The 57,671-nt window shown below is 46.7% G+C and carries 53 protein-coding genes (1 of these 53 running past the window's edge); 31 read left to right on the top strand and 22 right to left on the bottom strand.

Annotated features, from left to right (window positions below; genetic code table 11):
* The 6 genes from JHL22_RS04695 to JHL22_RS04670 form a co-directional block, all read left to right on the top strand.
* Positions 1 to 213 carry the final stretch of a transglycosylase SLT domain-containing protein gene (locus tag JHL22_RS04695; protein ID WP_200234448.1) on the top strand. 384 nt of this gene lie to the left of the window's left edge, so 213 of the gene's 597 nt are visible here — the last part of the coding sequence; its start codon lies beyond the left edge, outside the window; the stop codon is at positions 211 to 213.
* A 198-nt stretch (positions 214 to 411) separates the two neighbouring features.
* Positions 412 to 1,407 (top strand): TAXI family TRAP transporter solute-binding subunit, encoded by a 996-nt coding sequence (locus tag JHL22_RS04690; RefSeq protein WP_200234447.1) that lies wholly within the window; start codon positions 412 to 414, stop codon positions 1,405 to 1,407.
* A gap of 98 nt (positions 1,408 to 1,505) precedes the next feature.
* Positions 1,506 to 4,139 (top strand): TRAP transporter permease, encoded by a 2,634-nt coding sequence (locus JHL22_RS04685; protein ID WP_200234446.1) that lies wholly within the window; start codon positions 1,506 to 1,508, stop codon positions 4,137 to 4,139.
* A gap of 226 nt (positions 4,140 to 4,365) precedes the next feature.
* Positions 4,366 to 5,055 (top strand): aquaporin Z, encoded by a 690-nt coding sequence (gene aqpZ, locus JHL22_RS04680; RefSeq protein ID WP_200234445.1) that lies wholly within the window; start codon positions 4,366 to 4,368, stop codon positions 5,053 to 5,055.
* Between the two features lie 164 nt (positions 5,056 to 5,219).
* Positions 5,220 to 6,251 (top strand): NADP-dependent oxidoreductase, encoded by a 1,032-nt coding sequence (locus JHL22_RS04675; RefSeq protein ID WP_407926760.1) that lies wholly within the window; start codon positions 5,220 to 5,222, stop codon positions 6,249 to 6,251.
* Complete coding sequence (locus tag JHL22_RS04670) at positions 6,251 to 6,370, top strand: SMR family transporter (protein ID WP_200234836.1); 120 nt, start codon at positions 6,251 to 6,253, stop codon at positions 6,368 to 6,370. Before JHL22_RS04675 ends, JHL22_RS04670 begins: the two co-directional genes overlap by 1 nt.
* Here JHL22_RS04670 and lexA read toward each other — a convergent pair.
* Together lexA and JHL22_RS04660 are read right to left on the bottom strand one after the other, a co-directional pair.
* Positions 6,351 to 7,004 (bottom strand): transcriptional repressor LexA, encoded by a 654-nt coding sequence (gene lexA / locus JHL22_RS04665; protein ID WP_200234444.1) that lies wholly within the window; start codon positions 7,002 to 7,004, stop codon positions 6,351 to 6,353. The genes JHL22_RS04670 and lexA overlap by 20 nt on opposite strands.
* 80 nt (positions 7,005 to 7,084) lie before the next feature.
* Entirely contained in the window at positions 7,085 to 8,284 is a 1,200-nt protein-coding gene (locus tag JHL22_RS04660) for an amino acid aminotransferase (protein ID WP_200234443.1), read from the bottom strand.
* 99 nt (positions 8,285 to 8,383) lie between these two features.
* Here JHL22_RS04660 and uvrB point away from each other — a divergent pair, with 99 nt between their 5' ends.
* Positions 8,384 to 10,405 carry an excinuclease ABC subunit UvrB gene (gene uvrB, locus JHL22_RS04655; protein ID WP_200234441.1) on the top strand — a complete coding sequence of 674 codons (2,022 nt, stop codon included), beginning with the start codon at positions 8,384 to 8,386 and terminating at the stop codon, positions 10,403 to 10,405.
* A 95-nt stretch (positions 10,406 to 10,500) separates the two neighbouring features.
* Here uvrB and norR read toward each other — a convergent pair whose 3' ends face one another.
* A complete protein-coding gene (norR, locus tag JHL22_RS04650; RefSeq protein WP_200234439.1) occupies positions 10,501 to 12,042 on the bottom strand; it encodes a nitric oxide reductase transcriptional regulator NorR in 1,542 nt (513 codons plus the stop codon).
* A gap of 152 nt (positions 12,043 to 12,194) precedes the next feature.
* Between norR and JHL22_RS04645 the strand changes: the two genes are divergently transcribed.
* The 3 genes from JHL22_RS04645 to JHL22_RS04635 all read left to right on the top strand — a co-directional run bounded on the left by JHL22_RS04645 (position 12,195) and on the right by JHL22_RS04635 (position 15,933).
* Positions 12,195 to 12,707 carry a hemerythrin domain-containing protein gene (locus tag JHL22_RS04645; RefSeq protein WP_200234437.1) on the top strand — a complete coding sequence of 171 codons (513 nt, stop codon included), beginning with the start codon at positions 12,195 to 12,197 and terminating at the stop codon, positions 12,705 to 12,707.
* Positions 12,708 to 12,777: 70 nt separating this feature from the next.
* Positions 12,778 to 15,051, top strand: a complete 2,274-nt coding sequence (locus JHL22_RS04640; protein WP_200234430.1) for a nitric-oxide reductase large subunit — start codon at positions 12,778 to 12,780, stop codon at positions 15,049 to 15,051.
* A 384-nt stretch (positions 15,052 to 15,435) separates the two neighbouring features.
* Positions 15,436 to 15,933, top strand: a complete 498-nt coding sequence (locus JHL22_RS04635) for a hypothetical protein (RefSeq protein ID WP_200234428.1) — start codon at positions 15,436 to 15,438, stop codon at positions 15,931 to 15,933.
* Between the two features lie 4 nt (positions 15,934 to 15,937).
* Here the strand turns inward: JHL22_RS04635 and JHL22_RS04630 are convergent, their stop codons facing one another.
* Positions 15,938 to 16,846, bottom strand: coding sequence for a recombination-associated protein RdgC (locus tag JHL22_RS04630; protein WP_200234426.1), 909 nt, complete (start codon positions 16,844 to 16,846; stop codon positions 15,938 to 15,940).
* Between the two features lie 353 nt (positions 16,847 to 17,199).
* Between JHL22_RS04630 and recA the strand changes: the two genes are divergently transcribed.
* Positions 17,200 to 18,261 (top strand): recombinase RecA, encoded by a 1,062-nt coding sequence (gene recA / locus JHL22_RS04625; RefSeq protein WP_200234424.1) that lies wholly within the window; start codon positions 17,200 to 17,202, stop codon positions 18,259 to 18,261.
* A gap of 120 nt (positions 18,262 to 18,381) precedes the next feature.
* On the top strand, positions 18,382 to 19,077 hold the full coding sequence (recX, locus tag JHL22_RS04620; RefSeq protein ID WP_200234422.1) for a recombination regulator RecX: 696 nt from the start codon (positions 18,382 to 18,384) through the stop codon (positions 19,075 to 19,077).
* A gap of 225 nt (positions 19,078 to 19,302) precedes the next feature.
* Here the strand turns inward: recX and argH are convergent, their stop codons facing one another.
* Positions 19,303 to 20,718 (bottom strand): argininosuccinate lyase, encoded by a 1,416-nt coding sequence (gene argH, locus JHL22_RS04615; protein ID WP_200234420.1) that lies wholly within the window; start codon positions 20,716 to 20,718, stop codon positions 19,303 to 19,305.
* Between the two features lie 129 nt (positions 20,719 to 20,847).
* Here argH and JHL22_RS04610 point away from each other — a divergent pair, with 129 nt between their 5' ends.
* Both JHL22_RS04610 and JHL22_RS04605 read left to right on the top strand, forming a co-directional pair.
* Positions 20,848 to 22,524, top strand: a complete 1,677-nt coding sequence (locus tag JHL22_RS04610) for an NAD+ synthase (RefSeq protein WP_200234418.1) — start codon at positions 20,848 to 20,850, stop codon at positions 22,522 to 22,524.
* A 67-nt stretch (positions 22,525 to 22,591) separates the two neighbouring features.
* Entirely contained in the window at positions 22,592 to 22,930 is a 339-nt protein-coding gene (locus JHL22_RS04605) for a P-II family nitrogen regulator (protein WP_200234416.1), read from the top strand.
* A 36-nt stretch (positions 22,931 to 22,966) separates the two neighbouring features.
* Here JHL22_RS04605 and JHL22_RS04600 read toward each other — a convergent pair whose 3' ends face one another.
* Entirely contained in the window at positions 22,967 to 23,551 is a 585-nt protein-coding gene (locus JHL22_RS04600; protein WP_200234414.1) for a chorismate--pyruvate lyase family protein, read from the bottom strand.
* Between the two features lie 87 nt (positions 23,552 to 23,638).
* Here JHL22_RS04600 and JHL22_RS04595 point away from each other — a divergent pair, with 87 nt between their 5' ends.
* Together JHL22_RS04595 and JHL22_RS04590 are read left to right on the top strand one after the other, a co-directional pair.
* A complete protein-coding gene (locus tag JHL22_RS04595) occupies positions 23,639 to 24,364 on the top strand; it encodes a pseudouridine synthase (protein WP_200234413.1) in 726 nt (241 codons plus the stop codon).
* A 17-nt stretch (positions 24,365 to 24,381) separates the two neighbouring features.
* Entirely contained in the window at positions 24,382 to 24,942 is a 561-nt protein-coding gene (locus JHL22_RS04590; protein WP_200234411.1) for a SecDF P1 head subdomain-containing protein, read from the top strand.
* A 108-nt stretch (positions 24,943 to 25,050) separates the two neighbouring features.
* On the opposite strand, the gene xth is transcribed toward JHL22_RS04590, so the two are convergent.
* The gene (xth, locus tag JHL22_RS04585; protein ID WP_200234409.1) at positions 25,051 to 25,824 is read right to left on the bottom strand and encodes an exodeoxyribonuclease III; all 774 of its coding nucleotides are present in this window, start codon (positions 25,822 to 25,824) and stop codon (positions 25,051 to 25,053) included.
* A 102-nt stretch (positions 25,825 to 25,926) separates the two neighbouring features.
* Between xth and JHL22_RS04580 the strand changes: the two genes are divergently transcribed.
* The 10 genes from JHL22_RS04580 to JHL22_RS04535 all read left to right on the top strand — a co-directional run bounded on the left by JHL22_RS04580 (position 25,927) and on the right by JHL22_RS04535 (position 38,300).
* Positions 25,927 to 27,108 carry an acetyl-CoA C-acyltransferase family protein gene (locus JHL22_RS04580; RefSeq protein ID WP_200234407.1) on the top strand — a complete coding sequence of 394 codons (1,182 nt, stop codon included), beginning with the start codon at positions 25,927 to 25,929 and terminating at the stop codon, positions 27,106 to 27,108.
* On the top strand, positions 27,108 to 27,887 hold the full coding sequence (locus tag JHL22_RS04575; RefSeq protein ID WP_200234405.1) for a spermidine synthase: 780 nt from the start codon (positions 27,108 to 27,110) through the stop codon (positions 27,885 to 27,887). The genes JHL22_RS04580 and JHL22_RS04575 overlap by 1 nt, the downstream gene beginning before the upstream one ends.
* Positions 27,888 to 27,979: 92 nt before the next feature.
* Complete coding sequence (locus JHL22_RS04570) at positions 27,980 to 28,951, top strand: ABC transporter substrate-binding protein (protein WP_200234403.1); 972 nt, start codon at positions 27,980 to 27,982, stop codon at positions 28,949 to 28,951.
* Between the two features lie 109 nt (positions 28,952 to 29,060).
* Entirely contained in the window at positions 29,061 to 29,948 is an 888-nt protein-coding gene (locus JHL22_RS04565; RefSeq protein ID WP_200234401.1) for an ABC transporter permease, read from the top strand.
* A gap of 4 nt (positions 29,949 to 29,952) precedes the next feature.
* On the top strand, positions 29,953 to 30,747 hold the full coding sequence (locus tag JHL22_RS04560; protein WP_200234399.1) for an ABC transporter ATP-binding protein: 795 nt from the start codon (positions 29,953 to 29,955) through the stop codon (positions 30,745 to 30,747).
* Positions 30,748 to 31,044: 297 nt separating this feature from the next.
* Positions 31,045 to 32,247 (top strand): efflux RND transporter periplasmic adaptor subunit, encoded by a 1,203-nt coding sequence (locus tag JHL22_RS04555; RefSeq protein WP_200234397.1) that lies wholly within the window; start codon positions 31,045 to 31,047, stop codon positions 32,245 to 32,247.
* Between the two features lie 8 nt (positions 32,248 to 32,255).
* A complete protein-coding gene (locus JHL22_RS04550) occupies positions 32,256 to 35,513 on the top strand; it encodes a multidrug efflux RND transporter permease subunit (protein WP_200234395.1) in 3,258 nt (1,085 codons plus the stop codon).
* Positions 35,510 to 36,955 (top strand): efflux transporter outer membrane subunit, encoded by a 1,446-nt coding sequence (locus JHL22_RS04545; RefSeq protein ID WP_200234393.1) that lies wholly within the window; start codon positions 35,510 to 35,512, stop codon positions 36,953 to 36,955. The genes JHL22_RS04550 and JHL22_RS04545 overlap by 4 nt, the downstream gene beginning before the upstream one ends.
* Positions 36,956 to 36,973: 18 nt before the next feature.
* Positions 36,974 to 37,684, top strand: coding sequence for a pyridoxine 5'-phosphate synthase (locus tag JHL22_RS04540; protein ID WP_200234391.1), 711 nt, complete (start codon positions 36,974 to 36,976; stop codon positions 37,682 to 37,684).
* A 37-nt stretch (positions 37,685 to 37,721) separates the two neighbouring features.
* Positions 37,722 to 38,300, top strand: a complete 579-nt coding sequence (locus tag JHL22_RS04535) for a nitroreductase family protein (protein ID WP_200234389.1) — start codon at positions 37,722 to 37,724, stop codon at positions 38,298 to 38,300.
* A gap of 161 nt (positions 38,301 to 38,461) precedes the next feature.
* Here the strand turns inward: JHL22_RS04535 and JHL22_RS04530 are convergent, their stop codons facing one another.
* The 8 genes from JHL22_RS04530 to JHL22_RS04495 form a co-directional block, all read right to left on the bottom strand.
* On the bottom strand, positions 38,462 to 40,843 hold the full coding sequence (locus JHL22_RS04530; protein ID WP_200234386.1) for a DUF3772 domain-containing protein: 2,382 nt from the start codon (positions 40,841 to 40,843) through the stop codon (positions 38,462 to 38,464).
* Between the two features lie 18 nt (positions 40,844 to 40,861).
* The gene (gene mnhG / locus JHL22_RS04525) at positions 40,862 to 41,176 is read right to left on the bottom strand and encodes a monovalent cation/H(+) antiporter subunit G (protein ID WP_200234378.1); all 315 of its coding nucleotides are present in this window, start codon (positions 41,174 to 41,176) and stop codon (positions 40,862 to 40,864) included.
* The gene (locus JHL22_RS04520) at positions 41,173 to 41,454 is read right to left on the bottom strand and encodes a K+/H+ antiporter subunit F (protein WP_200234376.1); all 282 of its coding nucleotides are present in this window, start codon (positions 41,452 to 41,454) and stop codon (positions 41,173 to 41,175) included. Before JHL22_RS04520 ends, mnhG begins: the two co-directional genes overlap by 4 nt.
* Positions 41,451 to 41,939 (bottom strand): Na+/H+ antiporter subunit E, encoded by a 489-nt coding sequence (locus tag JHL22_RS04515; RefSeq protein WP_200234374.1) that lies wholly within the window; start codon positions 41,937 to 41,939, stop codon positions 41,451 to 41,453. The genes JHL22_RS04520 and JHL22_RS04515 overlap by 4 nt, the downstream gene beginning before the upstream one ends.
* Positions 41,939 to 43,576, bottom strand: a complete 1,638-nt coding sequence (locus tag JHL22_RS04510) for a monovalent cation/H+ antiporter subunit D (protein ID WP_200234372.1) — start codon at positions 43,574 to 43,576, stop codon at positions 41,939 to 41,941. Before JHL22_RS04510 ends, JHL22_RS04515 begins: the two co-directional genes overlap by 1 nt.
* A complete protein-coding gene (locus JHL22_RS04505) occupies positions 43,573 to 43,917 on the bottom strand; it encodes a Na+/H+ antiporter subunit C (RefSeq protein ID WP_200234370.1) in 345 nt (114 codons plus the stop codon). The genes JHL22_RS04510 and JHL22_RS04505 overlap by 4 nt, the downstream gene beginning before the upstream one ends.
* A complete protein-coding gene (locus JHL22_RS04500) occupies positions 43,918 to 46,845 on the bottom strand; it encodes a monovalent cation/H+ antiporter subunit A (protein WP_200234368.1) in 2,928 nt (975 codons plus the stop codon).
* A gap of 205 nt (positions 46,846 to 47,050) precedes the next feature.
* Positions 47,051 to 48,367 carry an anti-sigma factor domain-containing protein gene (locus JHL22_RS04495; protein WP_200234367.1) on the bottom strand — a complete coding sequence of 439 codons (1,317 nt, stop codon included), beginning with the start codon at positions 48,365 to 48,367 and terminating at the stop codon, positions 47,051 to 47,053.
* Positions 48,368 to 48,440: 73 nt separating this feature from the next.
* Here JHL22_RS04495 and JHL22_RS04490 point away from each other — a divergent pair, with 73 nt between their 5' ends.
* Entirely contained in the window at positions 48,441 to 49,232 is a 792-nt protein-coding gene (locus JHL22_RS04490; RefSeq protein ID WP_200234366.1) for an SDR family oxidoreductase, read from the top strand.
* On the opposite strand, the gene JHL22_RS04485 is transcribed toward JHL22_RS04490, so the two are convergent.
* Genes JHL22_RS04485 through JHL22_RS04475 form a run of 3 tightly spaced genes read right to left on the bottom strand, consistent with a single transcriptional unit; the run spans position 49,218 to position 50,999 of the window.
* Entirely contained in the window at positions 49,218 to 50,222 is a 1,005-nt protein-coding gene (locus JHL22_RS04485; protein WP_234041116.1) for a Bug family tripartite tricarboxylate transporter substrate binding protein, read from the bottom strand. The genes JHL22_RS04490 and JHL22_RS04485 overlap by 15 nt on opposite strands.
* Before the next feature lie 34 nt (positions 50,223 to 50,256).
* Positions 50,257 to 50,589, bottom strand: coding sequence for a hypothetical protein (locus JHL22_RS04480; RefSeq protein WP_200234365.1), 333 nt, complete (start codon positions 50,587 to 50,589; stop codon positions 50,257 to 50,259).
* Entirely contained in the window at positions 50,586 to 50,999 is a 414-nt protein-coding gene (locus JHL22_RS04475) for a hypothetical protein (protein ID WP_329610635.1), read from the bottom strand. Before JHL22_RS04475 ends, JHL22_RS04480 begins: the two co-directional genes overlap by 4 nt.
* A gap of 135 nt (positions 51,000 to 51,134) precedes the next feature.
* Here JHL22_RS04475 and JHL22_RS04470 point away from each other — a divergent pair, with 135 nt between their 5' ends.
* Positions 51,135 to 51,767: a M23 family metallopeptidase gene (locus JHL22_RS04470; protein ID WP_200234364.1), complete on the top strand. Its 633-nt coding sequence runs from the start codon at positions 51,135 to 51,137 to the stop codon at positions 51,765 to 51,767.
* 13 nt (positions 51,768 to 51,780) lie between these two features.
* Here the strand turns inward: JHL22_RS04470 and JHL22_RS04465 are convergent, their stop codons facing one another.
* The 3 genes from JHL22_RS04465 to JHL22_RS04455 all read right to left on the bottom strand — a co-directional run bounded on the left by JHL22_RS04465 (position 51,781) and on the right by JHL22_RS04455 (position 53,589).
* Positions 51,781 to 51,975 carry a YgaP family membrane protein gene (locus JHL22_RS04465; RefSeq protein WP_200234363.1) on the bottom strand — a complete coding sequence of 65 codons (195 nt, stop codon included), beginning with the start codon at positions 51,973 to 51,975 and terminating at the stop codon, positions 51,781 to 51,783.
* Between the two features lie 82 nt (positions 51,976 to 52,057).
* Positions 52,058 to 52,387: an ArsR/SmtB family transcription factor gene (locus JHL22_RS04460; RefSeq protein ID WP_200234357.1), complete on the bottom strand. Its 330-nt coding sequence runs from the start codon at positions 52,385 to 52,387 to the stop codon at positions 52,058 to 52,060.
* 116 nt (positions 52,388 to 52,503) lie between these two features.
* Positions 52,504 to 53,589 (bottom strand): site-specific integrase, encoded by a 1,086-nt coding sequence (locus tag JHL22_RS04455; RefSeq protein WP_200234355.1) that lies wholly within the window; start codon positions 53,587 to 53,589, stop codon positions 52,504 to 52,506.
* 150 nt (positions 53,590 to 53,739) lie between these two features.
* On the opposite strand from JHL22_RS04455, the gene JHL22_RS04450 reads away from it, so the two are divergent.
* The 3 genes from JHL22_RS04450 to JHL22_RS04440 all read left to right on the top strand — a co-directional run bounded on the left by JHL22_RS04450 (position 53,740) and on the right by JHL22_RS04440 (position 57,191).
* Positions 53,740 to 54,801, top strand: coding sequence for a DNA-binding protein (locus JHL22_RS04450; protein WP_200234353.1), 1,062 nt, complete (start codon positions 53,740 to 53,742; stop codon positions 54,799 to 54,801).
* Between the two features lie 52 nt (positions 54,802 to 54,853).
* Positions 54,854 to 56,254 carry an MBL fold metallo-hydrolase RNA specificity domain-containing protein gene (locus tag JHL22_RS04445; protein WP_200234349.1) on the top strand — a complete coding sequence of 467 codons (1,401 nt, stop codon included), beginning with the start codon at positions 54,854 to 54,856 and terminating at the stop codon, positions 56,252 to 56,254.
* Between the two features lie 88 nt (positions 56,255 to 56,342).
* Positions 56,343 to 57,191: an LOG family protein gene (locus tag JHL22_RS04440; RefSeq protein WP_200234347.1), complete on the top strand. Its 849-nt coding sequence runs from the start codon at positions 56,343 to 56,345 to the stop codon at positions 57,189 to 57,191.
* Positions 57,192 to 57,220: 29 nt separating this feature from the next.
* Here the strand turns inward: JHL22_RS04440 and JHL22_RS04435 are convergent.
* Positions 57,221 to 57,671: polymer-forming cytoskeletal protein (locus JHL22_RS04435; RefSeq protein ID WP_234041115.1), on the bottom strand; the 451-nt coding region annotated here is incomplete at its 5' end.

Genomic DNA, 57,671 nt, shown 5'->3' with positions numbered 1-57,671 from the left:
TTTATGGGCTGGTACATGAGTAAAGCGCAAAAGGTAAATGGTGTTTCCAAGTGGGATGCCTATGCCCAATACCTGAATTACCACGAAGGCTGGACCGGCTATCGAAACGGAACATACCAAAGTAAAAGATGGCTGGTTAATACCGCACAAAAGGTCAAAGACCGGGCCTCCCGGTATAGCGCCCAGTATGCTGCCTGCTCAAACCGTTTTTAAATTTAACTATAAGCTTTTTTCTCCTTAACTGAATAGTTTGAGCTTAATTGGTTTGTATTAATCAAAATCTGTATTATTTTGTGAGATATACAAGAATTTATTAGTGTTTCCCTGAGTGTTGAAACGGGTATATTCGTGTACTATCAAGCAAATGGTTAATATTTAGCCATTAGATTTAATCTTGAACGGGGAGAATTCATGAATAAACTGTTAAAAAAATCACTTGCCAAACGCTTTGCCTTGTCAGCCGGTGCGCTGACCCTGTTTTCTGTCATTGCCGCTCCAGGTGCTGCTATTGCACAGCAAAAATTTGTCAGTATCGGTACGGGTGGTGTTACGGGTGTGTACTATGCAGCTGGCGGTGCTATTTGCCGGCTGGTCAATAAAGACCGTGCCGATCATGGCTTGCGTTGTTCTGTAGAGTCAACCGGTGGTTCCGTATTTAATGCAAATACCATTAAAGCCGGTGAACTGGATCTTGGCGTCGTACAGTCTGATGTTGGCTATAACGCTTATAACGGCGAAGGCCAGTTTAAAGAGCCTTTCGAAAAACTACGCTCTGTCTTCTCTATTCATCCGGAGCCATTTACCATTCTTGCCCGCAAAGAGGCCAATATCAAGTCATTTGATGACCTTAAAGGCAAACGTTTCAACGTGGGTAACCCCGGCTCAGGCACACGTGCCTCTATGGAGCAGTTGCTTAAGGCAAAAGGCCTTGATATGTCGTTCTTTTCATTGGCCTCGGAATTACGTCCCGATGAGCACGGTTCAGCCTTATGTGATGGGAAAATTGACGGTTTCTTTTATGGCGTCGGTCACCCCTCAGCCAACATCCAGGACCCCACCACAACTTGCGGTGCACAGCTAGTATCCATTACCGGTCCCGAGATTGATAAACTGGTTGAAGACAATCCATATTATGCAAAGGTTTCCATACCTGGTGGTCTTTATCAAAATAACCCGGACCCCACTGAAACCTACGGCGTGCTGGCTACTTTTGTAACCTCTTCTGATGTTTCTGATGAGGCTGTGTATAGTGTGGTCAAGGCAGTCTTCGATAACTTTGATGATTTCAAAAAACTGCATCCGGCACTGGCCCATCTTAATAAAGAAGATATGGTTAAAAACGGTTTATCTGCACCTTTGCATCCTGGCGCAGAAAAATATTTCAAAGAAAAAGGCCTGATCAAGTAATAATAAATAATATTGTTTTGTAAAGGTCACTGATCTGGAATATATCTTTTGAGCGTTCCAACAGTGACCTTTTTGTTGTAAATTTATGAAGGAAAATCATGAGTACTGATATCGATGCAAAAAAAAATGCAGCACTCGAACAGATGGTGGCCGATGTTGACAGGGGAGGCCGACATGTTGGCGGCGTTACCGGTGCCGTGTTGGCTGTTGGTGCACTTCTCTGGACATTTTTTCAGCTATGGTACTCATCACCATTGCCGTTTACATTCAATTTTGCCATTTTCAACGATACTGAAGCGCGCTCAATTCACTTGGGTATTGCGATATTTCTAGGTTATCTGGCCTACCCATTCAATAAAAAAGCATCAGAACACATGCCTTGGTATGATTGGGTATTTGCCATCATGGGCGGCTTTTGCGGCGCTTATCTTTATTTGTTCTACAACCAGCTTGCCTTGCGTCCGGGCTTACCAACTACGGTTGATGTGGTATCGGCCAGTATTGGCCTGATCCTGTTACTGGAAGTTACCCGCCGTGCTTTGGGCGCGCCTATGACCATTCTGGGGTTGGTTTTCTTATTGTATGTTTTTTTAGGCCCGTACTTGCCTGATGTCCTGGCTCACAGGGGAGCATCGGTAGAGCGCATGGTGTCCCATATGTGGCTAACCACTGAGGGTGTCTTTGGGGTGGCGCTGGGTGTATCGGTTTCTTATATTTTTATTTTCGTGTTGCTGGGGTCTTTACTTGACCGATGTGGTGCCGGTAACTATATGATGCAGGTCTCTTTTGCCTTGCTGGGGCATCTGCGTGGTGGTCCGGCAAAAGTGGCCGTAGTTTCATCAGCCGTTAACGGTATTGTGTCCGCTTCATCTGTCGCTAATGTGGTGACCGGTGGTATTTTTACCATTCCACTCATGAAAAAATCAGGGTATGGTGGTATTCGCGCGGGGGCCATTGAAACTGCCTCTTCCGTGAACGGGCAAATCATGCCGCCGGTAATGGGTGCTGCCGCTTTCCTGATGATTGAATATGTGGGCATTCCTTATACCGATGTAATCAAGCATGCGCTTTTACCGGCCAGTATTTCCTATGTTGCCCTGTTTTATATTGTTCACCTTGAAGCCCTGAAATTGGGTATTGAGCCCATGATGAGTGCGGGCAAGCCTAAAACTGTCATGCAAAAACTGGCCGGTTGGGGATTGGGTATTTCAGGTACGCTTATCGTCATGGGGTTGGTGTACTGGATAGGCGTTGGTGTGCAGCAAATCGCCGGTGCTGCGGCCATCTGGATTTTACTTGGTCTTTTGCTGGTGTTGTATGTGTGGCTGTTGCGTATTGCGGCCTCAAATGCAGACTTGCCGACCGAAATTGATATTGTCAATCCTGTCAGGCCAGAAGCCTGGCCAACCGTACGTGCCGGTTTGTATTTCCTTATTCCTATTGGTATTTTGGTGTGGTGCCTTAGCGTAGAACATCTTTCTGCCGGGCTATCCGCTTTCTATGCCAGTATTTCAATGATCTTCCAGATGCTTACACAGCATCCGATTATTGCTTTTTTTCGCAAGAAAAAACTATCTGCGGCTGCCAGGAAAGGGGTTTCAGAAACCATGAGTGGCCTCGAGGAAGGTGCCCGTAACATGATTGGCATTGCCATTGCATGCGGTACCGCCGGGCTAATTGTAGGGGCTATTACCTTAACCGGTTTGGGTTTACGCATGACCGCTTTTGTAGAGCTGGTCTCTATGGGTAATGTGCTGGTCATGCTGTTTTTTACTGCAGTTGTTTGTTTGGTCTTGGGGTTAGGCATGCCGACTACGGCAAACTATATCCTGATGGCTACTTTGATGGCGCCGGTTGTGGTTGAGCTTGGAGCACAAAATGGCATTATCATCCCATTAATTGCCGTACATATGTTTGTATTTTATTTCGGCATTATGGCGGATATTACACCCCCTGTTGGTCTTGCTACATTTGCCGCGGCAGCCATTTCAGGAGAGGATCCCATTAAAACCGGGGTGATGGGGGTTGTTTATGCCATGCGGACCGTTATTTTACCGTTTATCTTTATTTTCAACCCATTGATATTGCTTATTGGTATTGGAAGTGTATGGGAACTTATTCTGGTGGTTTTTGGTGCCACACTGGCTTCCCTGACTTTTGCAGCAGCAACTATGGGCTGGTTCAGGATTAAATGCAACTGGTTCGAGGTAATTCTGTTGTTGCTTGTTACTTTCCTGTTATTCAGGCCAGACTGGTTCATGAATAAGATGGCTAGCGAGTACGTATCACGCCCCGTGACAGAAATGTACACGGTAGCGGCTGATTTGCCTGAATCAACCCGATTTGTCGCTGTACTGCAGGGATTTAGCATTGAAGGTGATGAAATCGTAAAAACGGTGGCGGTAAGCCTGCCAGAACTGGTTGAACATGATATTTCGCCTGATAAAGAAACAATTGGCAGAAAACGGCTCAGCAGTGCAGGACTCAATTTTATTGCTTTGGGAGATCAGGTTCAGTTGGCTAGTGTCCGCTTTGGCAGTAATGCCCAGAAATCGGGTTGGGAGGCAGGATGGGATGTTCTTGAACTGAAGGTCCCCAATCCTGATCGTCCTTCTGAACTATGGTTCTTTGTGCCTGCTTTTATCATAATCTTGCTGATTTGGCTGGCGCAGGGAAGACGAATGAAAAAAATGCCGGGTCATACTGGCAGGACACAAGCCAGTCCGGTCTAGGCTTTTACCAATCTTGATTAGTGTTTAAATAAAAAAACCATACCTGGCCATTCACAAGCAGGGTATGGTTTTTTTTATATTGCCAATGATTGGTTTCAGGTTTCAGAATTGACAACGACTGTCAATTACCTGGGTATTAACTTTTCTTTAATCGTTTCATTACTTCGGGAATCCTATACTGTCTCTGGATTTTTAATATTAAAATTTTGTTTTCGGGGAAGGAATCATGAATAAATATATTGCAGAACTGTTTGGTACATTCTGGCTTGTCCTGGGAGGGTGCGGCAGTGCCGTTCTTGCGGCTGCTTTTCCAGAACTGGGCATTGGCTTTACTGGTGTTTCCCTGGCCTTCGGCCTTAGCTTATTAACCATGGCTTTTGCCATTGGTCATATTTCCGGCTGTCATATTAACCCGGCTGTAACCATTGGTTTGTGGGCAGGAGGGCGTTTTCCTGCTTCACAATTGCTGCCTTATATTGTTTCCCAGTTAATCGGGGCCATTTTGGCGGGGGCCGTGTTGTATCTTGTGGCGACGGGTAAGGCCGGTTTCGATGCGACTACTTCGGGCTTTGCCAGTAACGGTTTTGGTGAACATTCCCCAGGTGGTTATAGCATGACTGCTGCGATTGTGATTGAAGTGGTATTAACCATGATGTTCCTGGTCGTGATTCTGGGGGCAACAGATGGGCGCGCACCACAAGGCTTTGCACCCATAGCTATTGGCCTGTGCCTTACGCTTATTCATTTAATCAGCATTCCGGTTACCAATACCTCAGTTAATCCTGCACGAAGCACGGGCGTTGCCATTTTTCAAGGTACCTGGGCACTTGAGCAGCTTTGGCTATTTTGGGTAATGCCAATTATTGGTGCGGTCTTGGGGGCCATCATATATAAATGCATAGGTCGTAAAGCATAACTCCCTGTTTGGTTCACCTCGTTTCTAATGAAAAAATCCTGGCAGGCGCAGGATTTTTTTACACTTTAAACCAGACAGGAAAGCAGGTATCATTCTGCAAAGGCAAGGAAAATATCATTCTTATTGTGGAATGGTTTTATAACTAATGAATAAAGGAAGTATTTATGTCCGGATTTCCCTATATGAACAGGCAGTATTTGTTTGATAAATATCCTAATGATGTGGTAACTGTGGAATGCTTTAAGTTGTGGGATGAAGTTATTGCTCAAATTGATGCCGGGGAAGTCTTGGTACGCAATCATTACTTATCCCTTGATCCATATATGCGAGGAAGAATGAGCCAGGCCAAAAACTATGCGGCCTCTCAAGACTTGAATACGGTCATGCAAGGCGGAACGGTTGGTGAAGTGATAGAGTCAAGACATCCCGGTTTCAAGGTGGGTGATACGGTTCTATGTACGGGCGGCTGGCAATTGTATTTTCGTGCCAGTCCCTCAAAGGACAGTAATCATATACGTAAAATTGATGTTTCACAGATTTCCATGAGCGTTTACTTGGGTGCAGCGGGTATGCCAGGGATTACCGCTTGGTATGGCCTGAATAAAATCCTCAAGCCTCAGGTCGGCGAAACCTTGGTTGTCAGTGCAGCCTCGGGTGCGGTGGGGAGTGTAGTGGGGCAGCTGGCCAAACAAAAAGGCTGTCACGTTATTGGAATTGCCGGTGGCCCGGAAAAATGTGAGTATGTCGTTGAAACCTTGGGGTTTGATGATTGTATCGATTACAAAGCCTACCCTGATACCGAAACCCTGTCACATGAACTTAAACAATTAGCCCCCAATGGTGTCGATGCTTACTATGAAAATGTGGGCGGTTATATTATGGATGCGGTACTTGAAAACCTGAATCCGTTTTCAAGGGTAGCCATCTGTGGCCTGATTGCCGGGTATGATGGCCGCTCTATTCCCATTAGCAACCCGCGCGCCATTCTGGTTTCACGGGCCAGTATTACCGGGTTTATTATTTCAGACCACCTTGATATTTGGCCGCAGGCATTGGCGGATCTGGCCGAAGCCGTTGCCAATGGTGTGCTTATTTTCAAAGAGTCGGTCAGTAATGGTCTTGAAAGTGCACCTGACGCATTTTTGGGCTTGCTGCAAGGCCACAACTTTGGTAAGCAATTAGTTAAACTGGTTTAATAGTTTATTTTTTTTTAACCATAGCTATTCTGGCGGAAGTACTGGCTACTTCCGCTTTGACAGCCTCTGAGCAATTTTCACGCTTGTGGCCATCGGTATTCACAGGTTGTGAGTTCTGATAAGGCCTACGGCTATTCCTTCTATGCTGAACTCCTGATTGGGACGCACAATAATAGGAGAAAAATCGGGGTTTTCGGGTAAAAGCTCTATGTGGGCGGCTTTCTTGATGAAGCGTTTAACGGTTACTTCGTTTTCTATGCGAGCGACAATGACCTGACCGTTGCGGGCTTCAGGGTATTTTTTTACAGCAAGCAGGTCACCATCAAGAATACCGATATCTTTCATGCTTTGACCTTTTACCTTAAGCAGGAAGTCGGGTTGTTGTGTAAACAGGGAAGGGTCTACGTTAATTTCACGGTCTATGTGTTCTGCAGCAAGAATGGGATTGCCGGCTGCTACATGTCCTATTACCGGCAATAGTACTTGCGAGACTTTATCCAGAAAAGATGCTTCCTGTTTATTGTTTTCGGCAGGACTGGAGGTAACTAAACGGATGCCACGGGAAGCGCCAGCAGTTAATACAATAGCCCCTTTTTTAGCTAATGCCTTTAAATGATCTTCGGCAGCATTGGGAGATTTAAACCCCAGTGTTTTGGCGATTTCTGCCCGTGTGGGCGGGAAGCCGGTTTTTATAATATTCTGCTGAATAAGATCCAGGACCTGTTGCTGTCTTGCGGTGAGTTTAATTGTCATGCTGTATTTGCCATAAAATCGGACTGTATATTCATACAGCCCGATTTTGCTTCATTTGCAGTTAAATTGCAAGTGCTTGTTTACAGGACCTGTGTAATAGCCTTGGCAACGTAATCGATATTACGGCTGTTAAGTGCGGCAACGCAGATCCGTCCGCTTGATACTGCATAAACACCGTGCTCGTTGCGCAGGCGATCTACCTGTTCGGAAGTGAGGCCTGAATAAGAGAACATGCCACGCTGTGACAGGACAAAATCAAAGTTCTGTGTAACGCCGTGTTCCTTGAGTTTGGCAACCAGTTGCTGACGCATCTCACGAATACGGTTACGCATACCAGCCAGTTCTTCTTCCCACAGAGCGAACAGTTCAGGAGAATTAAGTACGCTGCTTACAATCGTGCCACCATGGGTCGGTGGATTGGAGTAGTTGGTGCGAATGACGCGTTTGACCTGACTTAATACCCGTGTGGACTCATCGGCACTACTGGTAATCAGGGTTAATGCACCAACCCGTTCGCCGTACAGGGAGAATGATTTGGAGAAAGAAGAGCTGATAAACATGGAAATGCCTTGGTCTGCAAACAGGCGAACCACTTTTGCATCTTCTTCAAGGCCATCACCAAAGCCTTGGTAGGCAATGTCAAGAAAAGGAATAAGGTCTTTTTCCTGGACAAGCTGGACAATTTGTTTCCACTGGTCAAGGGTGGGGTCAACACCGGTTGGGTTATGGCAGCAGGCATGCAGAATGACGATGGATTTGGCTGGCATGTTTTTGAAAGAGGCCAGCATGCCTTCGAAATCCAGACCATGGGAAGCGGCATCGTAGTAGGCATAGTTTTCGACTGTAAAACCGGCGCGTTCAAAAAGAGCACGGTGATTTTCCCAGCTTGGGTTGCTGATGAATACTTTTGAATCGGGGGTGATTTGCTTCAGGAAGTCTGCGCCAATTTTAAGGGCACCGGTTCCACCCAGTGCCTGGAAGGTAAGGGTTCGTCCTTCTTTGGCCAAGGGTGACTCTTTACCCAGCAGCAGTTCCTGTGCACCCTTGTTGTAATTCTTGAGGCCTTCGATAGGCAGGTAGCCGCGCGCCGCAGCCGCTTCAATGCGGGCCACTTCTGCTTTATGCACGGCTTTCAACAAAGGAATGCGTCCTTCGTCGTCATAATATACGCCTACGCCCAAATTAACTTTAGAAGAGTGGGTGTCAGCGTTATATTGTTCGTTCAGGCCAAGAATAGGGTCGCGAGGAGCCAGCTCGACAGATTCAAAAAGTGTGGTCATCTTCTGATATGCGGCGGATTTGCCGAAGTTGTTAAATAAAGAGGATAATGTATGATTGCAAGTTTGTTTTCAATCAGATCATTAAAGTAAAAGTCTAGCATGAGTGAACCAGGTTTCATAGAATATCCGGGCAGTCCTTTTAAGCTGTATCAGCCATACCCACCCGCCGGAGACCAGCCCAAAGCCATTGAATCCTTGACTGAAGGGATTCGGGATGGCCTGATGTTTCAAACTTTGCTAGGCGTGACGGGTTCGGGAAAAACGTACACAATGGCCAATACCATCGCACAACTTGGCAGACCGGCCTTGGTTCTGGCACCCAATAAAACTCTTGCTGCACAATTATACGCTGAAATGCGCGAGTTTTTTCCACATAATGCCGTTGAATATTTTGTTTCTTATTACGATTATTACCAACCTGAAGCTTACGTGCCTACGCGTGATCTGTTCATAGAAAAAGACTCATCAATTAACGAACATATCGAGCAGATGCGTCTTTCAGCGACAAAAAGCCTGCTTGAGAGACGGGATACGGTTATTGTTGGAACGGTGTCGTGCATTTACGGTATTGGTAATCCGGCCGACTATCATGCCATGGTGCTTATTTTGCGTGCCGGAGACCAGATTCCCCGGCAAGAGCTTTTAGGCAGGCTTGTCGCTATGCAATACGAGCGTAATGATGTTGATTTTGACCGTGGTTGCTTTAGGGTACGTGGCGAGGTGATTGATATATTCCCTGCGGAAAGTGCCGAACTGGCAGTGCGGTTAACGCTTTTTGATGATGAAATTGAAACGCTGGAGCTTTTTGATCCGTTAACGGGCAAGGTCAGGCAAAAAGTACCGCGCTTTACGGTATACCCCAGTTCGCACTACGTTACGCCACGCGATACCGTTTTGCGCGCCATTGAAACCATCAAATCCGAGTTGCGCGACAGGGCTCAGTATTTTATTGATAACCATCATTTAGTCGAGGCGCAAAGAATAGAGCAACGCACCCGTTTTGATATAGAAATGCTGCAGGAACTGGGCTTTTGCAAGGGGATCGAGAACTATTCGCGTCATTTGTCTGGTGCGGCACCGGGTGATCCACCGCCCACCCTGATTGATTACCTGCCTGAAGATGCCCTGATGTTTTTTGACGAGAGCCACGTCATGATGGGGCAATTGCGTGCCATGTATCGCGGTGACCGCTCACGCAAGCAAACGTTGGTGCAATTTGGTTTCAGGCTGCCTTCCGCCCTTGATAACCGGCCACTCAAGATGGAAGAATTCGAGCAACGCATGCGGCAAAGTGTTTTTGTGTCCGCGACCCCTGCCGATTATGAAAAAGAACATTCAGACAATATTGTTGAGCAAGTGGTGCGTCCTACCGGGCTTATAGACCCGATTGTTGAAGTGCGTCCTGCCACCACCCAGGTGGATGATTTGCTGGGTGAAGCCAAATTGCGCATTGCCCAGGGTGAGCGGGTATTGGTAACCACCTTAACCAAGCGCATGGCCGAAGACCTGACTGACTACCTGACAGAAAACGGGCTTAAAGTACGCTATCTGCATTCTGATATTGATACGGTTGAGCGGGTGGAAATCATTCGTGACTTGCGTCTGGGGCATTTTGATGTATTGGTGGGTATTAACCTTTTACGCGAAGGGCTGGATATTCCCGAAGTGTCTTTGGTGACTATTTTAGATGCGGATAAAGAAGGGTTTTTACGTTCTGAACGTAGTCTGATTCAAACCATTGGAAGGGCAGCGCGCAACCTGAATGGCAAGGCTATTTTATATGCAGATCGTATTACCGACTCTATGCACAGAGCGATTGGTGAAACGGAAAGGCGCCGTAACAAGCAGATGGCGCATAATCAAGCGCATGGTATTACGCCCAAAGGCGTTCGTAAAGCGGTCAAGGAAATGATCGATGGCGTGATTTCCAATGCTGCCCAGGAAATCCTGGACAATCAAATGGAGTTCATTGATGTGATTGGCGATGAGAAATCATTGGCACGTGAAATCAAGCGCCTTGAAAAACAAATGCACGATCATGCGCGCAACCTGGAGTTTGAACAGGCTGCTGCAGCACGGGATACCTTAAACCGCCTTAAACAAAAAGCGTTGTTAAGTTGAATGGGGCATTCATTTATGCACGGAATTCTTTAACTTGAATAAAGGCGTCGTTATTGGCGCCTTTATATCTTTATATTGTTAACCTGCCGTTTCTGTTACTTCATCCCCAGCCGTTTAGCCAGTTTATGGAGATTGCTGGCATCCATGTCCAGCAGTCGTGCCGCATTGGCCCAATTTTGTCCACTTTGCTCCAGAGCTGCCTGAACAAGATCCTGCTGAAAAATCCTGAGCGCCTCATTCATGGGCTGTATGGCTGGTTTTCGGCTGGCAGGAGGTGTCACGAAAATGCTGGGCTGTGCTTCAGCCTGATTGAATATGACCGGCTGATTATTAACGATGTCCAGATACTGGGGCTCAATACTTAAAATGCTGTTTCGGGATGCGCCGCCGCCAAGCATTTTAATGGCGGCCCTGCTGATAATATGTTCCAGTTCCCTGACGTTGCCGGGCCAGTCATAAGCCATTAATGCCTGTTCGGCCTCTTTGGTCAGCCGGATGCCACGTAAACCAAGACGGGTCCGGTTGAACTCCAGAAAATAACCCGCCAGCATCAAGATGTCTTTGCCTCGCTCACGTAATGGCGGAATATGAATGGGGTACACCGAAAGCCGATGATACAAGTCTATCCTGAAACTGCCATCTAGCGTGCTGGCCTTAAGGTCACGGTTGGTGGCGGCAATAATTCTTACGTCCACTTTTTTTGATTTATCGGCACCCAGCCGCTGGATCTCACCATTTTGCAGGGTACGCAACAGTTTTGCCTGAATGTTCAGGGATAACTCGCCCACTTCATCCAGAAAAATCGTGCCCCCATGGGCCGCTTCAAAACGTCCGGGCCGTTCAGTTTCGGCGCCTGAAAAGGCACCTTTTACATGACCAAATAACTCACTTTCAGCCAGGTTTTCAGGCAAGGCAGCACAGTTGACATGAATCATGGATTTGTGGCTGCGTTTTGAGTGGCGATGAATATGTTGGGCAAACAGGTCTTTGCCCACCCCCGTTTCACCCAATAGCAAAACGGGCAGGTTGGCATCGGCAATCACATTCAGTTCTTGCATTAATTTGCGGATGGGTTCACTTTGCCCGATGATTTCCTGCTCGGTTTGGATAGCGGTACGCTGACCGGAAGCGATGCTTAATTGCCGCAGGCTTTTATTGTCTTTTTCCAGTTGCGTCATGCGTATGCAGGTTTGTATTAGCAAAGCATACCGGGAAAGAATATCAATGGACTCTTCGGTAAACGTATCCTCAATGGCGTCAAGCGTGATGGCGCCCCATAATTTTCCTTCTATATACAGGCTCATGCCCAGGCAGTCATGCACTAACAAAGGCTCACCGGCCCGGTCATCCAGCAGGCCATCATAAGGGTCGGGTAGGGGAATGTGCGGTTCGAACAGTATGGGTTCGCGCCTGGACAAGATAGCAGCAAAGCGGGGGTGTTCTGAAATCTTGAAACGGCGACCAAGGGCTTCATGAACCAGACCCTTGGCGGAAACCAGCTTGAGGGCATCATCATCAATAGCCAATAGACCAACCGCTCCGCAATTGAACTGGGTTTGAATGGTCTGGACCAGCCTTTCCAGTCTTAATGCACTTGGCAGTTCATCGTTCATATCGGCAAGAACGCTATACAGCATGGTGTTTTTTACCTTCTTTATGGTTAAATTTACCCTGATCAATAAGGGTATTATATACCATAAAACTTTCAAGTCATTGATAATTAGAATAAAAAAATATTGGCACGAATATTGCTTATTGTTCCTTGAGCATTAACTAAGGAGTTCGCACAATGAGCGTTCTATTGAAAAGGAAAATCGAATCGGATCAGGTGCCTTCTATTATTCAGAAACTGAAACTTGATAATGAAAAGCCGGATGTACTTATTCCGTACATTCAGATCAATTTTCACGATAAGCATCGGGCCCAGTTACCTGCGCTAATCGAGCTGTCCAGAAAAATAGAAATAGTACATGAAGATGATCCTGATTGTCCGGTGGGATTGGCTGATGTCCTGACAAATATTTGGCAGGAACTGGACAGTCACATGCAGAAAGAGGAAAGAGTGCTATTTCCCATGCTGCTTAAGGGCATGAAAGAAATGGCACGCACACCGATTTCGGTCATGTTGCTTGAGCATGAACAGCACGAACAGGGAATTGACAGGTTGCTGAAAGTGACTGGGAATCTGTTTTTACCAGATAGCGCTTGCGGCTCATGGGAAAAATTATATTCTGGAATAGGGGAGTTTGTTGAAGATCTGCGATTACATCTAGCACTTGAAAATGAAGTCTTGTTTAAATAAAAGTAAATTTCTGGCTGATGCTGGCTACTAATGAAACATAACGCCAATACAGTTAATTTAAGGAATTAAAATGGGTAGTTATAAAAAATTATGGTGGACGCTAATTGCAGTTCTTGCGATTACGTTCAGTATTCTGGGATATTTCGGTGTCGAGGTATATCGCAATGCGCCGCCTATTCCTGGTAAGGTTGTTACGGCTTCCGGTGATGTCATGTTCACCAAGGAAGATATTCTTGATGGACAAAATGCCTGGCAACAGGCTGGCGGCATGCAGGTTGGTTCTGTTTTTGGCCATGGTGCATTACAGGCACCGGACTGGACTTCAGACTGGCTGCATCGCGAATTGGTTGCGTGGCTGAATCTGGCTTCCCTGGACGAATATGGTATTCCCTATGAGCAAACCTCGGAAGAGCAAAAAGCGATTCTAAAAGTCAAGCTTAAAAAAGAGTATCGTACCAACACCTATAATCTTGAAAAAGATGAAATGCTGGTGTCTGATCGGCGTGTGGCTGCGATGAAAAACACGGCTGACTATTATGTAGCCTTGTTTGGTGACGACCCGGCACTGGATGGCTCACGTGAAAGCTTTGCCATGAAAACCAATACGCTGCCAGGTGAGCAAGACCGTTTCGACATGGCCAAGTTTTTCTTCTGGACTGCCTGGACCGCTTCAACAGAACGCCCGGATTACAACAATGCCACTTACACCAACAACTGGCCACATGAGCCATTGATTGATAACGTTCCGACGCCTGAAAACATAATCTGGTCAATTATCAGTGTGGTTGTGCTAATTGCCGGCGTTGGTTTTCTGGTGTGGGGCTGGGCTTTCCTGCGGAAAGAGGACCATGAGGAACACAAGGCGCCTGATCGTGATCCTATTACCACGTTTGTCTTGACGCCGTCACAAAAAGCATTGGGTAAATACTGCATTCTGGTTGTTGCCCTGTTTGTTTTCCAAGTGTTTATGGGTGGTGCAGTAGCACACTATACCGTAGAAGGGCAAACTTTCTATGGCATTGAGCTGTCAAAATGGTTCCCATATTCACTATTAAGAACCTGGCACTTGCAGACTGCCTTGTTCTGGATTGCAACCGGATTCCTGGCTGCAGGTTTATTCCTGGCACCAATTATCAACGGTGGTAAAGATCCAAAGTATCAAAAACTGGGCGTTGACATTCTTTTCTGGGCCTTGATTGTCCTGGTTGTTGGCTCTTACATCGGTAACTATCTGGCTATTGCCAATATCATGCCTCGTGAACTGAACTTCTGGTTTGGTCACCAGGGGTATGAGTACCTTGAACTGGGTCGTTTCTGGCAAATCGTTAAATTCCTTGGCGTGGCTTTCTGGCTGGTTCTGATGATGAATGGTGTGATCAGTGCGCTTCGTCAAAAAGGTGACAAGCACCTGCTGATTCTGTTCACGGCATCCTGCATTTGTATCGGTTTATTCTACGGTGCCGGTTTGTTCTATGGTGAGCGCTCTCACATCACTGTAATGGAATACTGGCGCTGGTGGGTGGTTCACCTGTGGGTTGAAGGCTTCTTTGAGGTGTTCGCAACCACAGCCCTGGCCTTTATTTTCTCTTCTATGGGCCTGGTTTCAAAACGCATGGCAACTGCTGCCAGCCTGGCTTCCGCTTCTTTGTTTATGCTGGGCGGTGTTCCCGGTACCTTCCACCACATGTACTTTGCGGGCACAACTACACCTGTAATGGCCGTTGGCGCTTCTTTCAGTGCGCTTGAAGTGGTACCTCTGGTTGTGTTGGGCTACGAAGCCTGGGAAAACTGGAGACTGAAAACCTTGGCCCCATGGATGGAAAATCTTCATTGGCCATTGGTATTCTTCATTGCCGTTGCCTTCTGGAATATGTTGGGTGCCGGTGTGTTCGGTTTCATGGTTAACCCACCTGTTGCGCTGTATTACATCCAGGGTCTGAACACAACTGCGGTTCACTCTCATGCTGCCCTGTTTGGTGTTTATGGGTTCCTGGCGCTTGGTTTTGTTCTGCTGGTCTTGCGTTATATCCGTCCAAACATGGTGTTTAGTGCCGGTCTGATGAAAACTGCTTTCTGGTGCCTGAACCTGGGCCTGGTTGGCATGATCGTGACCAGCTTGTTGCCTATCGGTATTATCCAGTTCCATGCCAGCCTTAGCGAAGGCATGTGGTATGCAAGGGGTGAAGCCTTCCTGCAACAGGATATACTTGAAACCTTGCGCTGGATTCGCACCTTCAGTGATGTCGTGTTCATCGTAGGTGCCCTGGCGGTTGCATGGCAGGTATTCATCGGTGTAACCGGTAAGTCCGAGCAGATCGAAGGAAAAACAGCTTACGCTTCCTAAGCCTATGCTTTCTATAACTTGATGGGTGGCCTGGTTCTTATGGATCAGGCCATTTTTATAAAAACAGCTGTTAGGGATTTCAGCCTGCCATTAGCGTGATAAGTGGTTGTGTTGTTTGGCAAGGTAATTACATTACCTAAGAATGATCCTTCAATAAAATTAACAATATTTTTTGCTTCAGGCTATCCGATGGAGCAAAAAATACAAAAAATTCGGTTGGTTTTTTCGTTTTTACCCGAAACGGTTACAAGTTAACCGTTCATAAAAGCCGGGCTGGCATGAATTTCAATTAGGGGAACTGTTCAGATACGGTATATTGATGTAGACTTTTGCTCTTGCCGCCGTAAAAAAGTGGCGTATTTTTTATTATTCACAAGCACTCATATGCATTTCTCACTGGCCTCTAAAGTTCTCATTGGTATTATTATTATTTTTACAGCTGCTTCGGTTGTTATCGTTGGCAAGCTGGAAACGCATTATGTTTCAGAGACAGTAAAAATAAAGCAGGCCTCTGAAAAACATAATGAGGCGATTATCAACTCCTTAACTAACATGACCCAAAACGTCAGTTTTTCGCCAGAAGAACCGACCATGATTTATACCGGATATATTATGGGTGCTGGTTATTCGGCTTATCAGTTTCGTGCCACGCAAGATCAGGTATTACGGGTAAACCTGAAAGGGGATGACATTCTGGACATGGTTTTATTTGGGCTTGATACCAAGATCCTGGAGCGGGATGCCGACTTCATGATTCCTGTGGATGGGCTTTATGAACTCCGGGTTATGTTCAAGGAAAGCGAGGAAGACCAGCAGGAAAAGGCTGCGCTTGACAATACAGCGCAGGCAGTTCCTTATACCATCACACTAACCCTGAAATAGCATTTTATTGCGGGCCGGTTTTCTTTTCACCCCCCAAGGCGCCAACCAGATCATCCAGTAAATTGGCCAGCTCCGCACACATCAGTGTCATATCGGCATCAAAACGCTCGGCGTCATCCATATTTGAAAAGTCACTGCCTTCTGTCAGGATATCCAGCGGTGTGATGCGCTTGATGTCCAGCGAATCGTTCAGGATAAATGAAACCCTGTCTGCCCAGGTCAGTGCCAAGCGAGTGCAATGCTTGCCGGCCTCGATATGTTTGGTCACATCTTCCTTTTCAGGGGTTTGACGCACATAACGGACGGTCGCGCGGTTTTCGGCACTGGAACGTAGCTCAACGTCCTGGTCAACACTGAAGTTTGCCGGTGCTTCATCCTGAAGCAGCCATTCGGTCATGGCGGCAGAAGGGGATTGTTCGGTAAACAGGCTTTGAACGGGCAAAGGGTCAAGTACCTTTGCCAGCATACCAATCACCTCATCGGATTTGGCTGCAGCGGCTGCATCAATAACCAGCCAGTGGTTTGTGGTGTCTATCCACACTTTGGTATCACGGAAAATACTAAACGCTTTGGGTAGTAACTCTTCGGTAACCTGTTCCTTGATTTCCTTAAGTTGCTTGCGGCCGGGCCTGTAGCCTTGCTGCTCTTCAATTTCAAGGGCTTTTGCCTTGGTAAACTGGTTAATGACAGTGGCGGGAAGCAGTTTTTTTTCAACGCGTAGCGCCAGCAGATATTGGCCATTAAGTGCATGTACCAAAGCACCATTTTCGCAAGGGGAAACCCAGCCCATGTTTTGCATATCCGACCGGTTACCAGGCTGAAAAAGCTGTTTTTCAAGCTTGGACTCGAGATCCTGGACAGAAAGTTGCCAAGTGGGAGATAGACGAAAGACTTTCAGGTTTTTGAACCACATATTTTTCTGCCAAAAGTATCGATTTTAACGTATGAAGGCAAAAAAAACCTGCCAGGGTTGCTGGCAGGTAAATACGGGGGCGCGTGCAACGCAAAAACTGCGAGGCGCTGCACTGCGATGAGAAACAAATGCTGCCAAAAGGGAATTAAGCATTTGGCAAGATGATTTGCCCTCATTTATTAACTATAAAGATTGCATCTGACAATGTCCTGAATTGATTGGTTAAACAGGTTAATATTTAATGTTAGGTGAAATTATGCAAATAATGTCACTGCTGTGTATTTGTACAGTATAATTTAATGCGATAATACCGTATTAAGTTTATTTTGAAGTCACCCAATTAAGGACCCTCCATGGACGACAAACAATCCAAAGCAGCATCAGCAGAACGCGCAAAGGCCCTGGCAGCCGCCTTGTCCCAAATAGAAAAACAATTTGGCAAAGGCTCCGTCATGCGTTATGGCGACAACGAGGTCGCGCATGACATCAAAGTGGTTTCCACCGGTTCACTGGGCCTGGACATCGCACTGGGTGTTGGTGGTTTGCCACGGGGTCGGGTGGTTGAAGTTTACGGCCCTGAATCTTCCGGTAAAACAACACTTACCCTGCAGGTTATTGCCGAAATGCAAAAAATTGGTGGCACCTGCGCCTTTGTCGATGCCGAGCATGCCCTTGATGTCCAGTATGCGTCCAAATTGGGGGTCAACTTAAGCGATTTGCTCATCTCCCAGCCAGATACCGGCGAGCAGGCCCTTGAAATCACCGATGCCCTGGTTCGCTCAGGCTCGGTAGATTTAATCGTTATCGACTCGGTGGCTGCCTTAACCCCCCGTGCCGAGATTGAAGGCGATATGGGCGACAGTTTGCCAGGCCTTCAAGCCCGTTTAATGAGCCAGGCGCTACGCAAGTTAACGGCCTCTATCAAACGAACCAATTGCATGGTTATTTTCATTAACCAGATCCGCATGAAAATCGGTGTTATGTTTGGTAGCCCCGAAACCACAACGGGCGGTAATGCCCTTAAGTTTTACGCATCCGTCCGTCTGGATATTCGACGCATCGGATCCATCAAGAAAGGCGATGAAATCATCGGTAACGAAACCCGGGTTAAAGTGGTTAAAAACAAGGTTGCGCCTCCCTTCAAGCAGGCCGAATTCGACATCATGTACGGTGCCGGTATTTCCCGTCAGGGTGAGATTATTGATCTTGGCGTTCAGGCTGGCATTGTAGACAAAGCCGGTGCCTGGTATAGCTACAATGGCAATAAAATAGGCCAAGGTAAAGACAATGTTCGCGAATACCTTAAAGAGCACGCAGACATGGCTTTTGAAATTGAAAACCGGGTTCGTGAAAATATGGGCATTATTGCCCAGGCACAAACCGTTGCGCCTACCAGCGATGAAGCTGAAGCCTAACACAAGGCTCTCGTTCCCACGCACTAGCGTGGGAACGTCTGTCATGCGTTTACCAGGCATCAGTTTCAGCCAGAATTCTCGTTCCTCATTCTCATGCTCTCGCGTGGGAATGCATATCAAATGAATCGCTATTATTTTAATAATTCAGATGATGACGATGATGATTTTGAAACGGTTCGTGTTTCAAAATCATCGCCTGTACCTGCAGCATCCAGCCCTGCCAGGGCGGGACGCTCAGGTAGTTCTTCCCAGGGCAGGGGGCCGTTTGCCCGTAGCTCTAGCCAGCCATCACAAGACAACAGCCAGGAAATTGTTCGAACCTCTGATTTACAAAAAGCAAAAAATGCCAGCAAAGCCGCCCATAAAAAAACAGGCCTATCTTTGCTGGCCAGAGCCATCAACCTGCTTTCCCGTCGCGAACATTCCGAACTTGAGCTAAGCCGAAAACTGCTTCCTCATGCCGAGTCCCCAGAAGAGCTAGAGCAAGTGCTGGCCCGTTTAAAAAAAGAAAACTGGCAATCAGACCAGCGTTTTACCCATACTTTTGCCCAACAAAAATCAACAAAATGGGGTACGGCAAAAATTCTTCAAGAGTTGAAACAGCATAAGCTGGATGCCGAAGATATGGTAGAAATTAAAGAAGAACTGGCACAAACCGAGCAACAACGTGCTTATGAGGTTTGGTTCAAGAAGTTTCGGGGCGTCAAGTATGAAACACCCCAGGAATACGCCCGGCAAATGCGCTTTTTACTATCCCGGGGGTTTAGTTCTGATGTGGTACGGAAGATTGTGGGTGGGGGGTATTTTGAAGATTAATGCAGTCCTTGAAAGCACCAGGACCCTTTTCGTACAGAAAACCAAGTACCAAAAAAAGCAAAGTACAACGTAGCATAAATGAAGCTCCCCAGTTCATTCCCACGCGGGAACGTGGCAACAAGCATACGGCCTGAGTCCGGTGCAATACCGAATTCAAGCCTTGGCTTCCTGGTTTTTAACTGCCCAACCTTTGGGAAGCAACTCACTCCCGCGTGGGAATGCCTATCAAGCCCCAGTTTCAGCTAAAATACGCTCGGCTTCTTCCTTAACCCTTGCCGGTGCAGTACCGCCAATATGATTGCGTGAAGACACGGATCCTTCCAGCGTTAGCACTTCAAACACATCCTCTTCAATGCTGGCATTGAATTCCTGAAGTTGTTCAAGGCTTAAGTCAGCCAGATCGCAGCCGGATTCTTCGCATTTACGCACCGCCAGGGCGACCGCTTCGTGCGCGTCACGGAAAGGCAGGCCTTTTTTAACCATATAATCGGCCAGGTCAGTGGCAGTAGAAAAGCCTTGCAGGGCAGCGGCACGCATGTTCTCTGCCTTAACCTTGATACCGCCAACCATGTCAGCAAAAATGGTTAAGGTATCACGCAGGGTATCGGCCGAATCAAACAGGCCTTCCTTGTCTTCCTGGTTATCTTTGTTGTAGGCCAGTGGCTGGCCTTTCATAAGGGTAAGCAGGGCAATCAGGTTGCCATTAACACGGCCGGTTTTGCCACGGGCCAGCTCGGGGACGTCGGGGTTTTTCTTTTGCGGCATGATGGAGCTGCCAGTGCAGAAACGGTCGGCCAGTTCAATAAAGCCAACGCGTGGGCTCATCCATAAAATCAGCTCTTCAGACAGGCGGGAAATATGGGTCATGACCAATGAAACAGCGGCGCAGAATTCAATCGCAAAGTCGCGGTCGGAAACGGCATCCAGGGAGTTGCGGCAAACACCGTCAAACGCAAGGGTGCGTGCCACGCGCTCACGGTCAATCGGGTAAGAAGTGCCGGCCAGGGCAGCCGCACCCAAAGGCAATTGGTTAACCCGCTTGCGGCAGTCTTGCAGACGCTGGGCATCGCGGGCAAACATTTCGGCGTAAGCCAGCAAGTGGTGGCCAAAAGTGACGGGCTGGGCAACCTGTAAATGGGTAAATCCGGGCATGATGGTATTGTGGTGCTCAAGCGCCACAGTGGCCAGTGCGTGACGTAATTGCACCAACAATTGAGCCGAAACGTCAATTTCTTCTCGCAGCCATAAGCGGATATCGGTAGCCACCTGGTCATTGCGTGAGCGGCCGGTATGCAAACGCTTGCCGGCATCACCAATCAGCTCAACCAGACGTTTCTCAATATTCAGGTGAACATCTTCAAGATCAAGCAGCCACTCAAACTGGCCCTGTTCAATCTCAGCCAGGACTTGTTGCATGCCTTGTTGAATGTCAGCCAGGTCTTGTGCAGAAATTACCCCAACATGAGCCAGCATATCAGCATGGGCCAAAGAGCCCTGGATATCAAAGCGGGCCAGCCGTTTATCAAAATCAACCGACGCCGTATAGCGCTTAACCAGATCTGAAACGGGTTCGCTGAAACGGGCAGACCAGGCCTGTGCCTTGTTGTCAAATTGATTTTGCGGGGATGTATTGTTGGACATAATTTTGTGCGAGTATGATAAAAATAAAAATGGAAGAAGAAATTTATACTAATTATAAGTATTTTAATCGTTGATAAAGCGCAACTGTGTTTTAATTAAAAGTTTAATGGATATTTAAGTTTTTCTATCATGGAAGCACCTATTTTAATCGCTTTGGCTCAAATTAATGCAACGGTAGGGCGTTTTGCAGACAATGCGGCGCTTATCGTGCGGGCGGCACAAAAGGCCCATGAGCATGGCGTAGATATTCTTGTTTTGCCAGAATTGGCATTGGTTGGCTATCAAGCCGAAGATTTATTGCTACGCCCTGAATTCATTAAGAAACAGGCTTCCGAATTTGAAAACTTATGTGCCAAACTGGCGGGCTTTACTGGCCTGCATGTATTAATAGGGCATGTTGTCAAAACGGCCAAAGGCATACACAATTGTGCTTCTTTGGTGGTTAATGGCAAGGTTAAAGGGGCTTATTTCAAGCAGGAATTGCCCAATTATTCGGTCTTCGATGAAAAACGCTATTTTACAGCCGGTAGTCAATCTTTTACGTTTACGCTGAAGGGACATTGTTTTGGTGTTGCCATCTGCGAAGACACCTGGCTGCCCCATGTACCCGAACAGGCGGCCAGTGCCGGGGCGCAAACACTGTTAGTGCTCAATGCCTCTCCTTACACCATGAATAAAGATGACCAGCGTATCGAGGTCATGCAGAACAACATCTGTAAACATAGTATGGCTGTTGTCTATTGCAATATGGTGGGCGGACAAGATGAACTGGTTTTTGATGGCAATTCTTTTGTACTGAACGGGCAAGGGCAGCTGGTTCAGGAACTGAACACTTTTGTTCAGGCTTTGGGTATTGTGAAATTGCAAACCAATGCCTTAACAGCTGAACAGGCCTTGCCACTTGCCCAAGCACAGCAAAATAATATCCTGCCCTTTAATGATTTACATAAAAACAATGCCGAACCGCCAGAGTCTGAAGTATGGCGGGCACTGGTGTTGGCCACGCAAGATTATCTTGGCAAGAATTTTTTTAAAAAAGCTTTGCTGGGCTTGTCAGGCGGCATCGATTCTGCCGTTGTGCTGGCTATTGCGGTAGATGCCCTGGGCGCCCAACATGTGCAGGCGGTCATGATGCCGTCAGAATACACGGCGGATATTTCCGTGACTGATTCCCAGGACATGGCGCAACGATTGGGCATTAGCTACCATGAGGTTGCCATTGCCAGCATGTTTGAGGCTTACCTAAGCACCTTGTCGCCCATTTTCGGAAATCTGCCGCTTGATACTACCGAAGAAAACCTGCAGGCACGTATTCGCGGAACCCTGTTAATGGCCATGTCCAACAAGTTTGGTTCGGTTGTGTTAACCACCGGCAATAAGTCTGAACTGGCAACCGGCTACTGCACCTTGTATGGCGATATGGCAGGTGGTTTTGCCATGCTTAAAGATTTGCCCAAAACCTGGGTTTACCGTCTTGCTCAATGGCGCAATACCATTACGCCGGCTATTCCGGAAAGAATTATCACCCGACCTCCGTCGGCCGAGCTAAGGCCCGATCAAACCGATCAGGACAGCTTGCCAGAGTATGATATTCTTGATGGCATCATCGAACGAATGATGGAGCAGGACCAGTCATCAGAAGAAATTATTGCGGCCGGCTATGACCGTCATGAGGTTGAGAAAGTGGCCCGTCTGTTAAGAATCAATGAATACAAACGCCGGCAGGGGGCACCGGGACCCAAGTTAACGCGTAGGGCATTTGGCCGGGACTGGCGCTATCCAATTACCAATGGATATCCTTTCTAGCCTCATTCAATGGCATGGACAGGTTAAAATCGTTAACAATAAACATAGTAATCGAAGGACAGACAAGGTGAAATTAGTAACTGCAATTATCAAGCCTTTCAAACTCGATGAGGTTCGCGAAGCCTTGGCTGAAATTGGCGTCAGTGGCATGACCGTCACCGAAGTCAAGGGCTTCGGGCGCCAGAAAGGACATACCGAGCTTTACCGTGGTGCAGAGTATGTCGTGGATTTCCTGCCCAAAGTAAGAATTGAACTGGCCATCCCCGACAATCAGGTCGATTCTGCCCTTGAAGCCATCGTTAAGGCGGCCCGAACAGGAAAAATTGGCGACGGCAAAATCTTTGTTACTCATATCGAAAAAGCCGTTCGTATCCGTACCGGTGAACAGGATGACCAGGCACTCTAGGCAACAAGACCGTCAGGCATTCTAGCACCAGTGTTTTTATGCTACATTCTGTTTTTTGTTTTGACTTGCTGCCGGAATGATTTCATTCCAGAATGCAGGCAAAAAGCATTCGGTCACCAGTAGGGGTTGTCCGTCTTTCCAGAATGTAGAACGTCTGGCAAGTGTTGGTTTAATCGGAACAGGACGCAAAACCTGGGCCAGCGTGTGGTAAATGGGCATGGTTCTTTTAACAAGCCCGCACTCAAAGTTGGAGCGCGTAATAGCACGATCGTTGTAAAGAATGTCAGCCAAAGGACGGGTTCTTAATTTCCTGATACCTTGCCATACACCATGTGATGCTTTTAAAGGAGTCAGGCTGCGTGCGGCAACCGCCGGAATGCCATTGATGGACATTAAAATCTCACGTACCCATACGGGACTGGATGTATATTGCCGGCAAGTACCTGCCTCATCAAAAGGCAGGCTTTGTATGCATTCTTTCAAGATCTTTATTTCAACGTTGCCAAGTTGTCGCAAACCGCTTGTTAGTGCGCCAGGACGAAACAACCACTGCTTTTGTATGCGGTTAAGTTTTGGCGGAGATGCTATTAGCCAGTTTGGAGTATCTGTATAAGTGTTCATTACAACAAATGTTCATTTTTTTATTAATGGAATATATCAATAATTCACTCAGTATTGAGTTGAAATGCTAAAAAATTTGAGAAATACATGGAAAAAACAAGAATTTCTAAACTCATGTCCGAAAAAGGGATATGTTCACGCCGTGAAGCAGATGCCTATATTGAACGTGGGTGGGTAAAAGTTGACGGCAGGGTAGTTGGCTTAGGCGACAAAGCCTACCCTAACCAGACTATCACACTTGATAAAATGGCGCAGGCTAGGCAAACCGCCAGGGTAACCATTATCCTGAACAAGCCGGTTGGCTATGTATCCGGGCAGGCAGAAAGCGGATACCGCCCGGCAGCCACCCTGATTACGGCCGATCGTCAGTTTGATAAAAGCCGTCAACGATTTGAATCCGGGCATCTGCGCGGCCTGGCGCCGGCAGGCAGGCTGGATATTGATTCACAGGGTTTGCTGGTGCTAACCCAGGATGGTCGCATTGCCAAGCAGCTAATTGGTGAAGACTCTGAAGTGGAGAAAGAATATCTGGTCAGGGTTGAAGGAAGAATTCAGGGCAATGGCCTGAACCTGCTTAATCATGGCCTGACACTGGACGGACAGGCCTTGCGTCCCGCAGAAGTTTCATGGTTGAATGATGATCAGTTAAAATTCATTTTGCACGAAGGAAAAAAACGGCAAATTCGTCGTATGTGTGAGTTGGTAGGCCTTAAAGTAGTTGGGTTAAAACGGGTTCGCATGGGTAATGTCGCATTGGCAGACTTGCCAGTAGGGCAATGGCGTTATTTAAAAGGCCATGAGCGCTTCCTTTAACATTAATTGGAAATAGTATGAGTATAAAAAATCTGGTAAATTTCACTATACTTGGGGTCACTTTTTTTCTTGCCGGTTGCGATACCATAGAGTTGTTTCCCGATGATCGCAAAGGAGGGACCTTGCTTAGTGATGTCCCGATCGTGCCCGCCGAGCCGATACCTGACAGACAACCGTCAGAGCTGCCCCGGCAGCCAGCGGGGGTTGCGTCTTCTCTTGTGATCTATGTTTCCTCAAAGACACCGTTAGCGGGTTATATTCCCGTCCAGCAAAGTGGTCAGCTTATTTATGTTGATCCCAGCCAAACGCTAACCAGAAATGATTTGCAAAACGCAGTTGCCAAACAGGATGGCTCAGGCAATGTTTTTATTGATTTGCATTTTTCCGGGCAGGGCAGTGCAAAACTTGCCAATTTTACCAGCCGTAATGTGGGTAAAGATTTAACCGTGACCATGAATAACAAGCTGGTATCAATTTTAGCCATTGGCGAGACTATTAGCACTGGCCATTTGTTTGTTCCCATGAGCACAGCTGCTCAGGCCAGTGATCTTGAACAGCGAATTCAGGACGGTGAGTAATTAAGCTAACAATGCTTATGAACTGACCCCAATTTACTTCCGGGCAAGCAAATTTATTCAATAAAGACTGCCCGGGTTTGGCATAATGCCAAACCCGGGCTTTTTTCATTAAATGTCAAGGGTGGCAATGACAGGGGTGTGGTCTGAAGGTTGCTCATTTCTGCGGGGTTGTTTATCTATGACGCATTCAGTACATAAATCCCGTAATGGCTTTGAAAGCAGAATATGGTCAATTCGTAAGCCAGCATTGCGCCTAAAGCCCATCATGCGGTAATCCCACCAGCTGAATAATTTTTCTTCCTGTTCAAACAGGCGAAAAGAGTCGGTCAGGCCCAAATCGAGTAAACGCTGGAAAGCCTCGCGCTCAGGTGGTGAAACCAGAATGTCGCCATTGTATTTATCATGTGCATCGCGGTCTTCAGGGGCTACGTTATAGTCACCTAAAACAGCCAGATTGGGATATTTCTCAAGTTGTTGTTCCAGATACTGGTGCAGGGCCTTGAACCATTCAAGCTTATAGGTGTATTTATCACTATCCAATGAACTTCCATTGGGACAGTAGGCGCAAATAATGCGAATATCCCCAATTGAAGATGGCACGGTAATACTGACCAGTCTTTGCTGTGCATCAACGAAAAACGGGTTATTCAGTGTAATATCAACAGGCGCTTGTCTGGAAATAATGGCCACGCCGTTATAGGTTTTCTGGCCGGTCCAGGCGCAGTGATAGCCTATTTCTTTAAAAGCATCAAGCGGAAATTTATCGGTTTCCTGCTTCAGTTCCTGAAGACACAGGGCATCAACGGGGTTTTCCTGTAGCCAGGCAATCACTTGCGGCAATCTAACCTTAAGTGAATTGACGTTCCAGGTTGCGATTTTCATGTATTAATAAATCCTTTGAGATAGAAGGCGATCTGGGTTAAATTAAAAGGCTATTTTAGTTCAAAATAATATTTATGTTTTTTTACCAAAAGGATTGAAGAGATGAGCGAGATTTTTGTAGTTGCTGGTGTTAGAACGGCTATTGGTGATTTTGGCGCTTCGTTAAAAGATATACCTCCATGTGAATTGGGCAGTACGGTTATTAAAGAGGCTCTTTCCCGGGCTAATCTTGATGGCGTTGACGTTGGCCACGTTGTGGTAGGTCATGTCGCCAATACCGAGTCCCGCGATATGTATGTTTCCCGAGTGGCTTCCGTTAATGCAGGCGTTTCTATTGAAACCCCTGCATTCAATGTCAACCGTCTTTGTGGTTCAGGCTTGCAGGCTATTGTTTCTGCAGCCCAGTCAATTATGTTGGGTGATGCCTCGGTTGCCGTGGCTGCGGGTGTTGAAAACATGAGCCGGGCACCTTATATTCTGCCCGCCCATCGTTTTGGCGCCCGCATGGGTGACAGTGTCGCCATGGACATGATGACCGGCGCGTTGTCTGACCCTTTTGAAAAAATCCATATGGGTGTCACCGCTGAAAATGTCGCCAAAAAATTCAATATTACCCGTGAAGAGCAAGATGCCTTGGCGGTGGAATCCCATCGCCGGGCCATTCATGCGATTGATAATGGCTACTTTAAAGATCAAATTATTCCAATCGTGCAAAAAACACGTAAAGGTGATGTAATATTTGATACCGATGAGCATGCGCGCCGGGATATCACGCTTGAAGGGCTGGCTAAACTCAAGCCGGTTTTTGTTCGTGAAAACGGTACGGTAACGGCTGGTAATGCATCAGGAATCAATGATGGTGCCGGCGCCGTAGTATTGATGAACGCCCAAGAAGTGAAGCAGCGTAACCTGCAACCGCTGGCTCGATTGGTTGCCTATGCGCACGCTGGTGTAGAGCCGGGAATCATGGGTATCGGCCCGGTCCCCGCTACGCAAAAGGTATTGGCCAAGGCTGGTCTTACCATTAATGACCTTGATGTTATCGAGGCAAACGAAGCTTTTGCGGCACAAGCCTGCGCAGTGAGCAAAGCGCTTGGCTTTGATCCGGCAAAAGTCAATCCTAATGGCAGTGGCATTAGCTTGGGGCATCCCATTGGTGCAACCGGTGCCATTATTACAGTAAAAGCCTTGTACGAGCTGCAACGTATTCAAGGCAAATACGCACTGGTTACCATGTGTATTGGTGGTGGCCAGGGTATTGCAGCAATTTTTGAGCGAGTTTAATGGCAAGCAGAAAGTTGGAACCCCATCCTGTCTATGATGCACCCGCAATGTCAGAACAGGATGGCATACGATATTTACATTTCGACAGTGTCTGGATGCAAGGCGCCATGCAGGTTTCAAAACCTTCGCGCCTTGTTTTTGAATATACCGAGCAAATGATGGCCTGGTTACTGTTCCTGTCTCCCCCCAAAGATAAAAATATTGGTATTTTGGGCCTGGGAGCCGGTGCATTAACACGCTTTTGCCTCAGGCATACGCAAAGCCAAACCATCACCGTAGAGTGGAACCCGATGGTAACGGCGATATGCCAGTCTTACTTTCGTTTGGGTGATCACAAAAGGCACGCCATGATCCATGATGATGCCCATGAGTGGGTCACCGACCCACTCAATCACGACCGCTGTTCCGTGCTCATGGTGGATTTATACGACTATACCGCGCAGGGGCCGGTTTGCAACTCATTGGTGTTTTACCAGGGTTGCCGTCGTGTATTGGGTGATCTGGGTATTGCGGTTATTAATCTGTTTGGGCATCACCCCAGTTTTCATTCCAACATCAGGAATATCAACAAAGCCTTCGCAAACCGGGTAATTATGTTTCCCGAAACAGAGGACGGAAACCGGATAGTTCTGGCTTTTACCGGGCCGCCCCTTGAAATTGAAGAAGAAGTTTTGGCTGCTCGTGCGGCCGATGTCGAGCGCCGTTATGGTTTACCTGCCACAAAGTGGGTAAAGCTCTTGTCAGGCGAGCATAAAATGAAGGGTCTGTTGAAGTTCTAACAAACTTGTAATGACGCATGCTGGTTTTTACCAGTGTTACTGGTATATGGCCTGTGTGAGAATTTAGAATTTATTACTTAGTCGGAGTTGTTATGTTGGCAAAAAAATTCAAATCGGGTCTAGGGGCTACTTTAGTGGCTGCAATAGTCGCCTCTAATCTGGCTTACGCACAAGAAAAATCTGTAGCCATTACAGCCATTGTCGAGCACCCGGCACTTGATTCAGTTCGTGACGGTGTCATAGAGGCGCTTGAAAAAAACGGCTATATAAAAGGCAAAAACCTTGATCTTGATTACCAGAGCGCACAAGGCAATACAGGCACGGCAGCACAAATTGCACGCCAGTTTATTGGTGATAAACCCGATGCCATTGTGGCTATTGCCACCCCTTCGGCCCAGGCTGTTGTAGCCGCCACCAAGCAAGTTCCCGTGGTATATTCCGCCGTAACCGACCCGGTTGCCGCGCAACTGGTTTCAACCGTCGAGGCATCGGGTAGCAATGTCACCGGAGTATCCGATGTGCTTGAGCTTGAAAAACAGGTAGACCTGATCAAACGCGTTGTTCCCAATGCCAGGAAAGTAGGGATGGTCTATAACCCCGGAGAGGCCAACTCTGCAGTTGTTGTTAAGCGACTGCACGAGTTGCTACCCAAAGAAGGTATGGAGCTAATAGAAGCTGCGGCGCCCCGTTCTGTTGATGTGGGTTCTGCCGCACGAAGCCTGATTGGTAAAGTTGATGTTATTTATACTAACACCGACAACAACGTGGTTTCTGCCTATGAAGCGCTGGTCAAAGTGGGCAATGAAGCTGACATCCCCTTAATTGCTTCTGATACTGACAGCGTTAAGCGTGGTGCCATTGCCGCCTTGGGTATCAACTATAAAGACCTGGGCATCCAGACGGGTGAAATCGTGGTCCGTATTCTGAAAGGTGAAGATCCAGGCACTATTCCTTCACAAACCAGTTCCAAACTGGAATTGTACGTCAACCCTGCAGCGGCAAAAAACCAGGGGGTCGAACTATCTGAAGATCTCTTGAAGTCAGCCGCCGTGGTTGTAGAATAAAAAATATTGAATTACAAATCCTGTTTTATCCGGGTTTGTGATTCATGCTGGCATTTAGCGGTATTGATATATACCGTTGTACCTTACCCGACCACAATTACTAATAAACATGTCCTTATTTTCATCTCTTGGTGCGTTTGAGCTGGGTTTTATTTACAGTCTGGTAGCACTTGGTGTGTTCATTTCATTTCGGATCTTGCGCTTTCCTGACCTGACTGTTGATGGCACATTTGCTACCGGTGGGGCCATTGCCGCTCTGGTTATCAGCCTTGGTGGCGACCCTTTTCTGGCAACCGCACTGGCGATGCTGGCCTGTGCATTGGCCGGCATGATAACGGGTTGGTTAAACGTCAAGCTGGGCATTATGGATTTACTGGCCAGCATTCTCATGATGACTGCCCTGTATTCCATTAATCTCCGGATTATGGGTGGACCAAATATACCGCTCATCTTCAATGACACGGTGTTTTCAATCCTGCAACCTGCTTTCATCGATGACTATGTCTGGCGACCGTTGCTTTTGCTCTTCGTTGTGTTAATGGCCAAATTTCTGTTAGACCGTTACTTTGCCACCCAATCCGGACTGGCCATGCGTTCAACCGGCTCAAACCTGCGGATGGCCAGGGCGCAAGGCATATCAACCGATCGCATGGTTATGTTGGGCATGGCCATATCAAACGCGTTGGTCGGACTGGGTGGCGCATTGTTTGCGCAATCCCAGGGGGGGTCAGATATATCAATGGGAATAGGTACCATTGTGATTGGGCTGGCCGCGGTGATTGTTGGACAAAGCATTATTCCTGCCCGAAGGTTTGTTTATGTAACGCTGGCGGTTATTATTGGCGCCGTGCTGTATCGCTTTTTTATTGCCCTGGCTTTAAACAGTGATTTTGTCGGGCTCAAGGCACAAGACCTTAACCTGGTTACGGCTTTACTGGTTACTTTTGCGCTAATTTTGCCTAAACTTAATAAAATGCTAAAGGCGAAAAAAGGTTAACAATATGCTAAAAGCTGAAAACTTACATATTACTTTTAATTCGGGTACACCCATTGAAACCCGGGCCTTGCAAGGCATGTCATTAACGATCCCTGAAGGGCAGTTTGTTACGGTCATTGGTTCTAACGGTGCCGGGAAGTCCACTTTTTTAAATGCCATTGCCGGTGAAATTATGGTGGACACCGGTAGTGTCCGGCTTAATGATCTTGATGTTACCCGTGTACCTGGTTGGCAACGGGCAGGCAGTGTGGCACGTGTATTCCAGGACCCCATGGCCGGAACCTGTGAAGACCTGACCATCGAAGAAAACCTGTCCCTGGCCTATAACCGGGGACATTCAAGAGGCCTGGGTCAAGCCATTAAGCCATTCATGAAAGACCTCTTCCGGGAACGTCTGGCTATTCTGGGGCTAGGGCTTGAAAATCGCCTTACCGACCGTATCGGATTGCTTTCGGGTGGACAACGCCAGGCGGTTAGTTTACTAATGGCAGCCTTGCAACCCAGCAAGATTTTATTGCTAGACGAGCATACTGCGGCACTAGACCCAAGAACCGCCCATTTTGTACTTGAATTAACGCAAAAGCTGGTGGCAGAACAAAAACTAACCACCATGATGGTCACGCATAGCATGAAACAGGCTCTTGAAACAGGTGAAAGAACGGTCATGCTGCACCAGGGGCAGGTGGTGCTGGATGTCAGTGGAGAAAAACGCAAAGGAATGAGCGTCTCCGACCTGCTTCAGATGTTTGAAAAAGTCAGGGGTGAGCAAGTTTCTGACGATGCTCTTTTATTGGGTTAGTCAAAACAATTTCATTAAATTGGACTAAAATATGCGATTATTGCGTAATTAAAATAATTCTTGTTCCTGTTGCCCTCTTATTTTGGTCTATGCATGTCATTTAATATTTTTTTACATTTGTATAGCGTTAAAAAATCGTTATGTGATTTAAATATTGCTTAGGCAAGTAATATTTTTGCAATGGTTGAAATGTTGCCTAGGCAAGTGTTTTTTCCATTATAATTTACGCTATCTTTTAATTGAATCAACATTTTCAATAAAAATATCCTTAAGGGGTATTTTTCGGGTCACAGTCAAATGAGAATAAAATCAACCTTTGTCAATCATAAAATTGCAACACTGCTTGCATGCTCGGCGCTTATATTAAGTGGTTGTGGAAAAGACGAGGCGGCCAATTCCGCAACAGCCGGAGGTCCTCCGGTCTTCCCAGTCTCTACCATTAAAGTAGAACCTGCTGAAGCCAGAATTTACACCACACTGTCGGGCCGGATACAGGCCATTAAAGATGCAGAGGTTCGTGCCCGTGTTACCGGTATTATTGAAAACATCGAGTTTCAGCAGGGAAGTGTTGTCAAAGAAGGGCAACTGCTATTTAAAATAGACCCTGCTACGTATCAGGCAGCGGTTAACCAGGCTGCCGCCGCACTTGAACAGGCCGAGGCAAATGCCAAAAGCGCCCGTTTACTGGCAAAGCGTTACTCAACCCTGGTCAAATCAGCAGCGGTAAGCCGTCAAGAGTACGATAACGCGGTTGCACAGGCCGCTCAGGCAGATGCAGCCATCAGTCAGGCCAAAGCAGCTCTTGATGCCGCTCAAATCAATCTTGGTTATACCAGCGTAACCTCTCCTATTGATGGCATTATTGGTGAGGCATTTGTCACTGAAGGAGCATTGGTTAGCGCTGCCAGTGGCACGCATCTGGCTACGGTGCAACAAATAGATCAAGTCTATGTGGACTTTTCCCAAACGACCGGTGAATTAAGTAATCTGCGCAAGGCACTGGCTGATGGCCAGCTTAAACAAACCGAAACGGGGACGGCTGTTGTCCAGCTTGAAATGGATGATGGCTCCCTTTACCCGGAAAATGGCAAGCTGCTTTTTACTGGCGTTACCGTAAACCCAACAACCGGCCAAGTTACCTTGCGCTCTGTTTTCCCTAACCCCCAGCATATTCTGTTGCCAGGCATGTTTACCCAGGTACGGCTAGAGCAGGGCATCAGCCCACAGGCACTCATGGTGCCTGACCAAGCGTTACAACGTACCCCAGACGGTTTGGTAAAACTGTTGCTGGTTAAAGATGATAAGGTTGTTTCTGTTGCCGTTGAAGAAGGCAATTCCGTTGATGGCAAAACCATTATCAATAAAGGACTAAGTCCCAACGATGAAGTCATTGTTGAAGGATTCCAGAAAGCACAGCCAGGCGGCACGGTAAAACCAACCCCTTGGAAAAAACCATCACCTGAAGAAACCGCCGGTTCCAATAATTCTGCGGAAAACTGAGAAGATATATGTCAAACTTCTTTATCAATCGCCCGATTTTCGCCTGGGTTGTTGCGATTATCATTTTCTTTGCAGGCGTAATTGCGATCCCGTTCATGCCGGTGGCGCAATACCCCGAAGTCGCCCCTCCTACCATTAACATCAGTGCCACTTATCCCGGTGCTTCTGCTGAAGATGTGGCGCAACAGGTTACCAGTGTCATTGAAAATGAGCTAAATGGAGCAGAAGACCTTCTTTACTACTCATCAACCAGTGATGCTTATGGCCGCTCAGACATTGATGTCACTTTTAAGCCGGGCACTGATCCAAACATGGCTCAGGTTGAGGTTCAGAACAAAGTCGCCAACGTCTCCTCCAAGCTGCCTCAGGCAGTGATGGATCAAGGCCTGCGTTTTAGCAAGAGTTCGGCCGGTTTCTTATTAATTGTGGCATTAAGCTCTACAGATGGCTCCACCTCGGCGGCCGAATTGGGTGACTACATTACCCGGAATATCCAAAACTCAATTTCCCGGATTGAAGGGGTGGGTACTTTCCAGCTATTTGCCGCACCTAGGGCCATGCGTATCTGGACTGACCCTGCCAAGCTCACCAGTTATGGTATGACCATGACCGATATCAGTACCGCGTTGGCGGCACAAAATCGGGCCATTGCGGCCGGTACCCTTGGCTCTCCGCCTACACCTGAAGACCAGGAAATCAGTGCCATTGTTTCTACCAATGGCCAGCTGGAAACCGCTGCAGAATTTGCCAATATCGTTTTGCGTGCCAACCCTGACGGTTCTATTGTGCGCGTCAAGGATGTGGCCAGGGTTGAGATTGGTTCAGACTCGTATCAGTTCAGCTCCCGCCTGAATGGCTCTCCATCTGCCGCTTTTGCGATTTCACTGGCGCCCAATGCTAATGCGCTGTCAACCGCAAAATCAATTAGCGATGAAATGAAAAGCCTGTCCCGTTATTTCCCCGAGAACGTGACATACAGCATTCCTTACGATACCGCACCTTATGTAGATGCCTCTATCACTCAAGTGGTGCATACGCTGATAGAAGCCATGATTCTGGTTTTTATCGTGATGTTCGTGTTCCTGCAAAATGTCAGGTATACGGTCATTCCTGCCGTGGTGGTGCCAATTGCATTAATGGGTACCGTGGCAACGTTGCTGTTTATGGGTTACTCCATTAATACCCTTACCATGTTTGCCATGGTTCTGGCCATTGGTATTTTGGTGGATGATGCAATTGTTGTTGTTGAGAACGTAGAACGAATCATGTCCGAAGAAGGGCTTTCACCCAAAGATGCCACTTATAAGGCCATGCCACAAATCGGTGGAGCTATTGTTGGTATTACCTTGGTCCTGATGACTGTTTTCATTCCTTTAGTCTTCATGAGCGGTTCCGCTGGTGTTATTTATCGCCAGTTTGCCGTCTCCATGATTGTCTCAATCGGATTTTCGGCGTTTCTGGCCTTAACGTTTACGCCGGCCTTATGTGCAACCATTTTAAAACCGGTTGCCAAGGGTCACAATGAAATTAAAAAAGGCTTTTTTGGCTGGTTTAACCGGGTATTCAATAAAATAACCAACGGTTATTCCGGCTGGGTAGGTGCTTTCATCAAAAGAGGTGGACGCATGATGCTGATCTACCTGATTTTATCGATTGGCATGGCCTACCTATTTTTGCGTTTACCCAGCTCATTCCTTCCCGATGAAGATCAGGGCTTCCTGATTGCTAACATTGAACTGCCATCCGGTGTGTCAGCCAATCGTACTATCGAGGTCATTGACACGGTAGAAGATTATTTTTCCAAAGTGCCAGAAATGGAAAACATCATCACGGTTCAGGGCTTCAGCTTTAGTGGTAGCGGCCTTAACTCGGCCATTGCTTTCGTTCCCCTGAAAGAGTTTTCCGAACGCCAGGGGCCAGGGCAATCTGCCCAGGATCTTTCTGCCAAAGCTACTGGTAGCCTGTTATTTGGCATTCCTGATGCCATGGTATTTTCCGTCATTCCACCTGCAATTCCCTCCCTGGGAACAGCAACCGGTTTTGACTTAAAGTTGCAAGACAGGGGGGCATTGGGGCAAATAGCATTACGTGATGCGGCCAATCAACTGCTAGGTTTGGCCCAGAAAAGTAATATTCTTACGCAAGTGCGAATTTCAGGTCTTGGCCCAGGGCCACAGCTTAACGTCAACATTGATCGTGAGAAGGCGGCAGTGCTGGGCGTTAACATGACTGAGGTTGCCAATGTGCTGGGTAGTGCAATCGGTTCCGGTTATTTGGGCAAGTTCCCCAATACCGGATGGATGCAAAACGTTTGGCTTCAATCTGACGCCCAGTTCCGCATGACCCCCGAAGATATTCTGAAGCTCAAGGTGCATAACGCTGCCGGCGAACTGGTGGATATGTCCTCCTTCGTCAAGCTCGACTGGACCCAAGGCCCAACCCAGGTCAGCCGCTTTAACAGCTTTGATGCCATCAGCATTAGTGGACAAGCCCAACCGGGCTATTCCAACGGTGAAGCTATGGCCGAAATCGAACGTCTGATTGCGCAATTGCCTTCAGGTATTGGTTATGAATGGGCTGGCTTGTCATTCCAGGAAATCCAGGCAGGAAACCAGGCACCCATTACCATGGCCCTATCCCTGATTGTCGTTTTCCTGGTTCTGGCTGCCTTGTACGAGAGCTGGACCATTCCGGTGTCAGCCATGCTGATTGTTCCTCTGGGTATGCTGGGAACGGTTGGTCTGACCACCCTCACGGGTATGTCCAATGATATTTACTTCCAGGTGGGCATGATTACCATTATTGGCTTGTCAGCCAAGAATGCAATTCTTATTGTAGAGTTTGCCAAAGATGCTTATGCATCGGGCAGGGATTTGGTTGAGTCAACCATGGAAGCGGCACGTCTGCGTTTCAGGCCCATTCTCATGACCTCTTTTGCTTTCATTCTTGGTGTGTTACCTTTAGTATTAGCAGACGGAGCCGGTGCCGCAGGGCAACGTGCAGTGGGTGTTGGTGTAATTGGTGGCATGTTGGCTGCCACACCTTTCTCGGTGCTTTTTGTTCCTGTCTTTTTTGTTATCGTCATGAAAATTTTCAAAACTCGGCCACGCTTGTTAGGTGAACAGGCCCAGTCTTTTGAAATCGAAAAAGAAGAGCATGCTTATCGGCACGAAATCTATAAAGATGTCGCCGAGATAGAAACGCTTGACCAGTCATCTTCAGACAGTAATAAAAATCAACCTGATGAGAGTAACCCTGAAAAATGAATATCGTAAAACACTTCTCTCCTAAGTTGTCTGTCGTCTTGCTGGCAACGGTATTGGCCGGGTGTTCGTTAAGCCCAAAATATGAACGCCCAGGAATGCCTGTGCCCGATCAATTTCCCGGGCAGGGCAGTACAGTGGCACCTGATGGTGTTCAGCATTCGGCCGATCTGGGCTGGGAAACTTTTTTCAAAGATGATCGACTTAAGGCCCTTATCCCGATTGCCCTTGAAAACAACCGTGACATGCGGATAGCCATTCAACGGGTAGAAGAGGCCCGTGCCCTGTACGGTATCCAGCGCAGTGACCGTTTTCCTCAAATAGGTGTCAATGCGCAACAAACCGCACAACGCCTGCCCGAAGACATGCGTGCCGGTGGTGCCTTATCGCCTTCGGTAAGCCGTAGCAATATGGCAGGCCTTGGCATGACCAATTTTGAGCTTGATTTTTTTGGTCGTCAAAGAAGTCTGTCTGAAGCGGCATTTGAACAATACCTGGCAACACAGCAGGGACGCACTACCGTTCAAATCAACCTGATTGGGCAGCTGGCATCCACTTATTTCAATCTCAGGAATCTGGAAGCACAAAAAGAACTGGTTAACAAAACCATCAAGTCACGTCAGGGAACCCTTAATCTGGTCCAAAGTCGTTACCGTGGCGGCGTAGCCTCATTATTAGATGTCAACCAGGCAAAAACCACGCTTGAGGCAGCAAAAGTCTCACTTGCAGAAATTACCCGTGGTGAAATGCGTGCCAGGAATGCTCTGCAGTTACTCCTTGGCCAGCCAATTCCTGCCAATTTACCAGCCCCAGGACCGTTTACCAGTGATGTCGTCATGAGCAGCCTGCCGACAGGACTGCCTTCAGCACTGTTAACCCGACGTCCGGATATTCTTGCGGCGGAAAATAGGTTAAAAGCGGCCAATGCCAATATTGGCGCTGCCCGGGCTGCTTTTTTCCCATCCATTTCATTAACCGGATTACTAGGTATTGCCAGCCCCGACCTGGGTTCTTTGTTTGATGGCGGTAATGGCATGTGGTCGTTCAATCCCGTTATTAATATTCCAATTTTCACTGCTGGTAAATTAAGAAACAATCTTGACCTGGCGGAAGTACGCAGCGATATTGCCGTGGCTGAATATGAGAAATCCATACAGACCGCTTTTCGTGAAATTGCAGATGCCTTGGCTGGTGAGGCGACTTACCAGTCACAGCTTGATGCATTACGTGCGCAACAGGCTGCCGCCTATGAAACACTTAATCTTGCCAATTTGCGTTATTCAAGCGGCATAGACAGTTTCCTGCAGGTACAATCAGCAGAGGTTGCTTTATTTGCAGTGCAGCAAGGCTTTTTGCAAACCGGCTTTGATTCTATCCAGAATCGTATAGAGCTTTATAAAGCCCTAGGTGGTGGTTGGACACAAACCTCCGTTATTTCCAAATAATTTTTGTATTCTTTTTTTATGATTGATTTAGGTGTAAATATTGATCACGTAGCCACTCTCCGGCAGCAACGCCATAGTGCCTACCCTGACCCCCTTAAAGCTGCCTTACTGGCGGAACAGGCGGGGGCAGACGTCATCACTCTGCATTTGCGTGAAGACCGGCGTCACATTCAGGATAAGGATGTTTACGCTATCCTTCCCCGGTTAACCACCCGCATGAACCTGGAGTGCGCCATTACCAGTGAGATGCTTGATATTGCCTGTGATGTCAAGCCACACGATATTTGTCTGGTACCGGAACGTCGCCAGGAATTGACCACTGAAGGCGGACTGAATGTTATTGAATCATTTGAGCAGGTGAAATCAGCCGTCTCCAGATTGCATGATGCCGGCTCAAGGGTTTCTTTATTTATAGACCCCAATATAGATCAAATTCATGCGGCTGCCCAGGCAGGAGCCACCGTGATTGAGCTACATACAGGCACTTATTCTGAAGCGTCGGGCGATAAAGTCGAGACAGAATTGGAACGCTTAAGAATAGCCATTGCCGAAGGACTTCGTGCTGGCCTGAAAGTTCACGCAGGTCATGGCTTGCATTACCAGAATGTCCAGGCTATTGTTGCCTTGGGTGGCATTTCCGAGCTAAATATTGGTCATGCCATTGTGTCACAGGCTATTTTTGACGGCTGGGAAAAAGCGGTACGGGACATGAAAGCGTTACTGCGTTAGTCTTTCTTAACTGAATAATATTTAAACAGGTTTTGCCATGAATGAAGCAATTAATTATCTTCTGAATCGTAACTCCATGAAAATGGTTACCTCTCCGGCTCCCTCTGACGAAGAACTGGCGCTTATACTTCAGACAGCGATGTCAGCCCCCGATCATGGTGCGTTACGTCCATGGCGATTCAAGATTATTCGTGGAGAAGCAATCAAGAAATTTGCTGATTTTTCTATTGGCTTGAAGCAGGCCAGCACAGAACCCTTCAATCCGGATAAAGAGGCGGCAACACGTCAATGGCTGGATGAGGTTCCCTTGATTATTGCTGTTGCCTGCCATATCGACTACAGCAATACAAAAATAAGTGAATCCGAGCGTATGCTGGCAACGGGTGCTGCAGTTACCAATATCCTTAATGCCGTACATATGCTGGGTTATGGCGCCTTCTGGAGTACCGGTATTGCTACTTATATTGATGAGTTTCAAACCGGCTTGGGTTTTGATGCCCTGGATTATCGTTTCATGGGCTTTTTGGCCATTGGCACTCCAAAAATGCCAATTCCCCAAAAAGAACGTTTAAGTTACGATTTTTTCATCGAAGAGTGGACTGGGCCGATTGCCTGAGCAGCAATCAGAGTCAACATCTTGATACCCCACCTGGCTTAAAGCCAGGTTTTTTTTACGGGATTTTTATCTGCCGGTGCAAGAGTATTACCCCACAGGCTTATTGCCAATCATGCAGACTCCTAAGGTAAAACAAGACAGTCGTTACCTTACTGATCATTTTAATTAATATTATTTTGTACCGGGTTTAATTGCTCAACTCTCAAAGGCTCTCTTAACAGTATGTTTTCCTGGTGAAGTCTGTTTATTATTTCAAATAACAATTCACTTTTTATGCGTCCGGCTAAACGGGGACTAATCACAAAGCAGGTTGCTACCATGATCAGGTTTCCACCCTCAATCCCATCAAGGCGAATATAGGGTTCCAGGCCTTGATCATCAAGAACGTCTTCATTGTTTTCAAAAATTGAAAAAATAATATCCCTGACTTGTGCTGGATTTTCAGATAAGGGAAGGGGAAGACGGATTTGCACACGACCTTCGCTTTTACTAAGCGTCATGTTCCTGACAGACTTGGTAATAAACTCGGAATTTGGGACAATCAAGGTAGAACGATCACCTAACTGGATTTCAGTTGCCCTTACATTAATGCGGCGAATATCTCCTTCTTGTGTACCAATTACAACCCAGTCTCCGACCTTGACCGGTCTTTCCACCAGCATGATCAAGCCAGAGATGAAGTTTTGTACAATCGCCTGCAGACCAAAACCAATACCCACAGAAAGGGCACTGGCAATCCAGGTTAATCTTTCAAGACTGATACCCAAGGTGGAAAGCATCAGGCTTACCGTGATAATGGCAACAATGTAACCCAGTACGGTCACAATACTTAAGCGGACGCCGGTATCAATACTGGTATTTGGAAAATATTTGCCAACAAGCCAGTTTTTAAGCAGCCGCCCAATCACAATCCCGCCAACAATGATCATGATTGCACTTAATACCATACCTGGCGTGATGAAATTTTGCCAGGTTTGTATAAATGCATCCAGCTTTCCGTCCCGGTTAAACAGCCCGGTCAGGCTGTTACCAAAAGGAACTAGCAAAATCATGATCAATAAATAAAACAGCAGCAGTTTTGTAAGCGCTGATAAAATAGTGGTCAATTGATTCAGGAAGTTGGGTGTAATTCCATAATGCTCTACCAGGCGTATGCCAATTAGTCCTTGAGATGCAATACTGGCTTGGAACAAATCATCACTTAGCTTGAATAATATGTAAAAGGTGGCCATGACAATGACAACCCAGAGCAGTTGGGTAATAAGAAATGAACCCAGTGCAACAAACCCAATGAACGTAAAAACCAGCGTGACAATGATAATAATCCAGCACAGAACTCGAAGTGCGACTGGCCATACCGTAACAGGTAGCTGACTATTAACGTCCTTATTATTCAAAGGTATGAGACGGTAATAACGGGCAATTTTACCTAAAATAAGAAATCCCAGCACCACCATGGTAATCGTTGAAATTACCCTGAGCCCAACCTCTGTGCCAAGGGAAATGCCAATCTGGGAACTACTGATAATGATTGCCTGATGCACCACAATCAAGGTGGCAATAAGCCAGGGGTAGGGCTTCAGTGCTTTAACCAGTGAATTGCTTAGTGGTGGCAAACGCCAGGATTCATGACGTACCGAGAATAAAGCGTTACCCAATCCGGTAATCAGTGATGCAAAAATAATCGTATAGATCAGGGAAACCAGATACTCCTTGAGATCTGGGCTAACAATACCATTCCAGTTAAGGCCAGCATATATAAAATAAACTGATAAACCAGTAATAATCACATTGTTAAGGATTATTCCTACTGCTACCAAAGAGCGTCGCGCCCGTCCGGTTGGAATTTTTTCGATAGCAATCAGGCGAATCAACTTTTGCAAGAGCTGACTAACCACAAAGATGGTGATCAGGGCAAGAAAAATACCCGCATAAAAGAAATTTTTATTTTCATTTTCAAGGGCTTGCTTAAAAACAGCGATAATGGAGTCAGAAAATTTTTGTACTCTGGGAAAATCGGACGACCAAGAGCGAGAAAAGCTCTGCCAGAATGACGCTTTTAATGGGGATTTAACCCTTTCAAATAATTCAGCCTGAAACTGGGCACGGCTCTCTGCCATCAATTTCAGGCTACGCTGATTACCTTCGCTAATCAACAGTTTGGCTAGTTTGATATTGGCATCAAGGCGTTCACGCTCTTTTTGCAAAGCGGTACGCTGGGCTTCTATATCCCTTGATTCAGGAGAAACAGGACCTTGAATATCCTCAAGTTTGGGCGTATCAATTAAATTACTTAACTTTGTATCTATGTCGGCCAATTCCTGGGTTTTGGCACTGATAATTTGCTGCGCGCTTGCCTGAATGGTTTTTAACTGATCCAGCGTTTTTTGAATCCCGGCATTATCTTCGTTTGTTTTGGGAAGTGCATCTAGGCTAGCCTGAATGTCATCAAGAATCGGGAATTTTTGCCCGTTTTCCGCGTAAACGTTTGTACTAAATGCCAGGAAAACAATTAAAATAGACAGGATAAGTCTGGACAGCATAACGTTTGAGTATAAGAGTTATTTATCGATACGTTCCAGACGTAGAATATAAGAACGCATTAACAGCATCGCAGTAACTGGTGAGGTAAGAAATAAAAACACGATAATAAGTATTTCATGAAAAAAAACCCGGTCCGCCAGATGAAAGGACACCAGTATAGATGCCAATAAGGTAAACATGGCACCAAAAGTGTTACCCAATGTTGGCGCATGAATACGGCTTTTGAAGTCTTCAAACCGTAGTAGCCCGATTGATCCGATTAGCGTAATCAGGCCACCGGCCACCAGGAAAATCGCAGCAGGAATCGCGATCCAGGCTGAAATGTCATTCATGGTTCGATCACCTCGCCACGGAGCAGAAATTTTGATAGTGCTGATGAGGATACAAAGCCCAACAGACTGATTAACAAGGCAATATCAAAATACCATGAAGTTCTGTAAAGCATGCCCAGCACCAGAATTAACAACATGCAATTAATGTACATGGTGTCAAGCCCCAACACCCGGTCTTGAGGGGTTGCACCTTTGAGCAGTCTGATAAAAGCACATAATGTGGCCAGGGAAAAGCAGCAAAGGGCAAAATAACATGCCCAGGTCAGGATAAGGTTCATTCAAATATCTCCATCAAATTTGCTTCGTAACGATTCTTGATGGTATAGAGCCATTCAGACTCTTCTTTCAGGTTAAGTACGTGAAGACGCAGGATATAATCATCTTCGGTCAGGCCAGACCATACTGTACCGGGCGTATAAGTAATAATGCACGATAACATGGCCAAACCATGAGGATCCCGCAAGTCCAGGGGGATATTGATAAAGCCTGGTGTGCGATGGGCTTTTTTTCCTTTCAGGATCAGTATTCCCACCACCCAGTTGGAATAGGCAATATCAACAATTACCATGAATATCAATTTTAAGATGGTTAAGGTTTTTTTGGGGTGCCCGTGCAAAGGACGCAGGCGCTGCGATGCAAAAACCAGCGCTAATGACAGTATTGAACCAAGAGTAAACTGTCCGATACTAATGGCGTTGGCCAGCAGCATCCAGATAAGCAAAAGGAACGCAGTCATGGGGAACCAGAAAAATAATTTTTTCATTATTGTCCCCCTGGAATCGGTTTGTTGGATGCTTGCGTAATAACCGCATTAATATACTGATAGGGATCATCAAGTGAACTTGCCGTATCGGCCAGGAAATCCATCACGGGGCCGGCAAAAATTGAAAGGGCTATACAGCTTAGTAATAAAACACTGACCGGCACAGCCTCACGAATACTGAGTTTAGGTGTTTGCAACGTATCTGAATTCCAAAATAGCCGCACACCTGACCGCCCCAGTGCAATCACAGTTGCAAGGCCTGAAGCCAGCATGGCTATTACCAGCAGCCAGGCACTCATAGAAGGCCCGGTTAAATTGTTATCGGTTAGCTCAAGGGCAGATGACAGCAAAGCAAATTTTGCAACAAAACCCGAAAATGGGGGCATGCAGGCAATCAGGATGGCGCAGGTAAAAAAGGACAGGCCCAGAAAAGCCTGGGCAGCCGGAATGGCCACGCCAACCACATCACCGGAGTAATCGGATGTTTTATCTTCATCAAGGCCAAAAGCCTCAAAACTAACGGAAAGCACATTTGAACCAAATGATTCAGTACGTTTTATTAATTCCACCAGCATGAAAAATGCACCCGTGGTAAGTACCGAACTGATAAGGTAAAAAAGAGAGGGACCAGTTAGCGTAACACCAGGCATACCCAGTGCCGTGAGCAGTGTTCCAGAGGACATAATAATGCTATAGCCAACCAGTCTTCCTGTGTTTTTTTCTGCCAAAATGCCAAGCGTGCCAAATAAAAGCGTGCCAAGGCCAATGGCGTACATCCATTCGCCACCAAAGGCAGCGGGCGCACCTGTAGGTAAAAGCAGGGATCCCATTCTGACCAGGGCATAAATACCCACCTTGGTCATGATGGCAAACAGGGCAGCAACAGGTGCGCAAGCAGCCGCATAGGCATTGGGCAACCAAAAATTAAGTGGCCAGGCGGCAGCCTTGACTAAAAAGGCAATACCCAGAATGGCGCAGGCAGTCTCAAATAATTTGCGGTTTTCAGCGTCGAGCATGCCAGCCTTGGTACCAAGATCAGCCATGTTCAGCGTACCGGTAACCCCGTAAATAAGTGAAATGCTAATAAGCAGTAAAAATGCGCCTATCAGATTGACGGTAATGTAATGTAAGCCTGAGGATACCCGTCTGGACCCGGAACCATGTAGCAGCAAACCATATGAAGCCGCCAGGAAGATCTCGAAGAATACAAACAGATTGAACAAATCACCGGTTAAAAACGCACCGTTAAGTCCCATTAAGATGAACTGGAAAAGGGGGTGAAAATGAATGCCAACCCGGTCCCAGAAAGCCGTAGAGTAGATAAGAGCAGATATACCCAGCACAATGGTAAGTACCAGCATAACGGCAGAAAGCTTATCTACCACAAACACAATGCCAAATGGTGCTACCCAGTTACCCAGTAAGTACACACCAATATGGTTGTTCCAGTCATTGGGAATACTGCCTGCCGTCATGAAAAGCAATGTCACAGCAACCGAAAACTGGATAAATACAGACAGAAAAGCCAGCCCGGTAAGCGATTTACGGCGGGAGTCCTTAAGAAGTAGCATGAGGGCACCTGCCATCATGGGTACAGCAACAGGCAAAATGGGTAAATGATCCAACAACCCCATCATGAATTGTACTCCGTACCATCTACGTGATCGGTATTGGACAATCCTCGCAAGGCCAGCAATACCACCAGATATAAAGCGGTGGTGGCAAAGCCAATTACAATAGCGGTTAGTACCAGAGCCTGAGGAACGGGATCGGCGTAATTGGAAACATCAACAACTGTGCCTGCCTCAATAATTGGGGGAGAACCAACAGACAGCCGACCCATGCCAAATATAAACAGGTTGACGGCGTAGGAAACCAAGGTAAGTCCCATGATAACCTGAAAGGTTCGGGGCCTAAGCAAGAGCCATATACCCGATCCGGCCAGTACCCCAATGGCTAATGAATATATAATTTCCATTTAATTGACTCGATCTGAAAAGTTTAATTGAGTACTCGTTCCCGCATTGGTTTCAGCCTCGGCAGATGGCGCTTTACGATAAAAACGCAGGGACTGGTGGGCAAGGGCAACCAACATTAACGTTGTTGCGCCCACAACCAGTGCATAAACACCAATATCGAAAAAGATCACACTGGAAAGATGTAACTTGCCAATGACGGGTAAATAAATATCCCAGCTAATGGCAGAAAGGAAAGGCTGGTCTACCCACCACGCAATCATGGATGAGCTGCCTGCAATTAACATACCAATTGAAATCCAGTACAGGGGCCTGACCCTTGAGCGGGTTTCAACCCAGTGAATACCACTAAGCATATATTGAAGGATTATCCCTGTGGCGAATATCAATCCACCCACAAAACCGCCTCCTGGCAGGTTATGGCCACGCAACAGGAAATACAGGGAAATAAGCGTGATAACCGGCAGCATTAATCTGCCCAGCACATTGGGGGTTAACAAAATGCCTTTCGGTAAACTATGCTTATCAGTAAGGCCATTGGCGTCAATGGTTTGAATTTCATGACGGTTTTCCAGGGCATGAATACTTTCTTGTGGTGGACGGAACCTTCTCAATAAGGCATAAACAGTAATGGCCACAATACCCAGAACACTAATTTCACCGTAAGTATCAAAACCACGGAAATCAACCAGAATAACGTTTACAACGTTATTCCCCCCCCCTTCAGGCAGTGCTTTTTCAAGGAAGAAAGAAGACAGACCTTCAGGTTTGTCACGGGTAAGCATGATGTACACAAGTGCTGAAAGACCCAGCCCGCCACAAATTGCAATGGCCAAATCACGGAACCGACGTATAAATGCCTGTAACGGGGTTATTTGGGACTCTTCAATGACACGACGGGGCAGCCAGCGCAAGCCCAGCAAAATAAGAACAACCGTAACGGTTTCAACCACCAGTTGTGTAAGCGCCAGATCGGGGGCTGACAACCAGGCAAAAGTTACACAAGTAATAAGACCAGCCCCACCGGAAAGTGCCAGAGCCCGGAAACGGTTGTACTTGGCCAGATAAGCGGCGCCTATGGCGCAGGCCCCACCTACAATCCAGAGAATAGCAAATACAGGGTCAAAGGAAGAAGGTTGCTTGACCTGCAGCCAATCACCCCCAAGCAAGGGCAGCATGCCCACTACCAGGGTAATGACGATAATCCAAAGCACTTGTGGTTGCAGGCGTTTGCTTGAAAACCATTCAAGTAATACATAAGAAATGCTATCTATCCCATTCATAACGGCATCAAAGGTTTTTCTGCCATCAAAATGATATAAAACCGGTGTTTGCCCAGGGTACGACTGAAACAGGGGTTTGAATACATACAGCAGTGCAATACCCCCAACCAAGGCCAGGATGCTCATGATGAGCGGAAGGTTAAAGCCATGCCAGATTGCCAGACTATAGGTGGGAATATGATTGCCTAAAATAGCCGTGGCGGCGAGCTGGAGTATAGAACCGATAATCTGTTCGGGGAAAATGCCGATAAGTATGCAAAGCAGGACCAGCACAGCACTGGGGAACAGCATCCAGCGGGGTGGGTCATGAGGCTTGCGGGGTAAATCGGTGGCAGGTTTGCCAAAAAAAACCTGGGTAATGAAGCGCAGGGAATAAGCAACGCTAAATGAGCTGGCTACCACCGCCAGGGTTGGCAGCAGGTAACTTGAATAGGATGTCTGGTTCACGAACAGCGTTTCGGAAAAGAACATCTCTTTGGACAGGAAGCCGTTAAGCAACGGTACGCCCGCCATTGCAGCAGCGGCCACAATGGCCAAGGTGGCCGTAATAGGCATGAGCTTACGCAACCCTGACAATATACCCATGTCGCGGGTTCCGGTTTCATGATCGACAATGCCGGTGGCCATGAACAGGGATGCCTTGAAGATGGCGTGGTTGATCATGTGGAAAATGGCGGCAATAAGCGCCAGATCGCTATTCATGCCCAGAAGCAGGGTGATAAGACCCAGATGGCTAATGGTGGAGTAGGCTAGAACACCTTTCATGTCTTGCTGGAAAGTGGCGGCAAAAGCACCAATAAGCAATGAAGACATGCCGGCACCACCGATGATCCAGAACCATTGGTCGGTACTGGCGAGAACAGGCCAGAAACGGGCCAGGATAAAAACGCCTGCCTTGACCATGGTGGCAGAGTGCAGGTAGGCAGATACTGGCGTTGGCGCAGCCATGGCGTTAGGTAGCCAGAAGTGGAAGGGAAACTGGGCACTTTTGGTAAGCGCACCCAAGGATACCAGTACCAGGATGGGAATATACCAAGGATGATTGCGGATCAGGTTACCCGAAGCCAGGATTTCCCCGAGTTCATAACTGCCTACAATATGGCCGATCATTAACATTCCGGCCAGCAAACAAAACCCGCCAGCGGCAGTAACGGTAAGTGCCATGCGTGCACCACGACGCGCATCTTGCCGGTGATGCCAGTAGGCGATTAGCATGAATGATGAAAGACTGGTTAGCTCCCAAAAAATAACCAGTTGAATAACGTTGCCAGATAGAACGACCCCCAGCATAGAGCCCATGAATGCCAGGAAAAATGAAAAAAACCGGGGAACTGGATCGGCGGGATCCATATAGTACCGGGCATATAAAACAACCAATGCCCCCATAACGGTCACCAGAAGTGCAAACAACCAGGCAAAGCCATCCATTCTGAATGTCATGTTGACACCCATTGACGGTAGCCAGCTTATATTCTGGACCAGAACTTCTCCGCTAAAGACCGCAGGTGCTGTATAAAGAACCAGGCCAGCACAGACAAGCGCAATAATGCCTGCCAACCAGGATTCCTGATTTCTGGCGTTATGAGGCAAAATGGCAGCTAATATACTGCCAAGGAAAGGGAGTACGACAATTAAAACAAGGGGCATTTGACAGGGAGATCAAAAATAGAATTGTTACAGCCTTGATAATACGATATTTTTATATATTACTTGTCTCAGATTTGCATATGATGCAAAATATTTTTTGCATAAATCAATTATCCGACATGGTTGCAGTTATTTATAGCGGTTTTCACGTTATTTAATGATGATTATTGCAGTTTCATGACTATTTCTGTTTTATAGCAATTGTTTAATTGCTTAAATCAATTAATCTGCCCTGATATAAAACGGACCCCGTTGGTTTACCAGAAGTGGATCCGCCAATCGGCTCCAGGCTGATCTGAAAAAGTTGCCCGGGATTCACCTTGCCCAGGTTTTCAGGTTCAATTGTGAAAGCGCGGGTTGATTTAAGGGTTCCCAATGAACGGTAATCATTGCTTGGTATCTCTGGTTGTACCCAGACTTCCATTGCAAGATTTTCATCAATATTTTGCTGAACCAATGGCTTGAACCGGGCAGCACCGTCCTGATTAACGTTAACTATCCAGGCGGCCTGACTGTTTTGACTGGGCGATGACAGGACGGCAATCATTTTAGCCATATTCGAAGATGATGGAAAAATGCTGACTATCAATAGCAAACAAATTGCCAGTATCAGGCTTGTTATTTTCCATAACCTTAAGTTATTACTAACGATTTTCCCTGTTTCCCGTACTCTTGCCAATAATCCGGACAGCCCGGGTGTTTCATGCTCATGGATGATATCCAGAATGCCACTGGCTTCTTCGGTATTTTGCAAGTTATGTTTAATACTGCTCCATAAGCGCGGATGTAAAGGCTGCTCGGGCAATTGATCCAGATAATGGGTGAAATGATCTTCCCATATCAGGGCAATGCTGGCTGCGGTACTGTCTTGGTTAAAAAGCTGCAGAACATGGCGTTCTTCTTCGCCCGTCAATCCTCCTAGTACGTATTCACCAATTTTTTCATTATCGGCGTGATAAGGAAAATTATTCAGTTTTTTGGATAAATGACGCAATCCCAATAAAATATTTTCCTTGAAACGCCCCAGTGGCATATTCAGCAAGGTAGCCGTTGTGGCCTGTTCGCCAGAACTGAAATACATATTGATCAGACAGCTTTGAGGCTCAAGAGGCAATTCTTCTAAAAAAGCATGAAAGCCAGTGTGTGCAGCATGCTCGGTGTTTATTTCGGCCTGCAAATGACTAAGCGTTTCTACAAGCACCGAATCCCTGCTTTGCAAGGCTGCCTGAATACTGTCATAATTTTGTTTGTACAAGGCGCCAATATGGTAGCGAAGAATGCTGTAAATCCATCCTTTTGCAGGACCTACTTCTTCGTTATAGGTGTGGGCATTTTTCCAGATAGTAACAAAAGCGCGCTGAACCGCCTGTTCCGCATAGCTCAGGTTGCCTAAAATGCGAAATGCCAGAGCCAGCATCTGAGGGGCATCGTGTTTATATAAATTCTGTATAGCGCTTTTTTGTCCTTTTCCGCAGGCTTTTAGCGTCTTTTCATATTGAAAAGAAGTAGACTTGTTAAACATTTTCTTTTCCCAGTTTTTATATTTTCATTACCATCATATTTTTCGAGTTTAACCTTAAAATCAATTTTATTGTATGTCTTTCAATACTGACACCCATTCCTACCTCAAACAATTCAATCTGGATAACAAGGTTGCGTTCCTGACTGGTTCAACAAGAGGCCTGGGGTTTGAAATTGCCAAAGCCATGGCACAAAGTGGCGCAACCGTGATTATCAATGGCAGGACGCGGGAAAGCGTGTCCCAATGCATCAAAAATCTTGGCGATGAAGGTATAATCGCACGAGGCATTTGCGCCGACACCTCAGATTTTGCGCAAATAGACGCGGCATTTGAAAAAATAAAACAGGATTACGGCCGCTGCGATATCCTGGTCAACAATATGGGAATGCGAATTCGCAAGTCGCTGGCTGAGAGTACATTACACGATATCCAGGCTCTGATCCAGGCCAACCTTACCGCTGCTGTGTATACCTCTAAAAAAGCCGCTGAACTTATGGTCAATAACGGTTTTGGCCGGATTATTTCCATGACCTCTATTGCCGGTGAGTTGGCTCGTTATGGCGATGCGGTGTATCCGATAAGCAAAATGGGATTAACCGGTATGATGAGGGCCTTGGCGGTGGAATATGCCCTGCATGGCATTACCAGTAATGCCATTGCCCCCGGTCCCTTTGCCACCGAAACCAATAAAACGCTAGCCGAAGACAAGGAAAAAGGACCGGCTTTTGTGACCCGGGTTCCCATGCAACGCTGGGGTAGGCCAGAAGAAATTGCCGGTGCAGCGGTTTTTCTGGCTTCGGGGCTTGCCGCTTACATCAATGGCCAGGTTATTACCATTGATGGCGGCATGTCAGTTAATTTTTAATTCCAGCTTTTCAATCAGCGGTTGCCAACGTGCTTTTTCCTGCTGCATGTATTGGCTGAATTGCTCGGGTGTGCCCGGAATGGGGTCCATATACTGGGTTTGCAGTTTCTCTTTTACCTGCGGGTCATTAAGTGCCTGAACCAGGGCATTGGCCAGCTTTTCCTGAATAGCTTTATCCACTTTGGACGAAATAACAAAACCGGACCATGCCGATCCCTCAATGCCTGGTACGCCCGCTTCGGAAACGGTAGGGATATCGGGCAGGGCACTTACCCGCTCAGCAGTTGTTTGGGCCAGAGCTGTTAGTCGGCCGTCGTTAACCAAAGGCAAAACTGCAATCGGTGCCAGGGCAGTAAACTGGGTATCGCCGGCCAGCAACGAATTCATGGCATTGGGAGAAGACGCATAAGGAACAGCCGTTGCGACGCCATTAATGGCCTGCAGCATAAGCGCCATGGATAAATGAGAACCCGTGCCAGTTCCTGGCGTTGCATAATTGAATTTATCGGGATTTTCTTTTATTTTATCAATAAGTTCTTGTAAGGTTGTAATGCCCGAGTCGCTTCTTACCGCAATGATATTAGGTTGCGTGACCGCCATGGTAAGCGGGGAAAGGTCTTTCTCGGGGTTGTAGCTTAAGTTATTATAAATAAACGGATTATTAACCAAAGGCCCGGTAATGGAGATCCCGAAGGTGTATCCATCGGGTTTGGCATGGGCGACGGCAGCTGTACCAATATTGCCACCGGCCCCGGGCTTATTGTCAATGACAATTACCTGACCTAGTGTATTTGAGGCCTGTTCTGCCACAATCCTTGCAATCTGGTCTGGTGTTGATCCTGCACCAAAAGGAACAATAAGCTTTAGTTCATGCTCGGGCCAGTTAGCTGTATTGGCCATAACAGCAGAAGAACTGGATAATGCAATGGTTGCCAGCGCAAGCAGGTGCAGGCTTTTTTTAATCAACGGAACAAAACCGGTCTTTGACAATGTAAATCTCCTTGGTAACGATTGGTGTGTACGTTTATTGGTTTCCCATCAGAATACTGTAATATTTTTCCAGTAATTCAGCACTTTGCTTGTCCTTGTAAAGCATGTAGCCTTTATCACGTACCGCCTTGTAGTTATCATAGGGAATACGGGTCTCCAGTGTGGCAAAGCGTGATTCGCACACTGGGAACAGGTCCACTTCAGCAGGTTCCTCCTGATACAACAGCACATACTCACGCGTCATGCAAAAAACAATGGCTTTTTCTTTTTCATACTGGGGGTAGGCTTGTTCCTGTGCATGACTGGTGGTAACCATCATAAAAAAGCCAAGAAGGGCGCCTGCAAAATGGTGTGTTAAGGTTCTCATTGTTCCACCTCTTCGGTTTCCAACCCAAGCATGACTTTGGAGGTAATCGCAAAGGTTTCTTTGTCTTTGGGAGAAAGACTATTGTAAACATCTTCAAGTACGTACTTCTGGCGGTAGGCTCGCTGAAAACTTTCATAAAGATGGGTTTGTTGGGCCAAATAGTCAGCCAGCGGTACTTCTTTAATAAATTCCCCGTATCTGAATTCACATAATTTCAGGAAATCAGCCGCACTGGGCTTTTTTCCGTCTTTGTCAATTACATTGGTTTGGCCCGACAAAATGCCTTCCATGCACAGGGAAACCAGGTCAGTCTTGACTTCTGGTGGATAAGATTCTGCGTTGCATCCTGATAGCACTAAAGTACCAAAGAGCAGGGCAATAAGCGGTTTTACGGTTTTTATCAATTTCACGGTTGGTTTTACCCGAAATGTCTACTAATATAAGGTTAATGACAGCGATTATATAGCGAGTGATCGCGTTAAAAACTTCATTTTTACTTATCGGGGTTTTATTGTGCCTTGAGCCATCCTGTCTGGACCGTAGCCTTGAATAAATATTTGCTGCTTTTCGTGTTGGGGCTGCCACTTATGGCATCAGCCCAAAGCAACACCGACATCGACCTGAGTGATATACCCGAACTGGACCGTGATGTGGTTGTTATGGGCCGTTGTGACCACTGCGAAAAGAATATAACACTACAGGACCTCATGGTTGACCCATTACCAGGCGCACGCTTTTCATCTGCTTATGGCTGGCGCATGCATCCGGTTTTTCAGGAAATGAGACTGCATACCGGTGCCGACTTTGCAGCACCGGCAGGTACACCGGTTAAAGCCGTACAGGCGGCTAAAGTGGTTTATATGGCAAATCGTGGTGGATACGGAAAAACGGTTGTGCTTAAGCATGACGATACCTACAGCACACTTTATGCCCATCTTGAGCGCTATGCACCAGCGCTAACACATGGCGCTTATGTAAAGAAAGGGGAGTTGATTGGTTTTGTAGGCTCAACCGGAAACTCGACAGGGCCGCATCTGCATTATGAAATCAGAAAACACGGTCAACCCGTGAACCCGGCAACCGGAAAAGAGATGCAACTGCCTGCGATCATAAAGGTAAAAGGACCGGGCATTAGTGTTAAGCAAAAAAACGCCCGTATCCGAACCCTATTAAAGTAATAGGGTTGGCTGGTTATTTCTTAAGCGGGCAGCCAGTTTTGCAGCCAATGATTGAGTAAAGAGGGCAATAACCAAACAAGCCTGTTGCCAGGGGGATAATGCCTAAATAGCCCCACCAGCCGATGGTTCCGGTAATAGCCAGCACAATTAATACGACACCCACGATAATACGGAGTAGTTTATCGATACCGCCAACATTTTTATTCATGAGAAAGCCCTTTTTAATGGATTAACAAAAAACTGACAAGATTGAGTTGATGTTGAGCACAAAATTTTACGTTGAATACACATTAGGATGACGTGGTATCGCTACAGTATAAGTGATGCAATATTTCAAGCATAGCAATGGCTTTAGGGTCTGCCAGAGAATAATAAACATTTCTGCCTTCCTTGCGCGTTTGAACCACCCCGTTTTTTCTGAGTACCGTTAAATGCTGGGAAAGATTGGGCTGATGAATATCCAGCAATGCCTCAATCTCTCCCACCGTTTTTTCACCTTCAAACAAGTGGCAGATCATTAGCAAGCGATCTTCATTGACCATTACTTTAAGCAGCTTTATGGCTTCAGTTGCACCTTGCCGCATAGCAGTGGATAAATCCGTAGTAGGTATCGTGTTCATAATTTCAATCTAAGATGATATTTATTATATACATAAATATAATATAAATAAATATAATATTCACAAGTTTTGTTTGATTTTTCTCAAATGGTTTGCTATCAGGGGGTGTACGTGGCTCATACCCCGTTTTCTAACAGCTTGGCTGCCTTGCTTTCCAAAACATTTCCTTCGCGATAATACCCTATTAAGGTATTAATGTTTTGATGTCCGGTCATTAGCATGGTTTCCGCAATGGGGATATTTTGCCTGGCCGCTTCGGTCACAAAACCAGAGCGCAACGAGTGTGCGGTAAATTCTTCACTTAATCCGGCCTGCGCGCAACGGGATTTAATAATTTTATTAATCGAAACCGGGCTTAATTTCCCACCAATTGCCCCACCTTTATTGATTTGTCTAAAGATATAACCGCTATTCAATTGACTGGCTTCAAGCCAGTCGGCCAGCGCCTGTGCCGCCATACCCGAGACCGGCTTATAAGCATCGGCAGATACTTGTCCGGTTTGATTGGTCTTTGAATATAAAAGCAGGTACAGGTACTCACCCGTCTCTGATTGGTGAATAAGCCGGTCAAAGTGAGCATCTGAAATTTCAGAGCGCCGCCTTCCGCCACTTGCCCAGGCAAACAAAATTAAAGCCTTATCCCGTAGACCTTTTAGGGACTGATCACAGGCTTCCAGTAACTGTACAAGCGGCTCTTTGGTAAGCGCAGGGCGCTTTATTGAATGCATGCCTTTTTTCGCATAGGCTTTTTGGGTTTTACTAATCAGCTCTTGCACACGGGGGTCTTTACAGGGATTTGGGTTGGCAAACGCCACTTTATGTGCTTTGGACAACACCGCCAGGCGATGCAAAAGGGTGGCAATTGAAAAATGACCTTTTTGAGCCTTGAATTTATTTTCCACCAGAAAGGAATCCAGTTCGTCAGGCAAGCCAATGGTTTCGCCAGAAGACGTGTAGCGCAGGGCGTGATCAACAATAAATTGCAACACTACGGGCACTGGCAATGGCAGGGTAAATGCCTGGTTGTAGCGCGCCCTGTACCAGACAGCCCAATACTTCATGGCACTTTTGTAGCTATTGCGCGTATTTTTTGATTCTCCCTCGGACATGATTTCGGCAATGGCTTGTTGAGTTGTCTCGTGCAATGACGCAGGATTCAGCAGCGGCAAGTGATTAAGCAATTTAAGGTTTTGTGTGGGCATAAACACCATTTTCAACTAAAAAGATTGGATATCTTGCATTGTTGTAAGATATAATATGTATTATGTATTATGTATTGTATATTACAAATAAACCATATAGGTTATGATAATTTATACTTATCATAACCTATATTCTAAAGCGTATTCAAAATGATGCAATTAAAAAATACAGGGCGCGGAATTCAACAGGAAGATGTCTGGAAAGCGGCAGATGAATTGTTGATAGAAGGGCAACGCCCCACCATAGAGCGAATCAGGCTGAAAATAGGGCGGGGTTCACCCAATACCATTAGCCCCATGCTGGAAAACTGGTTTGCCATATTAGGTAAACGCATTAACGGCACGGCCTTTACCAAGGAAAGCGCGATAGCAACGCCTGAGCCGGTAGAGCAGGCTATTCGGCACGCATGGGAACTGGCGCTTGAACAAGCCACCAAAATTGCACATGAAGCGGTGAAAAGCCAACAAGAAGAAAACGAACGCATTAGAGAGATGCTGGATTCAGAAAAACAGACGTTTGAACAGAACAAACGCCTGCATGAAGCCGCCTTGCTGGAACAGGAAAAATTATTGGCCAATGTCACCAGCCAACTTCATGATGTTAAGAATATGTTAGCCCAAAGAAACCGTGAGTTTGAAAACCTGAATACAGAAGCAGGGCGGTTAAAAATTCAAATTGCCGATTTACTGTCAGAAAACAAGGCCCAGCAAGAAGCGGCAGAACAAGCCCTGGATAAAATAAACCGGCAGCATGCCAAAGAAAGGGAAGGGCTTGAAACCCGATTCAGGTCTCTGGAACTGCGCTCGGTAAGTGAAATTGACCGTGCCCGCCAGGAAACAAAACAGCTTGCGCAAAAACTGGAGCAAAGCAGCAAGATACAAAAAGACCGTGAAAAATCACTGCAAACCAAGTTGGAAGAAGTTTATGAAAAACATCGGGAGCTGTCACAAGTCAGTGAAACGGGACGCTTAAATCTGCAAGCAGCACAGGATGAAACGCGCTTGCTAAATGCTCAATTTGAACAGTATAAGTCTCAAAGCGAGCAGCATCACCGGCAATTGAAAAAGGAAAACGAAACACTGTCGAACGCACTTACCCGGCAACAGCAAAACCAGGCCTTGCAGCAGGAAATGTCACATCTGCTTGAAAAACTCAATGCCATTTCTTTAACCAGCACGGATAAAACAGAAAAAAGCAGCTTGAATAAGTAACCCCCCAAGACTATGATTGTTACAGTTGCGTGAAATAAAAGTGGGTGCGAATATGAAAATAAAATTCCTGGGTGCAGCCGGTGAAGTAACCGGTTCATGTTTTCTGGTGCAAACTGGAAACATTCAGTTTTTGGTTGAGTGCGGTATGGTGCAGGGGGGACGTGATGCACCCATACGCAATCGACAACCTTTTGATTTCAATCCAGAGGAATTGGATTTTGTGCTGCTTACCCACGCACATATTGACCATAGCGGCATGCTGCCAAAATTGATTAAAGCCGGCTATTCGGGCTATATATACGCCACCCGGGCAACCGCCGATTTACTGGATGTTCTTTTGCCCGACAGCGCCCATATCCAAGAGGTTGATGCAGAACGGGCCGCCCGCAAGCCACGCTCAAAACAAGGCCGGCATTATGGCTTAACAACGCCTGTCTACAGCATGGCAGATGCACTGCAAACACTTAATCATGTCAAAGAAGTGGAGTACGAAAACATGATAGATCTGGCTCCTGGTATCAAGTGTCGTTTTCAGGATGCGGGCCATATCCTGGGTTCCGCCATTATCGAAATCTGGATCACCGAGGGTGAAACCACCCGAAAAATTGTGTTCAGTGGTGACCTTGGTCAACCCAGCAGGCCCATTTTACGTGACCCTGCCATAATCGAAGAGGCGGATATCCTGATTATGGAATCCACCTACGGTGACAGGCCACACCGTGCGAGCAACTCAACGGAAGAGGAAATCGTTGATATTTTCACCCGCACTTTACCCAAGGGGAATATTATTATTCCCGCTTTTGCAGTAGGGCGCACCCAGGAAGTCATCTATCAGTTATTACAATTAGCCCAGCATGATAAAGTGAATGATCTTAAGGTTTTTGTTGATTCTCCTATGGCTAGCAAGGCAACCGCCATCACCATGCAACACATGGAACTGTTTGACGAAGAAGCCAAAAAAATGCTGACCTGGAAGAAAATCGGCACCGAACTGCCCAACCTGTATTTCACCGCAAGCGCTGAAGAGTCGCAAATGCTGAATAAAATCCGTTCAGGCGCCATTATTATTTCAGCAAGTGGCATGTGTGATGCAGGCCGTATCAAGCATCATCTGCGTCACAACCTGGGAAGACCAGAATGCGCCATCATGATTACCGGGTTTCAGGCCATGGGGTCATTAGGTCGCCGTCTGGTGGATGGCGTCAAAAGGGTGCGTATTTTTGGTGAAGAAATTAATGTAAGGGCGTCCATTCATACCATTGGTGGACTGTCCGCCCACGCAGACCAGCCAGCCCTGATAAACTGGGCCAAAGGTTTTAAAAAACCACCACAATACACGTACCTGGTTCATGGCGAGGACAATCCAGCCCAAGCCCTGGCCAGCAGGCTGCAAAATGAACTTAATTGGAATGTGCATATTCCCAAAAGGCAGGAAATCGTTTCATTTAATTAAGACTATAATCACAGCATAGGGCAGGGCTTGCACACCAGGCATATAGCCACATTCAGATAATATTTTTATATATAACAGTAAAAAAACAATGATTGATTATGAACAACGCAAGGCGCTTCAAAAAAGTATAAAAGAAGGCGCTACTTACCGACTTGCGCAGGAAGACACTGATTTTCTTGCCAGTGATGAACTGCGCGCACAACGTCTGACGCTTGAATACCTTAAAACAGATAAAGTTTTGAACGATAATTGCATACGCTCTACCGTTGTAATTTTTGGAAGCGCACGCATCAGCTCACCGGAAGAAGCCAAAAGTAAAATGGAACAAATCCAGAAAATGCTGGATGCCTCACCGCAAGATGAAGTCATGATCAAAGCCCATAAAAAGGCAGAACGTAATTTGCGCAACTCATACTATTACGAGCAGGCCATCCGTTTTGCCAAGATGATTTCCGAACACTACCAGTATCAGGGTAATTGTGATTATGTTATTACAACCGGTGGCGGCCCCGGCATTATGGAGGCCGCTAACCGTGGGGCCTTTGAAAGCAAGGCCCGTTCAATCGGCTTGAATATCACCTTGCCGTACGAACAAACGCCAAACCCGTTTATTACGCCTGAACTTGCTTTCCGTTTTCATTATTTTGCGCTCAGGAAAATGCATTTTCTGGTCAGGGCAAAAGCACTGGTTGTTTTCCCAGGCGGCTACGGAACCATGGATGAGCTGTTTGAAGTGCTAACGTTAGTACAGACCAAAAAAATGGATCCCATTCCTATCATACTTTTTGGTTCAGAATTCTGGCAGCGCGCCATTGATTTTGAATTCCTGGTAGAAGAGGGCATGATTAATGAGCACGACCTGGAGTTGTTCAAGATGGTTGATTCTATTGATGAAGCGTTCACCATGCTGCAGCGTTTTCACGCTGAGCATATGTAATACAAAGGTTATACCTAAACGGTTCTAGATCAACGCGGGCATTCTATATCGCCATCAATCCGGTTATTGCCGCCTTGCAGGCGACTGCCCTGGTCACAAACAATATTGCCATCAACGGTTGTATTTTTTACGGAAAATGAGGGCGTATAGGTTTTGGCTTCGATATTGCCATCGATGCGGCTATCACTAATTTGAATCTGGCTGGCTTGTTTTGAAATCACGTTACCATCAACCTTGGCGTTTTTAAGTACGAGAGTGGCATTTTGAAAGACCTCGATGTTGCCATCAACCCGTGTCCCATTCAGATTGCAATTAGCACCACTGGGCACCTTAATATTGGCGTAATGCTCCGCCCAGTGCCGTCTTGAATTTCCTCGTAGAAAAACGACAATAGGTTCCAATCTATTTTTAGGTTGGAACTTATGAACAGCACTCACACTTCTACAGACGCGTACCGGCGTCTTTCTCGCCGTCATTTCA

The organism is Advenella mandrilli, assembly GCF_016595155.1.
Classification (GTDB): Bacteria; Pseudomonadota; Gammaproteobacteria; order Burkholderiales; family Burkholderiaceae_B; genus Advenella; species Advenella mandrilli.
This window is presented reverse-complemented; position numbering and strand designations above follow the sequence as displayed.

Coding starts and splice junctions, on each gene's coding strand:
- JHL22_RS04490 (WP_200234366.1), top strand. CDS start 48,441: ATGTCTTTCAATACTGACACCCATTCCTACCTCAAACAATTCAATCTG.
- JHL22_RS04460 (WP_200234357.1), bottom strand. CDS start 52,387: ATGAACACGATACCTACTACGGATTTATCCACTGCTATGCGGCAAGGT.
- JHL22_RS04465 (WP_200234363.1), bottom strand. CDS start 51,975: ATGAATAAAAATGTTGGCGGTATCGATAAACTACTCCGTATTATCGTG.
- JHL22_RS04480 (WP_200234365.1), bottom strand. CDS start 50,589: ATGAGAACCTTAACACACCATTTTGCAGGCGCCCTTCTTGGCTTTTTT.
- JHL22_RS04690 (WP_200234447.1), top strand. CDS start 412: ATGAATAAACTGTTAAAAAAATCACTTGCCAAACGCTTTGCCTTGTCA.
- JHL22_RS04685 (WP_200234446.1), top strand. CDS start 1,506: ATGAGTACTGATATCGATGCAAAAAAAAATGCAGCACTCGAACAGATG.
- JHL22_RS04675 (WP_407926760.1), top strand. CDS start 5,220: ATGTCCGGATTTCCCTATATGAACAGGCAGTATTTGTTTGATAAATAT.
- norR (WP_200234439.1), bottom strand. CDS start 12,042: ATGCTGTATAGCGTTCTTGCCGATATGAACGATGAACTGCCAAGTGCA.
- JHL22_RS04535 (WP_200234389.1), top strand. CDS start 37,722: ATGAATGAAGCAATTAATTATCTTCTGAATCGTAACTCCATGAAAATG.
- uvrB (WP_200234441.1), top strand. CDS start 8,384: ATGAGTGAACCAGGTTTCATAGAATATCCGGGCAGTCCTTTTAAGCTG.
- JHL22_RS04600 (WP_200234414.1), bottom strand. CDS start 23,551: ATGAACACTTATACAGATACTCCAAACTGGCTAATAGCATCTCCGCCA.
- JHL22_RS04550 (WP_200234395.1), top strand. CDS start 32,256: ATGTCAAACTTCTTTATCAATCGCCCGATTTTCGCCTGGGTTGTTGCG.
- JHL22_RS04530 (WP_200234386.1), bottom strand. CDS start 40,843: ATGCTGTCCAGACTTATCCTGTCTATTTTAATTGTTTTCCTGGCATTT.
- argH (WP_200234420.1), bottom strand. CDS start 20,718: ATGTCCAACAATACATCCCCGCAAAATCAATTTGACAACAAGGCACAG.
- aqpZ (WP_200234445.1), top strand. CDS start 4,366: ATGAATAAATATATTGCAGAACTGTTTGGTACATTCTGGCTTGTCCTG.
- JHL22_RS04560 (WP_200234399.1), top strand. CDS start 29,953: ATGCTAAAAGCTGAAAACTTACATATTACTTTTAATTCGGGTACACCC.
- JHL22_RS04545 (WP_200234393.1), top strand. CDS start 35,510: ATGAATATCGTAAAACACTTCTCTCCTAAGTTGTCTGTCGTCTTGCTG.
- mnhG (WP_200234378.1), bottom strand. CDS start 41,176: ATGAATGACATTTCAGCCTGGATCGCGATTCCTGCTGCGATTTTCCTG.
- recA (WP_200234424.1), top strand. CDS start 17,200: ATGGACGACAAACAATCCAAAGCAGCATCAGCAGAACGCGCAAAGGCC.
- JHL22_RS04630 (WP_200234426.1), bottom strand. CDS start 16,846: ATGTGGTTCAAAAACCTGAAAGTCTTTCGTCTATCTCCCACTTGGCAA.
- JHL22_RS04520 (WP_200234376.1), bottom strand. CDS start 41,454: ATGAACCTTATCCTGACCTGGGCATGTTATTTTGCCCTTTGCTGCTTT.
- JHL22_RS04645 (WP_200234437.1), top strand. CDS start 12,195: ATGAGCGTTCTATTGAAAAGGAAAATCGAATCGGATCAGGTGCCTTCT.
- JHL22_RS04575 (WP_200234405.1), top strand. CDS start 27,108: ATGGCAAGCAGAAAGTTGGAACCCCATCCTGTCTATGATGCACCCGCA.
- JHL22_RS04635 (WP_200234428.1), top strand. CDS start 15,436: ATGCATTTCTCACTGGCCTCTAAAGTTCTCATTGGTATTATTATTATT.
- JHL22_RS04570 (WP_200234403.1), top strand. CDS start 27,980: ATGTTGGCAAAAAAATTCAAATCGGGTCTAGGGGCTACTTTAGTGGCT.
- lexA (WP_200234444.1), bottom strand. CDS start 7,004: ATGACAATTAAACTCACCGCAAGACAGCAACAGGTCCTGGATCTTATT.
- JHL22_RS04555 (WP_200234397.1), top strand. CDS start 31,045: ATGAGAATAAAATCAACCTTTGTCAATCATAAAATTGCAACACTGCTT.
- JHL22_RS04590 (WP_200234411.1), top strand. CDS start 24,382: ATGAGTATAAAAAATCTGGTAAATTTCACTATACTTGGGGTCACTTTT.
- JHL22_RS04565 (WP_200234401.1), top strand. CDS start 29,061: ATGTCCTTATTTTCATCTCTTGGTGCGTTTGAGCTGGGTTTTATTTAC.
- JHL22_RS04610 (WP_200234418.1), top strand. CDS start 20,848: ATGGAAGCACCTATTTTAATCGCTTTGGCTCAAATTAATGCAACGGTA.
- JHL22_RS04455 (WP_200234355.1), bottom strand. CDS start 53,589: ATGCCCACACAAAACCTTAAATTGCTTAATCACTTGCCGCTGCTGAAT.
- JHL22_RS04445 (WP_200234349.1), top strand. CDS start 54,854: ATGAAAATAAAATTCCTGGGTGCAGCCGGTGAAGTAACCGGTTCATGT.
- JHL22_RS04660 (WP_200234443.1), bottom strand. CDS start 8,284: ATGACCACACTTTTTGAATCTGTCGAGCTGGCTCCTCGCGACCCTATT.
- JHL22_RS04450 (WP_200234353.1), top strand. CDS start 53,740: ATGATGCAATTAAAAAATACAGGGCGCGGAATTCAACAGGAAGATGTC.
- JHL22_RS04500 (WP_200234368.1), bottom strand. CDS start 46,845: ATGCCCCTTGTTTTAATTGTCGTACTCCCTTTCCTTGGCAGTATATTA.
- JHL22_RS04510 (WP_200234372.1), bottom strand. CDS start 43,576: ATGATGGGGTTGTTGGATCATTTACCCATTTTGCCTGTTGCTGTACCC.
- xth (WP_200234409.1), bottom strand. CDS start 25,824: ATGAAAATCGCAACCTGGAACGTCAATTCACTTAAGGTTAGATTGCCG.
- JHL22_RS04505 (WP_200234370.1), bottom strand. CDS start 43,917: ATGGAAATTATATATTCATTAGCCATTGGGGTACTGGCCGGATCGGGT.
- JHL22_RS04515 (WP_200234374.1), bottom strand. CDS start 41,939: ATGAAAAAATTATTTTTCTGGTTCCCCATGACTGCGTTCCTTTTGCTT.
- JHL22_RS04640 (WP_200234430.1), top strand. CDS start 12,778: ATGGGTAGTTATAAAAAATTATGGTGGACGCTAATTGCAGTTCTTGCG.
- JHL22_RS04440 (WP_200234347.1), top strand. CDS start 56,343: ATGATTGATTATGAACAACGCAAGGCGCTTCAAAAAAGTATAAAAGAA.
- JHL22_RS04540 (WP_200234391.1), top strand. CDS start 36,974: ATGATTGATTTAGGTGTAAATATTGATCACGTAGCCACTCTCCGGCAG.
- JHL22_RS04580 (WP_200234407.1), top strand. CDS start 25,927: ATGAGCGAGATTTTTGTAGTTGCTGGTGTTAGAACGGCTATTGGTGAT.
- JHL22_RS04595 (WP_200234413.1), top strand. CDS start 23,639: ATGGAAAAAACAAGAATTTCTAAACTCATGTCCGAAAAAGGGATATGT.
- recX (WP_200234422.1), top strand. CDS start 18,382: ATGAATCGCTATTATTTTAATAATTCAGATGATGACGATGATGATTTT.
- JHL22_RS04495 (WP_200234367.1), bottom strand. CDS start 48,367: ATGTTTAACAAGTCTACTTCTTTTCAATATGAAAAGACGCTAAAAGCC.